The sequence below is a fragment of the Pseudomonas sp. AC193 genome (assembly GCF_979258075.1).
Genome location: NZ_OZ409832.1, coordinates 4,415,070 through 4,472,740, shown reverse-complemented (window position 1 = coordinate 4,472,740; position 57,671 = coordinate 4,415,070). Strand labels below are relative to the sequence as shown.

The window sequence follows — 57,671 nt, the reverse complement described above, 5'->3', positions numbered from 1 at the left end:
CTAGAGAGGGGTGAAGGGGTGTCAACCGTGCCATCACCGTGGTCGCGCGTCGCCATGCCTTTATAAGGCGAGTTTGTGTGTGTTTCGCCCTTCCGAAATCGAGGTCTTTCCTGTAAGCTACAGCTTTAGTGTGTCCACTAAAAGCGCGCAGAATAATTCAGTGAAGAAGCGGGGTGACGTGTCCATACGTCACTCCGCTTTTTTACAACCTGCGATTGCCCCTTCATGCTTTATTTACGGGAGGTCTTCTTGACTAAGCCAGCCATACTCGCCCTTGCTGATGGCAGCATTTTTCGCGGCGAAGCCATTGGAGCCGACGGTCAGACCGTTGGTGAGGTGGTGTTCAACACCGCAATGACCGGCTATCAGGAAATCCTTACCGATCCTTCCTACGCCCAACAAATCGTTACCCTGACTTACCCGCACATCGGCAACACCGGCACCACGCCGGAAGACGCCGAGTCCGACCGCGTCTGGTCCGCTGGCCTGGTCATTCGTGACCTGCCGCTGGTAGCGAGCAACTGGCGTAACACGATGTCCCTGTCCGATTACCTGAAAGCCAACAACGTTGTGGCAATCGCCGGTATCGACACCCGCCGCCTGACCCGCATCCTGCGTGAAAAAGGCGCACAGAACGGCTGCATCATGGCCGGCGACAACATCTCCGAAGAAGCTGCAATCGCTGCTGCGCAAGGCTTCCCGGGCCTGAAGGGCATGGATCTGGCGAAAGTCGTCAGCACCAAGAAGCAATACGAATGGCGCTCGACTGTCTGGGATCTGAAGACCGACAGCCACGCGACCATCGAAGCCTCCGAGCTGCCTTACCACGTGGTTGCCTACGACTACGGCGTCAAGGTCAACATCCTGCGCATGCTGGTCGAGCGCGGCTGCCGCGTCACCGTCGTACCTGCCCAGACCCCAGCGGCCGATGTGCTGGCGCTGAAGCCGGACGGCGTATTCCTGTCCAACGGCCCGGGTGACCCGGAGCCATGCGATTACGCGATCAAGGCGATCAAGGAAGTCCTGGAAACCGAAATTCCGGTATTCGGCATCTGCCTCGGTCACCAACTGCTGGCTCTGGCTTCCGGCGCCAAGACCCTGAAAATGGGCCACGGCCACCACGGTGCCAACCACCCGGTGCAGGATCTGGACACTGGCGTTGTGATGATCACCAGCCAGAACCACGGTTTCGCGGTAGACGAAGAAACCCTGCCAGCCAACGTGCGTGCGATCCACAAATCGCTGTTCGACGGCACCCTGCAAGGCATCGAGCGCACCGACAAGAGCGCGTTCAGCTTCCAGGGTCACCCTGAAGCGAGCCCGGGCCCGAACGACGTCGCGCCACTGTTCGACCGCTTCATCAACGAGATGGCCAAGCGACGCTAAGCGTTCGCCTTGAGACTGTAGAGAGAAGCCTCTCGAGGGCGGCCCCGGCACCGGCGGCCCCCTCGGGACTTCAGAAATCGATCAAGACGGCTTGCCGACTGACCTGCGGATTTGAGTGACAAACCCATGCCAAAACGTACAGACATTAAAAGCATCCTGATTCTCGGCGCTGGCCCGATCGTTATCGGCCAGGCCTGCGAATTCGACTACTCCGGCGCTCAGGCCTGTAAAGCCCTGCGCGAAGAGGGCTACCGCGTCATCCTGGTGAACTCCAACCCGGCCACCATCATGACCGACCCGGACATGGCCGACGCGACTTACATCGAGCCGATCAAGTGGCAGACCGTTGCCAAGATCATCGAGAAAGAGCGTCCGGACGCCGTGTTGCCAACCATGGGCGGCCAGACTGCTCTGAACTGCGCCCTGGACCTGGAACGCGAAGGCATTCTGGAGAAGTTCGGCGTAGAAATGATCGGCGCCAACGCCGACACCATCGACAAGGCTGAAGACCGTTCGCGTTTCGACAAGGCGATGAAATCCATCGGCCTGGCGTGCCCGCGCTCCGGTATCGCCCACAGCATGGAAGAAGCCAACGCGGTTCTCGAAACCCTCGGCTTCCCGTGCATCATCCGTCCGTCCTTCACCATGGGCGGCACCGGTGGTGGCATCGCCTACAACCGTGAAGAGTTCGAAGAAATCTGCGCCCGCGGTCTCGACCTGTCGCCGACCAAAGAGCTGCTGATCGACGAATCGCTGATCGGCTGGAAAGAATATGAAATGGAAGTTGTCCGCGACAAAAAGGACAACTGCATCATCGTCTGCTCGATCGAAAACTTCGACCCGATGGGCGTGCACACCGGTGACTCGATCACCGTGGCTCCAGCACAAACCCTGACCGACAAGGAATACCAGATCCTGCGTAACGCCTCCCTGGCGGTACTGCGCGAGATCGGCGTCGAGACCGGCGGTTCCAACGTGCAATTCGGTATCTGCCCGGACACTGGCCGGATGGTCGTGATCGAAATGAACCCGCGCGTATCGCGTTCCTCGGCGCTGGCTTCGAAAGCCACCGGTTTCCCGATTGCCAAAGTCGCGGCCAAACTGGCTGTGGGCTACACCCTCGACGAACTGTCGAACGACATCACCGGCGGCAAAACCCCGGCGTCCTTCGAGCCGTCGATCGACTACGTAGTGACCAAGCTGCCGCGCTTCGCCTTCGAAAAATTCGCCAAGGCTGACGCACGTCTGACCACTCAAATGAAGTCGGTTGGCGAAGTCATGGCCATCGGCCGTACCTTCCAGGAATCCCTGCAGAAAGCTCTGCGCGGCCTGGAAGTAGGCGTTTGCGGTCTGGACGAGAAGCTCGACCTGAGCAACCCGGAAAGCATGAGCGTGCTCAAGCGCGAACTGACCGTGCCGGGCGCCGAGCGTATCTGGTACGTGGCAGACGCTTTCCGCGCCGGCATGACCGTCGAAGAAATCTTCGCGATGAACATGATCGATCCTTGGTTCCTGGTACAGATCGAAGATCTGATCAAGGACGAAGAGAAGGTCAAGACCCTCGGCCTGTCCGCGATCGACCGCGACGTGATGTACAAGCTCAAGCGCAAAGGCTTCTCCGATCAGCGTCTGGCCAAGCTGCTGGGTGTGACCGAGAAGAACCTGCGGACTCACCGTCACAAGCTGGAAGTGTTCCCGGTCTACAAGCGCGTTGACACCTGCGCCGCCGAGTTCGCCACCGACACCGCTTATCTCTATTCGACTTACGAAGAAGAGTGTGAAGCCGCGCCGTCGGGTCGCGACAAGATCATGATTCTGGGCGGTGGCCCGAACCGTATCGGCCAAGGTATCGAGTTCGACTACTGCTGCGTTCACGCTGCCCTCGCACTGCGCGAAGACGGCTACGAAACCATCATGGTCAACTGCAACCCGGAAACTGTTTCCACTGACTACGACACCTCCGACCGTCTGTACTTCGAATCGGTAACCCTCGAAGACGTGCTGGAAATCTGCCGCGTCGAGAAGCCGAAAGGCGTGATCGTCCAGTACGGCGGCCAGACTCCGCTCAAACTGGCTCGCGCTCTGGAAGCCGCCGGCGTGCCAATCATCGGCACCAGCCCGGACGCGATCGACCGTGCCGAAGACCGTGAGCGTTTCCAGCAAATGGTTGAGCGCCTGAACCTGCGTCAGCCGCCAAACGCCACCGTGCGCAGCGAAGACGAAGCAATTCGTGCCGCCAGCAAGATCGGTTATCCGTTGGTCGTACGCCCATCCTATGTACTGGGTGGCCGCGCGATGGAAATCGTTTACGAAGAAGAGGAGCTCAAGCGCTACCTGCGTGATGCGGTGAAAGTGTCCAACGACAGCCCGGTGCTGCTCGACCACTTCCTCAACTGCGCCATCGAAATGGACGTGGACGCGGTCTGCGACGGCAAAGACGTTGTCATCGGCGCAATTATGCAGCACATCGAACAGGCTGGCGTTCACTCCGGTGACTCGGCGTGCTCGCTGCCGCCGTACTCGCTGCCTGCGCACATCCAGGACGAGATGCGCGAACAGGTCAAGAAGATGGCCTTGGAGCTGGGCGTTGTCGGTCTGATGAACGTACAGTTGGCGCTGCAAGGCGAAGACATTTACGTCATCGAAGTCAACCCGCGTGCCTCCCGTACCGTGCCGTTCGTATCGAAGTGCATCGGTGTTTCCCTGGCCATGATCGCTGCCCGCGTGATGGCTGGTAAAACCCTGAAAGAAATCGGCTTCACCAAAGAAATCATCCCGAACTTCTACAGCGTGAAAGAGGCGGTCTTCCCGTTCGCCAAATTCCCTGGCGTTGACCCGATCCTCGGCCCAGAGATGAAGTCGACCGGTGAAGTGATGGGCGTCGGCGACACCTTCGGTGAAGCATTCGCCAAAGCCCAGATGGGCGCGAGCGAAGTGCTGCCGACCGGCGGTACCGCGTTCATCAGCGTACGTGACGACGACAAGCCATTGGTTGCAGGCGTGGCCCGTGATCTGATCAACTTGGGCTTCGAAGTGGTTGCCACTGCCGGTACTGCCAAGCTGATCGAAGCCGCAGGTCTGAAAGTGCGCCGTGTGAACAAGGTGACCGAGGGTCGTCCGCACGTGGTCGACATGATCAAGAATGACGAAGTCACGCTGATCATCAACACCACCGAAGGTCGTCAGTCGATCGCTGATTCGTACTCCATTCGTCGTAATGCCTTGCAGCACAAGATCTACTGCACCACTACCATTGCTGCTGGCGAAGCTATCTGTGAAGCGCTGAAGTTCGGTTCCGGAAAAGACCGTGCGCCGCTTGCAAGATCTACACGCAGGATTGAAGGCATGAGCATAACCAAATACCCAATGACTGTTCAGGGCGCCAAAGCCCTGGAAGAGGAACACACTCACCTGACCAAGGTCGTCCGTCCGAAGCTCAGTCAGGACATCGGTACGGCTCGCGAGCTGGGTGACTTGAAGGAAAACGCTGAATACCATGCCGCGCGCGAACAGCAAGGCATGGTCGAGGCGCGGATTCGTGACATCGAAGGCCGGATTCAGAATCAGGTCATCATTGATGTCACGTCGATCCCGCACACTGGCAAAGTGATTTTCGGCACGACCGTGGAAATCGCCAACGTCGAGACGGATGAGCGCGTTACTTACCACATCGTGGGTGAGGACGAGGCTGACTTCAAACTCGGCAAGATTTCCGTCGGTTCGCCACTGGCCCGCGCCTTGATTGCCAAGGAAGAGGGTGATGTGGTGGCGGTTAAAACGCCTGGTGGCGTGATCGAGTACGAGATTGTCGAAGTCCGTCACATCTGAAAAAGGGCGCCCGCTGCACGCGGGCGCCATGCTTTGGCAATTGGCCCAGATGTTATGGGTCGGCGGTCTATGGCTTATTCATCTCGGTTTGCAGCCGGCACTGGGCAAAATTGGCCTGGCGCCGCTGCTGATCGATGAAGTAGCCGCTGCATTTGAAGTGCTGGTGGTGGGATTTGCCGCTGCTTGCGTGATATTTCAGGCTTTGGTGCTGGTACAGGCTGAAGGCCTTGCCAGTCTGTGGCGGGATTTTCGCGGCCAGGTGCTGCTGATGGCGTTGTACGCGTGCGCGATGTTTGTCGCGGTGCGTGTCGGCTGGCCGGAGGCGCAGCGCTGGCAGGAATTCAGTTTTCTGATTCTGGGCTTTTCCGGTTTGATACTGGTAATGCAACCGGTGCCGGGGTGGAGTGTCAGGGTGCGCGAAGCACACCCTTGACCCCTGTCATCACTTGAAGCGATGAACGTTCGACAGCTGCTTGTTGGCGCTGAAGTTCTTGCGATACACCAGTGCCATCTTGCCGATGACCTGTACCAGATCCGCTTTGCCGACCTTGCACAGCTCTGCGATTTGCGCCAGGCGCGCTTCGCGATCAAGGATGGTGAGCTTGATCTTGATTAGCTCGTGATCCGCCAATGCACGTTCAAATTCGGCTAACACACCTTCAGTCAAACCATTGTCGGCTACCGTCAAAACGGGTTTCAGATGGTGGCCAATGGATTTGTACTGTTTCTTCTGCTCTTGAGTGAGCGGCATAATCTGACCCTTTCGTCTGGATTCTGTAAAATGGCGGCCATTTTACCCGAGGGCTCGTGGATCCGCCCAATTAATCACGACCCTAATTATCGAGGTGCCCAATGGCGCGTTCCAAGACAAGCCTTGGTTGGCTGAAAAGACATGTTAATGACCCGTATGTGAAGCAGGCCCAGAAGGATGGCTACCGCTCGCGTGCGAGTTACAAGCTTCTGGAAGTCCAGGAGAAGTACAAGCTGATCCGTCCCGGCATGAGCGTTGTCGACCTGGGCGCAGCGCCTGGCGGCTGGTCGCAGGTCACCAGCCGGCTGATCGGCGGTCAGGGGCGTCTGATCGCCTCGGATATTTTGGAAATGGACAGCATTCCGGACGTGACTTTCATTCAAGGTGACTTCACCGAGGATGCAGTGCTCGCACAGATCCTTGAGGCGGTAGGTAATTCGCAGGTGAACCTTGTGATTTCCGATATGGCCCCCAATATGAGTGGTACGCCCGAAGTGGACATGCCCAAAGCCATGTTTCTTTGCGAACTGGCGCTAGACTTGGCGGAGCGAATCCTCAAGCCGGGCGGTAATTTTGTAATCAAGATTTTTCAGGGTGAAGGGTTCGATACCTACCTGAAGGATGCTCGCAAGAAGTTCGACAAGATCCAGATGATCAAGCCGGATTCTTCTCGAGGCACCTCCCGCGAGCAATACATGCTGGCTTGGGGCTACCGCGGGCGTAGTGAGTAAAACGGAGTTTTTTTGGCGGGATGATAGGTTTTTCGTATTTCGCCCCGAGCGCATTAGCGAATATTGTGTAGAAAGTGTTTCACAAAGGGTTACAGACGGCGCCTGCCAGAGCCGTAGGTAATGTAGTAAGTTAGGCCGGTGAATATCATGCGAAGCGCGCGCCAGTAGCGGAGCTTGCTTCAGAGGGTAGTTAATTGAACGATATGGCAAAGAATCTGATCCTGTGGTTGATCATCGCGGCTGTCCTGGTGACAGTGATGAACAACTTCTCCAGCCCTAACGAGCCGCAGACCCTCAACTATTCCGACTTCATCCAGCAGGTCAAGGATGGCAAGGTCGAACGCGTAGCGGTTGATGGCTATGTGATTACCGGCAAACGCAACGATGGCGACAGCTTCAAGACCATTCGTCCGGCGATTCAGGACAATGGCCTGATCGGCGATCTGGTCGACAATCACGTTGTGGTTGAAGGCAAGCAGCCTGAACAGCAAAGCATCTGGACCCAGCTTCTGGTGGCCAGCTTCCCGATCCTGGTGATCATCGCGGTGTTCATGTTCTTCATGCGCCAGATGCAGGGCGGTGCCGGCGGCAAGGGCGGGCCGATGAGCTTCGGCAAGAGCAAGGCGCGCCTGCTCTCCGAAGATCAGGTAAAAACCACGTTGGCTGACGTTGCTGGTTGCGACGAAGCCAAGGAAGAAGTGGGCGAGCTGGTTGAATTCCTCCGTGATCCGGGCAAGTTCCAGCGCCTGGGCGGTCGTATTCCTCGCGGTGTGCTGATGGTCGGTCTTCCGGGTACCGGTAAAACCTTGCTGGCCAAGGCGATTGCCGGCGAAGCCAAAGTGCCGTTCTTCACCATTTCCGGTTCTGACTTCGTCGAGATGTTCGTCGGTGTCGGTGCCAGCCGTGTGCGTGACATGTTCGAGCAGGCGAAGAAACACGCGCCTTGCATCATCTTTATCGACGAAATCGACGCCGTCGGCCGCCATCGTGGCGCCGGCATGGGTGGCGGTCACGATGAGCGTGAGCAGACTCTCAACCAGTTGCTGGTTGAGATGGACGGCTTCGAAATGAACGACGGCATTATTGTTATCGCTGCAACCAACCGTCCTGACGTACTCGACCCTGCGCTGCTGCGTCCGGGCCGTTTTGACCGTCAGGTTGTGGTCGGTCTGCCGGATATCCGTGGTCGCGAGCAAATCCTCAAGGTGCACATGCGCAAAGTGCCAATGGGCGACGACGTCGCTCCGGCCGTGATCGCACGTGGTACTCCGGGCTTCTCCGGTGCTGACCTGGCTAACCTGGTCAACGAAGCGTCGCTGTTCGCTGCACGTAGCGGTAAGCGCATCGTCGAGATGAAAGAATTCGAATTGGCCAAAGACAAGATCATGATGGGCGCCGAGCGCAAATCGATGGTCATGTCCGAGAAAGAAAAGCAGAATACTGCTTATCACGAAGCTGGCCACGCCATTGTGGGTCGCGTCGTGCCTGAGCATGATCCGGTCTACAAGGTGTCGATCATCCCGCGCGGTCGTGCGCTGGGTGTGACCATGTTCCTGCCGGAAGAAGATCGCTACAGCCTGTCCAAGCGCGCACTGATCAGTCAGATCTGCTCGCTGTACGGCGGCCGTATTGCTGAAGAAATGACCTTGGGCTTCGACGGTGTTACCACCGGTGCTTCCAACGACATCATGCGTGCCAGCCAGATTGCACGGAACATGGTGACGAAATGGGGCCTGTCGGAAAAACTCGGTCCGCTGATGTACGCCGAGGAAGAGGGCGAAGTGTTCCTCGGTCGCGGCGGTGGTGGTCAGGCTGCCAGCTTCTCTGGTGAGACAGCCAAGCTGATCGACTCCGAAGTACGCAGCATCATTGATCAGTGCTACGGCACGGCCAAGCAGATCCTCACGGACAACCGTGACAAGCTCGATGCCATGGCTGACGCTTTGATGAAGTACGAAACGATCGATGCTGAACAGATCGACGACATCATGGCCGGTCGCACACCTCGCGAACCTCGCGACTGGTCGGGTGGCACGGGTACACCGCCGCCGCCTCCGGTTGTTCAGGATGAGCGTCCGGAAACACCGATTGGCGGTCCGGCTGCTGACGTTTAAGGTTTGAAATGACTTTTGCACAGTCCCTGACCCGGTTGCCTTGCGGCAACCGGGTTCTTGATTTGGCCCATACGCATGTCATGGGCATTCTCAATGTCACTCCCGATTCCTTTTCCGATGGCGGCCGATACAGCCAGCTCGACGCGGCCCTGCGCCACGCCGAAGCCATGGTCGCCGCCGGTGCGACGCTGATTGATGTTGGAGGCGAGTCGACCCGACCCGGAGCGCGTGCAGTTTCGCCGCTGGAAGAGCTTGAGCGCGTCGCGCCGATCGTCGAGCTGATCAATCGCGAACTCGATGTGATTATCTCGGTTGATACCTCGACGCCTGCCGTGATGCGCGAAACGGCGCGTCTCGGTGCTGGCCTGATTAACGATGTCCGTTCATTGCAGCGTGACGGTGCACTGGATGCAGCAGCGGCGACCGGTTTGCCGGTGTGTCTGATGCATATGCTGGGCGAGCCTGGTGACATGCAGGACAATCCGCACTATCAGGATGTCACTCGGGAAGTCGGTGAGTTTCTCGCCGAGCGCATGACGCAATGTGCGGCTGCCGGTATTCCTGCCGAGCGAATCATTCTCGACCCGGGGTTTGGCTTCGCCAAAACCCTGCAGCACAATCTAAGCTTGTTCAAGCACATGGAAGCCCTGCATGCGTTGGGCCGGCCGCTGCTGGTGGGCGTTTCTCGTAAAAGCATGATTGGTCATGCCTTGAATCGTCCTGTGGGTGAACGACTTTTTGGTGGCCTGGCGCTGGCAGCGCTGGCTTCTGTCAAAGGTGCGCGTATATTGCGCGTCCATGATGTGGCGGAGACGGTAGACGTGGTTCGGATGATCGCGGCCGTGGAATCAGCTGAATAAGAATGATGGAGCGCATATGAGCAAAAAATACTTTGGTACCGACGGCATTCGTGGTCGTGTCGGTGTTTATCCGATCACTCCTGAGTTTATGCTCAAGCTCGGTTGGGCTGCCGGCATGGCGTTCCGCAAGATGGGTGCCTGCAAGGTGCTGGTTGGCAAGGACACGCGGATTTCCGGTTATATGTTCGAATCGGCGCTTGAGGCCGGCCTGACTTCGGCGGGTGCCGATGTGATGCTGCTGGGCCCGATGCCGACGCCCGCGATCGCTTACCTGTCGCGTACGTTCCAGGCTGAAGCCGGCATTGTGATCAGTGCCTCGCACAATCCGCACGACGATAACGGTATCAAGTTTTTCTCCGGCAAAGGCACCAAGCTGCCAGATGAGCTGGAGCTGATGATTGAAGAGTTGCTCGACACACCGATGACGGTGGTTGAGTCGAGCAAGATCGGCAAGGTGTCGCGTATCAACGACGCATCCGGTCGTTACATCGAATTCTGCAAAAGCAGTGTGCCGACCGGTACCAGCTTCTCCGGGCTGAAAATTGTTATCGACTGCGCCCACGGTGCGACCTACAAGGTAGCGCCTAGCGTGTTCCGTGAGCTGGGTGCGGAAGTGGTGGTGCTGTCGGCGCAACCTAATGGCCTGAACATCAACGACAACTGCGGCTCGACCCATATGGGCCAGTTGCAGGCGGCGGTGCTGGCTGAGCATGCTGATCTGGGTATTGCCTTCGATGGCGATGGTGATCGCGTGTTGATGGTCGATCATACCGGTGCCATCGTTGATGGTGACGAGTTGTTGTTCATCATCGCCCGTGACCTGCATGAGCGCGGCAAACTGCAAGGCGGCGTGGTTGGTACCCTGATGAGCAACTTGGGTCTTGAGTTGGCGCTGGCGGAGCTTTCAATCCCGTTTATTCGTGCCAATGTCGGCGACCGCTATGTGATTGCTGAATTGCTCGAGCGCAACTGGCTGGTTGGTGGTGAAAATTCGGGGCACATCGTTTGCTTCAATCACACCACGACCGGTGATGCGATCATCGCGGCGTTGCAGGTGCTGATGGCGCTAAAGACTCGTAACGAGGGTCTGGCGCAAAGCCGTCAGGCGCTGCGCAAGTGCCCTCAAGTGCTGATCAACGTGCGTTTTGGCGGCGGCGATAATCCGCTGGAGCATCCTGCTGTCAAGGAAGCCAGTGCGCGTGTAACCCAGGCAATGGCGGGTCGTGGTCGTGTGCTTTTGCGCAAGTCCGGGACAGAGCCTCTGGTGCGCGTCATGGTCGAAGGCGAGGACGAAACGCAGGTTCGCAGCTACGCCGAAGAACTGGCAAAACTGGTAACTGAAGTTTCTGCCTGATTCGGCTTGCAAGGCATGATTGTGTTGGGTAACATCTGCGCCCACTTTGACCGACGAGGTACAGCATGCGTCGCCCTATGGTAGCTGGTAACTGGAAGATGCACGGTACCCGCGCCAGCGTCGCTGAGCTGATCAACGGCCTTCGTCATCTGGCCTTGCCAAGCGGTGTTGATGTCGCGGTATTCCCGCCTTGCTTGTATATCAACCAAGTGGTTGATGGCTTGAAAGGTAAATCGATTTCGGTCGGTGCGCAGAATTCTGCGGTGGAATCCATGCAGGGTGCATTGACCGGTGAAATTGCACCGAGTCAGTTGGTGGATGCAGGTTGTTCCCTTGTGCTTGTCGGGCACTCCGAACGCCGCCAGATAATGGGTGAGCGAGACGGGATGCTGAATCGCAAGTTCGCAGCGGCACAGGCATGTGGTTTGATTCCGGTGTTGTGTGTAGGGGAAACCCTCGAGCAACGCGAAGCCGGGAAAACTCTTGAGGTTGTCGGGCGTCAGCTGGGCAGCATCATCGAGGAGCTGGGTGTTGGTGCTTTTGCTAAAGCAGTCATTGCTTACGAGCCTGTCTGGGCCATTGGCACCGGACTGACTGCAACGCCGCAACAGGCGCAGGATGTGCATAAAGCCATTCGCGAGCAGTTGGCGGCAGAGAATTCTGAAGTCGCACGAGGTGTGCGGCTTCTATACGGCGGCAGCGTGAAGGCGGCCAATGCGGTCGAACTGTTCGGCATGCCGGATATCGATGGGGGGCTCATTGGTGGAGCTTCCCTGAATGCAGATGAGTTCGGTGCGATCTGTCGCGCCGCGGGAAACTGAAAAAATGCTGGAAACAGTCGTAGTCGTTTTTCATCTGCTGGGTGCATTGGGCGTAGTTGCTCTGGTTTTGCTGCAGCAGGGTAAGGGTGCGGACGCTGGCGCGTCTTTCGGAGCAGGTGCTTCAAATACTGTGTTCGGAAGCCAAGGTTCCTCTACCTTTCTTAGTAAGTTTACTGCTATACTTGCCGCCGGTTTCTTCATAACCAGCTTAGGGTTAGGTTACTTTGCTAAAGAGAAAGCTCATCAGCTGACTCAAGCAGGTTTGCCAAACCCGGCAGTGTTGGAAGTACCTAAGCAACAACAACCGGCTTCTGATGATGTCCCGGTGCTTCAAGAGCAAAAGTCGGCTACTCCAGCGACTGACGTACCTCCAGCTCAAGAGCAGAAGTAAGAAGGGTTTCAAACGTAGTTTTGCCGAGGTGGTGGAATTGGTAGACACGCAACCTTGAGGTGGTTGTGCCCATAGGGTGTAGGGGTTCGAGTCCCCTTCTCGGTACCAATTAGTCAGGAGAGCCCGCTGTTGCGGGCTTTCTTGCAGGTGGAAGGTTACATTGACCCTATAAGGGATCGGTCGTATACTTCCGCCCCAGCTTTGTCGCGGGGTGGAGCAGTCTGGTAGCTCGTCGGGCTCATAACCCGAAGGTCGTCGGTTCAAATCCGGCCCCCGCAACCAGTTTAAGGAGCCCCTTTTCAGGGGCTTTTTGTTAGCTGGACACTTTCAACGCCGCTGTTCGACGGCGTTTCAAGGATGGGCGTTTCGCCCATTTTTTTATTTTGCAAAGCATGCACATATCATGCACTAGGGGGTTCAGGTGTCGAGCAAGCTAGAAGAGTTGCAGGCCTTGCTGGCCCCGGTGGTCGTGGCCCTGGGCTATGAATGCTGGGGTATCGAGTTTTCGGCTCAGGGTCGTCACTCGATGTTGCGCGTTTATATCGATAAAGAGGGTGGCGTGCTGGTGGACGATTGCGCCATTGTCAGCCGTCAGATCAGTGGTGTGCTGGATGTTGAAGATCCAATCACCGTTGAATACACCCTTGAAGTTTCCTCGCCTGGCATGGAGCGCCCACTGTTCACTATTGAGCAGTTCGCCCAGTTTGTCGGTGAACAAGTGAAGATCAAGCTGCGCTCGCCTTTTGAAGGTCGACGCAACTTTCAGGGCCTTCTGCGCGGTGTAGAAGAACAGGATGTCGTGGTGCAGGTAGACGACCATGAATTCCTGTTGCCGATCGATATGATCGACAAGGCCAACATTATTCCCAGTTTTGACTGAGACGCGGATCCCGCGGATCCAATGGCTTGCGAAAGGCGAGGCGTACGATGAGCAAAGAAGTACTGCTGGTTGTTGAGTCGGTATCCAATGAAAAGGGCGTACCGGCAAGCGTAATTTTTGAAGCGCTGGAGCTGGCTTTGGCCACTGCTACCAAAAAGCGTTTTGAAGACGAAGTTGACCTGCGTGTGGAAATTAACCGCCACACCGGGGCATACGAAACTTTCCGTCGCTGGACGGTCGTCGAAGAGAATGATCTCGACGATCCGGCCATCGAAACCTGGCCGAGCAAGGTTGCCGAAACGCATCCGGGTGCCAACGTTGGCGACGTCGTCGAAGAAAAGATCGAATCCATCGAGTTCGGCCGCATTGCTGCACAGACTGCCAAGCAAGTCATCGTGCAGAAAGTGCGTGAAGCCGAGCGCGCTCAAGTGGTCGACGCTTATCGCGAGCGCCTGGGAGAAATCATCTCCGGCACCGTGAAAAAAGTCACCCGCGACAACGTGATCGTCGATCTGGGTAACAACGCTGAAGCGTTGCTGGCCCGTGAAGACATCATTTCTCGCGAAACCTTCCGTGTCGGCGTGCGTCTGCGTGCGCTGCTCAAGGAAATCCGCACCGAGAACCGCGGCCCGCAGCTGATCCTGTCGCGTACCGCGCCGGAAATGCTGATCGAGTTGTTCCGCATCGAAGTGCCGGAAATTGCTGAAGGCCTGATCGAAGTGATGGCTGCGTCCCGTGATCCGGGTTCGCGCGCCAAGATCGCCGTCCGCTCCAAGGACAAACGCATTGACCCACAAGGTGCTTGCATCGGTATGCGCGGTTCGCGCGTCCAGGCAGTGTCGGGTGAGTTGGGCGGTGAGCGTGTTGATATCGTTCTTTGGGACGACAACCCGGCTCAGTTCGTGATCAACGCCATGTCCCCGGCTGAGGTTGCGGCAATTATCGTTGACGAAGATGCCCACGCAATGGACATCGCCGTTGGCGCAGACAATCTGGCTCAGGCCATCGGTCGCGGTGGTCAGAACGTGCGTCTGGCTAGCCAGTTGACTGGCTGGGCCCTGAACGTGATGACCGAATCGGACATCCAGGCTAAGCAGCAAGCAGAAACCGGCGACATCCTGCGCAACTTCATCGACGAGCTGGAAGTCGACGAAGACCTGGCACAGGTGCTGGTAGATGAAGGCTTCACCAGCCTGGAAGAGATTGCCTACGTACCGGTGGAAGAAATGCTCAACATCGACGGCTTTGACGAAGATACCGTCAACGAGCTTCGCGCTCGTGCCAAGGATCGTTTGTTGACCAAAGCCATCGCTACTGAGGAAAAGCTGGCAGACGCCCATCCGGCCGAAGACCTGCTCTCGCTTGAGGGTATGGACAAGGATTTGGCGATGGAACTGGCGGTGCGCGGCGTAATTACCCGCGAAGACCTGGCCGAGCAGTCTATTGACGACCTGCTCGACATCGACGGCATTGACGATGATCGTGCCGGCAAGTTGATCATGGCCGCCCGAGCCCACTGGTTCGAGTAATTAGGCGCGGCCTGAGGAGAGAAGTGCATGACGCAAGTCACGGTGAAACAACTGGCCGATGAGGTCAAAACACCGGTAGAGCGCCTGTTGCAGCAGATGCGTGAGGCAGGTCTGCCGCACACCGCCGCCGAAGAAAATGTGACTGACAGTGAGAAGCAGTCCCTGCTGACTCACTTGAAAAGCAGCCACAAGGCGAAAGTGGAAGAACCACGCAAGATCACGCTGCAGCGTAAAACCACCAGCACCCTGCGTGTTGCTGGCAGCAAAAGCATCAGCGTTGAAGTCCGCAAAAAGAAAGTTTTCGTACAGCGCAGCCCGGAAGAAATCGAAGCCGAGCGCAAGCGTGAACTGGATGAGCGTCGCGCAGTAGAAAATGCTGCCCGTCAGAAGGCTGAAGAAGAAGCCAAGCAACGCGCCGAAGTAGAAGCGCGTAACCAGCCTGCTGCTGCGCAGAACGCTAATAGCGCCCCTGCTGCTGCGCCGGTTGCCGCTGCCGAACCTGTACGCGAAAGCGCACCGGTCGCTGCCGCTGCTCCAGCGCCGTCTGCTGAAGTTCGCAACAAGCAGAACGAACAGCGCCGTCCGGACAAGCCACGTGCTGACGATAACAATCGTCGCAGCGGTGGCGGTGATGGCGAGCGCAAAAACGCTCCGCATCGCGCCTCGGTCAAAGAAAAAGCGCCGGCACCACGTGTGGCGCCACGCACTACCGACGAAGAAAGCGATGGCTTCCGTCGTGGTGGTCGCGGCAAGGCCAAGCTGAAGAAGCGCAACGCTCACGGTTTCCAGAGCCCAACCGGCCCTGTCGTGCGTGATGTGCAGATCGGCGAGACCATCACTGTTGGCGATCTCGCCAATCAGATGTCGGTCAAGGCTGCTGAAATCATCAAGTTCATGTTCAAACTGGGTACTCCAGCGACCATCAACCAGGTGCTTGATCAGGAAACTGCTCAACTGGTAGCCGAAGAACTGGGCCACAAAGTGACCCTGGTCAGCGACACCGCCCTGGAAGATTCCCTGGCCGAGTCCTTGAAGTTTGAAGGTGAGTCGTTCTCCCGTGCACCAGTCGTGACCGTAATGGGCCACGTTGACCACGGTAAAACGTCCCTGCTCGACTACATCCGTCGTGCCAAGGTAGCTGCTGGCGAAGCCGGTGGTATCACCCAGCACATCGGTGCATACCACGTTGAAACCGAACGCGGCATGGTCACCTTCCTCGACACCCCGGGTCACGCCGCGTTTACCGCAATGCGTGCTCGTGGTGCCAAGGCGACAGACATCGTGATCCTGGTAGTTGCAGCGGACGACGGCGTGATGCCGCAGACCATTGAAGCTGTTCAGCACGCGGTAGCGGCTGGCGTTCCACTGGTTGTAGCGGTGAACAAAATCGACAAGCCGGGCGCCGATCTGGATCGCATCCGTAGCGAACTGTCGGTTCACGGCGTGACGTCTGAAGAGTGGGGCGGTGATACGCCGTTCGTTCCGGTTTCGGCGAAAGTCGGTACTGGCGTGGACGAGCTGCTTGAAGCCGTTCTGCTGCAAGCTGAAGTTCTCGAACTGAAAGCAACTCCATCGGCTCCTGGCCGTGGCGTTGTGGTTGAATCGCGTCTCGACAAAGGTCGTGGCCCGGTTGCAACCGTTCTGGTTCAAGACGGTACCCTGCGTCAAGGCGACATGGTGCTGGTCGGTTCGAACTATGGCCGCGTGCGCGCCATGCTCGACGAGAACGGCAAGCCAATCAAAGAAGCCGGCTCTTCCATCCCTGTCGAGATCCTCGGCCTGGACGGTACCCCGGACGCTGGCGACGAGATGAGCGTGGTTGCTGACGAGAAGAAAGCCCGTGAAGTGGCTCTGTTCCGTCAAGGCAAGTTCCGCGAAGTCAAACTGGCTCGCGCTCACGCCGGCAAGCTGGAAAACATCTTCGAAAATATGGGTCAGGCAGAGAAGAAGACGCTCAACATCGTCCTCAAATCCGACGTCCGTGGTTCGCTGGAAGCGTTGAACGGTGCCTTGAATGGCCTGGGCAACGACGAAGTACAAGTGCGCGTAGTAGGCGGCGGCGTGGGTGGTATCACCGAGTCCGACGCTAACCTGGCACTGGCTTCCAACGCTGTACTGTTCGGCTTCAACGTGCGTGCCGATGCTGGCGCACGGAAGATCGTCGAGCAGGAAGGTCTGGATATGCGTTACTACAACGTGATCTACGACATCATCGAAGACGTCAAGAAAGCCCTGACCGGTATGCTCGGCAGCGATGTTCGCGAGAACATCCTGGGTATCGCCGAAGTGCGTGACGTGTTCCGTTCGCCGAAGTTTGGCGCGATCGCAGGTTGCATGGTGATCGAAGGTGTTGTGCACCGTAACCGTCCGATCCGTGTACTGCGTGAAGACATCGTTATCTTCGAAGGCGAGCTGGAATCCCTGCGCCGCTTCAAGGATGACGCTTCCGAAGTGCGTGCCGGCATGGAATGCGGTATCGGCGTGAAGAGCTACAACGACGTCAAAGTCGGCGACAAGATCGAAGTCTTCGAGAAGGTTCAGGTTGCTCGCAGCCTCTAACTCGCGCACTTCAGGAGCCGTGATGGTCGGCCGCACTCAAGGGTGTGGCGCATCACCCGGACTCTAAACGCAACGCCCGGTCTGGCTTTTGTCAGGCCGGGCGTTTGCCGCTTTCAGACCTGGCGGGTTTCACCGCCTGGCAGTAACAGGTAACAAAATCATGGCAAAAGAATACAGCCGTACCCAACGTATCGGCGATCAGATGCAGCGCGAGCTGGCCCAACTGATCCGTCGTGAAGTCAAAGATCCACGTGTGGGTCTGGTCACCATTACCGCTGTGGAAGTCAGCCGTGACGTCGGTCACGCAAAGATTTTCATCACCGTGATGGGGCAGGACAACGCTGAAGACATCGCGCAAAGCATCAAGGTGCTCAATTCCGCCGCAGGTTTCCTGCGTATGCAATTGGCCCGCGAAATGAAGCTGCGCAGCGTGCCGCAACTGCACTTCCATTACGACGAATCCGTCGTTCGTGGTGCGCATTTGTCGGCGCTGATCGAGCGTGCGGTGGCTGAAGACAATCAGCATCCGGTCGCTGCTGAACCTGAAGACACCAAGGAGTAATTCGGTGGCTCAGGTCAAACGTATCCGTCGTAACGTCAGCGGCATCATCCTGCTCGACAAGCCGCTGGGGTTCACCTCCAACGCCGCGTTGCAGAAGGTTCGCTGGTTGCTCAACGCCGAGAAGGCCGGTCACACCGGCAGCCTCGATCCGCTGGCCACTGGCGTCTTGCCGCTGTGCTTTGGCGAGGCGACCAAGTTCTCGCAATACCTGCTCGATTCCGACAAGGCTTATGAAACCCTCGCGCAACTGGGCAAGACCACCACCACGGCAGATGCCGAAGGTGAGGTTTTGCAGGAGCGCCCGGTGACCGTTGGTCGCGCCGATGTCGAAGCGGCATTGCCGAAATTTCGTGGGCAAATCAGTCAGATACCGCCGATGTACTCGGCACTCAAGCGTGATGGCCAGCCGCTGTACAAGCTGGCGCGTGCAGGCGAAGTAGTGGAGCGTGAACCGCGTTCTGTTACTATTGCGCGCTTGGAATTACTGGCCTTCGAAGGCGATACTGCGCGTCTTGCGGTGGATTGCAGCAAGGGCACCTATATCCGCACCCTGGTGGAGGATATCGGTGAGCAACTCGGTTGTGGTGCGTACGTCGCTGAATTGCGCCGTACCCAGGCCGGGCCTTTCACCCTGGCGCAGACCGTGACCCTTGAAGAGCTGGAAGCGGTACATGCCGAAGGCGGCAACGAAGCGGTTGATCGCTTCCTGATGCCATCGGACAGCGGCTTGCAGGATTGGCCGCTGCTGCACTTCTCGGAAGCGAGCGCGTTCTACTGGCTCAACGGCCAGCCGGTACGTGCCCCGGATGCTCCGAAGTTCGGCATGGTGCGGGTACAGGATCACAATGGTCGCTTCATCGGTATCGGTGAAGTGAGCGAAGACGGGCGCATTGCGCCACGTCGACTGATTCGGTCGGAATGACCGAAACCGGTCTGTGTCAAAGCAGGCTGGCGAGGGTGGCTGTTAACAGGCACGGTCACTACTCATTTATAGATACAGGGATTTGTCCCTGGCCTGTTGAAGCTGTTTCTTTGAAACAGTTTCCTGATAAAAGGATTGCCTCATGGCTCTCGACGTTCAAGAAAAAGCTCAAATCGTTGCTGACTACCAGCAAGCTGTTGGTGACACTGGTTCGCCAGAAGTGCAAGTTGCACTGCTGACCCACAACATCAACAAGCTGCAAGGTCACTTCAAGGCCAACGGTAAAGATCACCACTCCCGTCGTGGTCTGATCCGCATGGTAAACCAGCGTCGCAAGCTGCTGGACTACCTGAAAGGCAAGGATCTGGGTCGTTATCAGACTCTGATCGGTCGCCTGGGTCTGCGTCGCTAATCAGCGATTGCGCTATGAGGTTGGTTGTCTGTCGGACGTCTGCGGTTTACCGCCGGCGGCTTGCAGGCTCCCAGCCTCAAGTTTTATCTGGATACACGTTTTACCCTGGACAGGCGTTGGGCCGATTCCCGACATTGCCCAAGAATTCGCAAGAAACCAGTTCCCCCAAGAGCCACAAAGAAGGTAGGACACCGTGAACCCGGTAATCAAAAAATTCCAGTTCGGTCAATCGACCGTTACCCTCGAGACTGGCCGTATCGCCCGTCAGGCCTCCGGCGCAGTATTGGTCACCGTTGACGACGACGTCAGCGTATTGGTGACTGTAGTCGGTGCAAAACAAGCCGATCCAGGCAAGGGCTTCTTCCCTCTGTCGGTTCACTACCAGGAAAAGACTTACGCTGCCGGTAAGATCCCTGGCGGTTTCTTCAAGCGTGAAGGCCGTCCTTCCGAGAAAGAAACCCTGACTTCCCGACTGATCGACCGTCCGATCCGTCCGCTGTTCCCAGAAGGCTTCATGAACGAAGTGCAGGTTGTCTGCACCGTCGTTTCCACCAGCAAGAAGACCGATCCGGACATCGCTGCGATGATCGGTACCTCGGCTGCCCTGGCCATCTCGGGTATTCCGTTCGACGGCCCGATCGGCGCCGCTCGTGTAGCTTTCCACGAAAGCACCGGCTACCTGCTGAACCCGACTTACGAGCAGCAAGCTGCTTCGAGCCTGGACATGGTCGTTGCCGGTACTTCGGACGCCGTGCTGATGGTTGAATCGGAAGCCAAAGAGCTGACCGAAGACCAGATGCTGGGCGCGGTACTGTTTGCTCACGACGAATTCCAGGTGGTGATCAACGCTGTTAAAGAACTGGCCGCTGAAGCTGCCAAGCCAACCTGGAACTGGGCTCCTGCTCCAGAAGCCACCGAACTGCTGGGCGCTATCCGTGCCGAGTTCGGCGACGCGATCTCCCAGGCTTACACCATCACCATCAAGGCCGACCGTTACGCTCGCTTGGGTGAGTTGAAGGATCAGGTGGTTGCCAAGCTGTCCGGTGAAGAAGGCCAGCCTTCGTCCAGCGAAGTCAAAGCTGCTTTCGGCGAAATCGAATACCGCACCGTTCGCGAAAACATCGTCAACGGCAAGCCACGTATCGACGGTCGCGACACCAAAACCGTACGTCCGCTGAACATCGAAGTCGGCGTTCTGCCGAAGACTCACGGTTCGGCGCTGTTCACCCGTGGTGAAACTCAGGCTCTGGTAGTCGCGACTCTGGGTACTGCCCGTGACGCACAGCTGCTGGACACCCTGGAAGGCGAGAAAAAAGACCCGTTCATGCTGCACTACAACTTCCCTCCGTTCTCGGTAGGCGAGTGTGGTCGCATGGGTGGTGCTGGTCGTCGTGAAATCGGTCACGGCCGTCTGGCCCGTCGTTCGGTTTCGGCCATGCTGCCAGCCGCTGACGTGTTCCCGTACACCATCCGTGTGGTTTCGGAAATCACCGAATCCAACGGTTCGAGCTCGATGGCTTCCGTTTGCGGCGCTTCCCTGGCCCTGATGGACGCTGGTGTGCCGATGAAGGCGCCAGTTGCCGGTATCGCCATGGGTCTGGTTAAAGAAGGCGAGAAATTCGCCGTTCTGACCGACATCCTCGGTGACGAAGACCACCTGGGCGACATGGACTTCAAAGTAGCGGGTACCGCCAAAGGTGTTACCGCGCTGCAGATGGACATCAAGATCAAAGGCATCACCGAAGAAATCATGGAAATCGCTCTGGGCCAAGCCCTGGAAGCGCGCCTGAACATCCTCGGTCAGATGAACCAGATCATTGGCCAGTCGCGTACCGAACTGTCGGCCAACGCTCCGACCATGATCGCGATGAAAATCGACACCGACAAAATCCGTGACGTTATCGGTAAAGGTGGCGCGACCATTCGTGCGATCTGCGAAGAAACCAAGGCTTCGATCGACATCGAAGACGACGGTTCGATCAAGATCTTCGGCGAAACCAAGGAAGCTGCTGAAGCTGCACGTCAGCGCGTTCTGGGCATCACCGCTGAAGCCGAGATCGGCAAGATCTACGTGGGCAAGGTTGAGCGCATCGTCGACTTCGGCGCATTCGTCAACATCCTGCCGGGCAAGGACGGTCTGGTGCACATTTCGATGCTGAGCGACGCTCGCGTAGAGAAAGTGACCGACATCCTGAAAGAAGGCCAGGAAGTGGAAGTGCTGGTACTGGACGTGGACAACCGCGGCCGTATCAAGCTGTCCATCAAAGACGTGGCAGCTGCCAAGGCTTCGGGCGTTTAATCACCCCCAGGCTTTAGCGCAATAAAAATGCCCCGCCGTGAAAACGGCGGGGCATTTTTTTGTCTGGCATAAAGCAATTGTGGCGAGGGGATTTATCCCCGTTCGGCTGCGCAGCGGCCGTGAATCCAGCACCTCGGTGTTTCAGGCAGTCAGCAGTGTCTGGTTATACGACTGCTGCGCAGCCGAACGGGGATAAATCCCCTCGCCACAAATGGGAGTTTCAAGAGATAACCATCAGGCAACCCACAAATTTGCCGCAGCACACGACCGGTGCTAGGTTTAGCCCACCGCCCGTGTAGCTCAGCCGGTAGAGCAGCGCACTCGTAACGCGAAGGTCGCAGGTTCGATTCCTGTCTCGGGCACCATTTTCCTCATGCCCCCTCGATTTATGTCCCTCAGGTCAAAGTTTTTGTGAGAGAGATGTAAAGACCCGTGTAATTCGTCATGCAAACGTCCTATATTCGGTGCCTGCATGAGCATCGCTTAGCAGTTTTCAGATGATCCCGAATGGTTCCGAAGGCCGGAAAAAACCGCGTCAGAGAGATCCTTGATGATCCAGATCCATCCTCCATTCTTACGATCAGCGAGAACGCCATGACCGAATTAACTCAAGAGCAACGTCACGAACAAGCGCTGGAGAAATACAAACTCGACGCGCCCCAGCTGTTGGAAGAGATCAAGGACTTGAGTCCTGATGATCAGAAAGACCAGATTCAGTGGGCATTCGAAGACGAAGCCGAGGCCCAGGGCCTGCAGCCGTGGGAGCTGACGCTCAAGTACACGAGCACGCCGGAGGAGTTCGAGGCGCAGCGCCTCGTGCTGCACAAAGAGGCGGCTGAAGTGCTGGGTGTCGATTGGGAAGAGTACTGCGAGATGAATAATCTCGTCGTATAAGAGCTGCTGCGAGTTTCAAGCGGCAAGCTACAAGTCGGAGCAAAAGCGCTGTGGCTTGTAGCTTGTAGCTCGCAGCTTGCCGCTGCTGTCAAAGACTCAAGCGCATCGACAGGTCGACCGCTTTGACATCCTTGGTCATCGCGCCGATCGAGATGTAATCCACCCCGGTTTCGGCGATTGGCAGCAGCGTGCTTTCGTTGATGCCACCGCTGGCTTCCAGTTTCGCCTTGCCGCCGTTCAGGCGCACCGCTTCGCGCATGTCGTCCAGGCTCAGCTCATCGAGCATGATGATGTCGGCGCCGGCTTCCAGCGCTTCTTTCAGCTCCTCCAGACTTTCCACTTCGATTTCCACCGGTTTGCCCGGCGCGATCTTGTGCGCGGCCGCGATGGCCTGCGGGATTCCGCCGCTGGCAGCGATGTGGTTTTCCTTGATCAGGAACGCGTCGTAGAGGCCGATGCGATGGTTGTGGCAGCCGCCGCAGGTCACTGCGTATTTCTGCGCCAGACGCAGGCCCGGCAGGGTCTTGCGGGTGTCGAGCAGCTTGACCTGAGTCTCGCCGACAAAATCCGCCAGGTACTGCGCCCGCGTCGCCACGCCGGACAGCAGTTGCAGGAAGTTCAGCGCACTGCGCTCGCCGGTCAGCAGCGAACGGGCCGGGCCTTCCAGGTGAAACAGTGGCTGGTTGGGCTTTACCCGCTGGCCATCGACCACTTGCCAATGCACCGCGACGCGCGGGTCGAGCTGACGAAAAACCGTATCAACCCACGCTGTGCCGCAGATGACGGCTTCGTCACGGGTGATGATGGTGGCTTTGGCCAGACGTTCGGCCGGGATCAGTTGCGCGGTGATGTCGCCGCTGCCGACGTCTTCGAGCAACGCACGGCGCACGTTGGCTTCGATTTCGGCGGTCAAATCGGCGAGACGTAGATTCGGCATAACGGGCTCCACAAACAAAGTGATTCGATTATAGGGGCATGGCGCGAGCCAACCCAAGGCGTGAACGTGCGTGGTTGACTGCATCCGGTCGAATTTCTTTGAGCAAAGGCCGGCCGACGTGGTCAATGCAAGGGGCGAGGTATAGGGGAAACCCTGACGGCTATAGCGGCGGTGACACCTTTTGCAAGATAATCCGCCTTGCATTTGACGTCATGGCTTTGACGATTTTGAGCGCGCCGCATCAAAACTGTGGGAGCGGGCTTGCTCGCGAAGAGGGCGTGTCAGCGACATTTCTTTTTCTGACCCACCGCTTTCGCGAGCAGGCTCGCTCCCACAAAGGGCTTGCGCAGAAAGTGACCGACGAATCACCGTTTCAGGAGGCTTGGATGCACAACGACGGGAAAGTAGTGCCTTTGCACAAGGCCACTACGGATCAGGCGAATCACTCGCCGCTCGCCCGCCTGCCTGTGATTCTGCTTCAGGTTCGCGACAAGGCTGCGCAGCAACTGCGCCACGGCTTGCAGGAGTTGTTCGATAACGCCGACGACACCCTGTTCGAAATGGCGGATCGCGCACGCAATGACGTCGAACAGAACATCTTTTTCGAAGCCATGCGCGACCTGCGCCTGAAGCGCAAAAATATCGAGCGTGGTTTTCTCGAACTGTTTTTCGAGGCTTTCGTCGGCCTCACTCAATACGACGCCTCACCCAACGCCTTGCCGCCCGCACTGATGTTCGACGAGTCGGCGCCACGTACCGACGACATGGAGCGCAGCGTAGCGATTGAGACCATGGTTGGCCGGGTGCTCAAGCGCGATGGCTTTGCGCTGGATCAACTCAGTGCACGGCTCAGCGTTTTGCTCGGCAAACCTCTCGACGCGCAGCACAACCCGCTCGCCCCGGCGATGCTCTGTGAGTACTTCTTGCAGGCCGGGCGCAACCTCGGCGTGGAGATCAAGGTCAAGCTGATCCTGCTCAAACTGTTCGAGCGCTATGTCCTCGCCGACACCGAGCAGTTGTATGCCGAAGCCAACCAACTGCTCAGCGTCACCGGCGTATTGCCCGAGCTGAAACCGGCACCAGCGCGACGTGCGCTTGATCGCGCGATGGCCAACGTGCACAGCGAAGACAGTGACGAACCGCTGCCGGCCGACGAGGGTGTGCAAGAAGTCTTCGCCGCGTTGCAGGAACTGTTACTGCAAGTGCGCGGCAGCGTCGCGCCGACACTCGAGCCCAGCGCCGCTACGCAGCCGATCAGCACCCGCGACCTGCTGCGTCTGCTCTCGCACTTGCAACAATACGTGCCGGCACTCGCGGCGCAGGACGATTTCGATCTGCGCAATCAGCTTGAACAGTTGTTGACGCGGGTCAGCCTCAGAAGTGGCAAATCGCGGATTGTCGAGGGCGCGGACGAAGACGTGATCAACCTGATCGCCATGGTCTTCGAGTGCATTCTGGATGACCGTAATGTGCCGGATTCGCTCAAAGCGCTGATCGCGCGATTGCAGATTCCGATGCTCAAAGTGGCGGTGCTCGACAAGAGTTTCTTCAGCCGCAGCAGCCACCCGGCACGGCGCCTGCTCAATGAAATCGCCGCTGCCGCAATGGGCTGGGGCGATAGCGACAGCGAAACTCGCGACAACCTTTATGTGCGTATCGAACAAGTGGTGCAGCGCCTGCTCACGGATTTTGTCGATGATCCAGCGATCTTCTCCGAACTGCTGGCGGACTTCCTCGCTTTCACCAGCGACGAACGCCGCCGCAGCGAACTGCTTGAACAGCGTTTGCGCGATGCCGAAGAGGGTCGGGCGAAAACCGAGCTGGCCCGGCGCCGGGTCGAACGGGCGTTGAATCAAGCGCTGTTGGGCAAGGTGTTGCCGCCGGCAGTGGTGACGTTTGTTGAGGATGCCTGGAGCAAAGTGCTGCTGCTGACCTGTCTCAAGCATGGCGAGGCTTCCGCCCAGTGGCGTGACGACGTGCAGACCATGGAGCAACTGGTCTGGAGCGTGCAGCGTCACAACGACGCGGAATCCGGTTTGCGCCTGTTGGCTTTGGTGCCCGGCCTGCTCAAATCACTGCGAGATGGCCTGACTCGTGCGGCATTCGATCCATTTGCCACCAGCGAATTTTTCAGCGAGCTCGAAACCCTGCACGTGAGGGTGCTCGAACCTGCCAGCGAGGCCGATCCGATGATCGAAGTTTCGCAGCAGATTGTTTTGCCTTCGGCCGATGAGGGCGCAATGACGAAAAACTCTACGCATCTGCCTGACGATGCCGCTGGTTTGCGTCAGGTCGATCAATTGCGTCTGGGCAGTTGGGTGGCGTTTCAGGAAGACGAAGAACACAGCTTGCGCTGCAAACTCGCGGCGATCATCGACGCCACCGACAAATACGTTTTCGTCGACCGCACTGGCATGAAAGTCCTCGAGCGCAGTCGTGCCGCGCTGGCGGTGGAATTCCAGCGTGGCGCCGCGCGAACACTGGACGACACTTTGCTGTTCGACCGGGCGCTGGAATCGGTGCTGGGCAACCTGCGGCGACTCAATCGTTCCAAGTGATCGCGCGCCGGGTGCCGATCACGGCATACTGGACGCCAACACAGTCGGCGCTGAAGGAATCGTTATGCAGCTGGATCCCGCTAGCGGGTGGTGTCACGGGGTGCAGGTGTGCCCATCGCCCAATTTCAATGAACGCCCGGCGGGCGAAGTTTCCCTGTTGGTCATCCACAACATCAGCCTGCCACCGGCGCAATTCGCCACCGGCAAGGTGCAGGAATTTTTCCAGAACCGTCTGGATGTCACCGAACATCCCTACTTTGCAGGGATCGCCGACCTACGCGTCTCGGCGCATTTTCTGATTGAACGTGACGGCAAGGTCACCCAGTTTGTCTCCTGTCTGGAACGGGCGTGGCATGCGGGCGTGTCGATTTTTGACGGTCGCGAAACCTGTAACGATTTTTCCGTGGGCATCGAGCTCGAAGGCACCGATGATCTGCCCTTCACCGATGCGCAATATCAAGCGCTGACCGTGCTCACCCGTCAGTTGCAAAGAGCATTTCCGGCCATCACCGGCGCCCGTATTTGCGGGCACAGCGACATCGCACCCGGGCGTAAGACCGATCCTGGCCCGGCATTCGACTGGGTGCGTTACCGCGCAGCCCTGGCACAAGAGGAAGGACAATGAGTTTTCTGGTGTTACTGCTGGCCGTCTGGATCGAGAAGTTCTCGGCCCTGCGCCATCGGGTTCAACGCGATGGCGGATGGATCCGCGAACTGAACAAACTCGAAAGCAGCGAGCGACTGGCGGGTAAACCGTGGCTGGTGCTGACCATTCTGGTGCTGTTTCCGGTCGCGCTGCTGGCACTGTTGCTGGTGGTGCTGGAACCGGTGGCTTACGGTCTGCTGGCGTTGCCGGTGCATCTGCTGGTGGTGATTTACAGCCTGGGGCGCGGCGATTTGCTCGGCGGGCTCGGGCCGTTCCGCGATGCCTGGCGCCGTGAAGATCTGCAAGCGGCGGCGCATGTCGCCAAGCGCGATCTGAATATCTGCGCCGACAGTGGCGAAGAGCTGCTCGATCGGGTGCAGGGGCACTTGCTGTGGGAGGCCTATCAGAGCTTCTTCGCGGTGATCTTCTGGTACTTCGTGCTCGGCCCGGTGGCGGCGTTGGCGTATCGCTTGTTGGCGCTGGCTGAAGAACACGGCACGAACCCGGCGCTGGTCGAACGCGCCGCGCAATTGCGCCATGCTTTTGATTGGGTGCCGGTGCGACTGCTGGCGGCGAGTTTTGCCTTGGTCGGCAATTTCGTTGCGGTTGGCCGGGTGATGTTGCATGAGTTGCTGAACTGGAACATCAGCGCTGCGCAACTGATCAACAAGGTTGGCTTGGCAGCGGGGGAGATCCCGCCGCCTGCGGTCGGGCCGGAAGGCATTACTACCCTCGACAGCCTGTGGGAACTGCTGCTGCGTGCGGCGGTGTTGTGGTATGCCGGGTTTGCTTTGTGGACAGTCTTGATCCACTGATTTAAACAAAGATCAAAAGATCGCAGCCTGCGGCAGCTCCTACAGAGATTGGGTTTTCTGTAGGAGCTGCCGCAGGCTGCGATCTTTTTTTTCGTTAACCTTAAGTTACAAAACCTCCCGCCGATTTGAGCTATACAGTGATGGCGCCGGATAGTGGCTATCTGCTGTCGTCCCGCGCCTGCCAATAAAAACAAGAAAAACCAAGGGAGACTTCCAGTGAAGAGCTTGCTCTATCCCGCCGTCTCGCTGATGAACCGTCTGAGCTTTGGCATGAAGTTCAGCTTGATCAGCGTGCTTTTTCTGGTGCCGATGCTGGTGACCAATTTCTATCTGGTGCGCGATTCCTATCGCGAATTCCAAGGCACCCGCGTCGAATTGCAGAGCCTCGATCTGCTGGGCAGCAGCCTGACCCTGCGCCGGGATCTGGAAACCCTCAACAATCTGGTGCAGATCAACGTCACCCTTGGCCAGTCTGGCAAGGCGGGCAACATCGAATCGAAAATCACCAGCCTCGAACAAGCCGTGCTGACACGCCTGCAAGGGCTGACGGCGATGGCCGACGATCCCGAGCAGATCAAGGTGTTCGAGGGCAAACGCGATGAAATGATTGCCGCGTTCAAAGCCCAGCAAGTGGAAAGCTCACTGCAAAGCAAAAGTGCGCTGATCGGCAAATTACTCGCCAGTGCGCAGATTTTCAGTCAGATCATCACCAGCCAGGCCGGTTTGAGCCGCGACAATCAGGGCGATATTCGTCAGCTCAGCGAACTGGTCACCCTGATCACCCCCGGCGTCACCCAGACCCTCGGCGAAGGCCGGGCAATTGGCTCGTACTCGCTGGCGCAGGGCTTTCTCAACAGTGCCTCCAGCACGCGTTTCGACGAACTGTTGGTGAAGATCGAAAAACTTCAGGCCGAGTACGGCTTGAAACTGCAGGATGCCCTCGCTTCCAGCAAAGCCGCGCGGGACGACCTCAGTGCTCAGGCTGATGACAGCAAGGCAACGTTGAAGCAGGCCAGCGAACTGTTTGAAGAACAGGTGGTGATGGCTGACACCCTCGATGCGCCGTGGCAGGGGTTTTACGATCAGGTCACCGCGCTGATGGACAAAACCTACGCGCTCAACGAAGCCTCGTTGAAATTCCTCGACACTCAATTGCAGCAGCGCCTGGCACAGAACCGTACGCACATGATCTTGCAGGCCGTGGCGTTGTCGGTGGTGTTTGTGCTGATTTTCTATCTCTACGGCGGTTTCTACGCCTCGACCCGCACCACGCTCAAGCGCCTCGGCGCAATGATGGACAAGGTTGCGGCGGGTGACATGACGGTCAATTTTGTCGCCCACAGCCGCGATGAGTTGGGTGAGTTGGGCGAAGTGTTCAATGGCACGGTGAAGAAAATTCACGATTTGATCGAGCGTGTCGGTCACACCGTCGGCGAAGTCGAGCGTCAGGCCGGGCAAGTTGAAGACGTTTCCGCGCAGAGCAATCAGGCCGTGGCGGGGCAGCGCACGCAGATCGAGCAAGTGGCAACGGCGATGAACCAGATGTCAGCGACCTCGCTGGAAGTCGCACGCAGCGCGGCGGCGGCAGTGAGCAGCGCCCACAGCGTCAACAACGAGACTCTCAGTGGTCGCGGTCTGGTCGAGTCGCAGCAGGGCAGCATTGCTGCGCTGGCCAGCGAGATCGATCAGTCGGTGTTGGTGATCAATCAATTGGCGAGCGATAGCCAGTCGATCAGTCGCGTGCTGGAAGTGATCAAAAGCATTGCCGAACAGACCAATTTGCTGGCGCTCAATGCCGCGATCGAAGCCGCGCGTGCTGGCGAGCAGGGCCGTGGTTTTGCGGTAGTGGCGGACGAAGTACGCACGCTGGCCAAACGCACCCAGCAATCGACTGAAGAAATTGAACAGATGATCGCCAAGTTGCACGGCGGTGTCGGCGCGGCGGTGAAGGCCATGGGCATCAGCCATCAGATGGCCAATGGCACGGTCGGGCAGTCGGAAAAAGTACAGCAGGCCTTGGAAAACATCCTCGGCGCTGTGGGCATGATCGTTGATCAGAACCAGCAGATTGCGGCGGCGGTGGAACAGCAAACGGCGGTGGCCCATGACATCGACCAGAACATCGTCGAGATTAACCGCGCCGGTGAGCGCACGGCACAGGGTGCGCACCAGACCGAAGACGCCAGTCGCGCGCTGTCTGCCCAGGTCGTCGAGCTAAAACAACTGATCAGCGCCTTCCGCGTCTGAGCCATACACAAACCCCCTGTAGGAGCTGCGGCACGCTGCGATCTTTGATCTTTAAAAACAAGATCAAAAGATCGCAGCGTGCCGCAGCTCCTACAGTTACCAATTGCCAGTTTGCTGGGGCACGGTTCCGGTTTTGTCTGAATAGTTTGTAGTCTTTTGAGGCTGACCCCTGTAGGCGAAGTCCTGTTTTCCTCCACCCGCTGGATTTTCGCCTTCAATCAACCAAAATCCCTACCAGACCGTTTTGGAGGAGACTGCTCATGTCCGTCGCCACCCTGGGAATCCAGGGCCGTTGTGCCCATTGCCAGACCACGTTGCTGCTCAAACCGTGGCAACTCAACGCCATCGCGATCCACGAGGCGTTCACCTGCGAGCATTGCCAGAAAACCCTGGAGTTACGCTGCCCGAAACAGATCAAGCGCTTCAAGTCGCTCGATTCGCTGGCGCTCTTGCGCTTCAGCGCTTCGGTGACGGTGTGTGCCGCGCTGCTGGTGGCTCTGGTGATGGAATGGGTCGGCCTGCTCAGCGTCACGGAACAACTCAACGCTTCACTGATTACGATCTTTGTGTACTTTCTGGTCGTCCGTTACGCGCGCCATCGTCAACATCTGACGCTGGTTCTCGACGCCGCCAAGGCCCACGCCGACTGAATGCTGACCACTGCTCACTGACCACTGTCTGTAGGAGCTGCGGCACGCTGCGATCTTTTGATGTTGATTGTAAAAACAGATCAAAAGATCGCAGCGTGCCGCAGCTCCTACAGGAGGACGCATTCGGTTACCAGCCGAAGACCTCGCAGCTGTTGGCGGTGCTCGCAGCGGCGAGTTGTTGCGGGGTGATTTTCATCAATTCGGCCAGCGCTGCGCAGATCGCCGGCAAGTGTGCCGGGCTGTTGCGCTGACCGGGAAACATCGCGGGCGCCATGTCCGGTGAATCGGTTTCCAGCACGATCGATGCCAGCGGTAAGTCCGCCAATACCCTATGCATGCGCAGCGCCTGCGGCCACGTCGGCGCGCCGCCCAGACCCAGTTTGAAACCGAGTTTGATGTACTCCCGCGCCTCTTCCCGGCTGCCGGCAAAGGCGTGGATGATCCCCGCGCGTTTGAGCTTGAAGCGCTTGAGCGTGGCGATCACCGCCGCGTGGCTGCGGCGCACGTGGATCAGCGCAGGCAACTCAAAATCCGCCGCCAGTTGCAGTTGTGCTTCGAACAGCAACTGTTGGCGCTCGCGATCCAGTGTTTCGATGAAGTAATCCAGACCAATCTCGCCGACCGCGCACAACTGTCGATGACCCTTTAATCGGGTCAGCCAATCACCGAGTGCCGTCAAATCTTCAGGACGATGTTGATCGAGATACACCGGGTGCAAGCCGAGCGCCGCGTGCAAATCAGCATCGCTCTGCACCAGATCCCACACCCGTTGCCAGTTGCCCTCGTACACGCCCAACACCACCATCCGCCGCACCCCGAGGGCGCGGCTTTCGGCGAGCAAGGCCGGGCGATCGGCGTCGAAGTCGGGGAAGTCGAGGTGGGTGTGGCTGTCGATCAGCTCCACGGCTCAGTCCCGGTGAATTCGCTGCTTGAAGGTACGCGCAATGGCCTGCACGCCAGGCTTGTATTCCGACTGCTCGACGGCAGCGAGCGCCAGTTCCAGCGCCTTGTCGGCGATCAACTGGTGCTGCTGGGCCATGGCGTTGACCGGCAGCGGCAGGAAATCCAGCAACTGCGTGTCGCCAAAGGTGCCGAGGCGCAGCGGTCGCGATTTCAACGGGAAGTCATGCAGCGCATCGAACACGCCCTGCAACAGCACGTAGGAAGTTGTCACCAGCGCGTCGGGCAAATGCCCCAGACGTTGCAGGAGTTCTTCCATCAATTGCTTGCCACATTCGCGGCTGAAGGCTTCGGCGTGCTCGACCAGCACTTCGCCTTTGAAATCGGCCAAGGCTTGTTTGAAACCGGCGGCACGCTCTTGGCTGATACTCAGCTCAGGCCGCGCACCGAGCAGTACGATTTGCTTGAGCTGCGGTTCGAGCAGGCTTTGCGTCAGGTGCTGACTGGCCTCGCGGTCGTCACTGATCACCGAGCAGAAATGCTCCGGCTCCATGACCCGGTCGATGGCGATGATCGGCGTGCCCTTGGCCTGCAACTGCCGATAACTGTCATCACCGGCCGGCAGGCAACTGGCGACGATCAGTGCATCGCAACGACGCGCGCGGAACAGTTGCAGCAACTGGCGCTCGCTGTCCGGCGCATCGTCCGAGCTGGCGATCAGCAGTTGATAGCCGCGTGCCCGCGCGCCTTGCTCCAGCAGTTTGGCGATCCGCGCGTAACTGGGGTTTTCCAGATCCGGCAGGATAAAACCCAGCGTGCGCGTATGCCGACTGCGCAGCCCGGCCGCTTGAGGATTGGGTGTAAAGCCATGCAGATCGACCACCGCCCGCACACGTTCGACGGTGGCGGTACTGATGCGCTGCTGTTCGGCCTTGCCGTTGATGACGTAGCTGGCGGTGGTCACGGACACTCCGGCCAACCGCGCGATATCACTGAGTTTCAACCCGGGATTTCCTTGTTTTTTCGAGCTTGCCGCAACATTTTCGCCAATCCTACCCGATTAGGGCAGACGACTATTGTCGCAACGCATCCGACAAGTTGGACTTCAAGGATGGGACATTATCGAGTAACGTGCCGATCAATCTAGATTAAACGTTTCAGCAAGCGTATTTTCTACGTTTTAGACGCCTTTGGCCGGTTCTGCCGTGAAACCGCCAAAACTGCCGCTGAAAAGCGAAGCAATCCAGCGCCTAAGCTGTGACCATTCAAAACAATACCTGGCGCATCCAGCGTCAAAAAGGAGATTGCATGCTCGAGCTCACTATAGAGCAGATATCCATGGGCCAATCGGCTGTGGATAAACCCGCTGCCTTGCAACTGCTGGCCGATCATCTGGTGGCGGATGGTCTGGTCGCCGACGGTTACCTCGCCGGTTTGCAGGCCCGGGAAGCGCAGGGCTCGACCTTTCTCGGTCAAGGTATTGCCATCCCCCATGGCACCCCGGAAACCCGCGATCAGGTGTTCGCCACTGGCGTGCGCCTGATGCAATTCCCTGAGGGTGTGGATTGGGGCGATGGCCAGATCGTTTATCTGGCGATCGGCATCGCGGCCAAATCCGACGAACATTTGCGTCTGCTGCAATTGCTGACCCGCGCCCTCGGCGAGACCGATCTGGGCCAGGCCCTGCGTCGCGCCAGTTCGCCGGAAGCGCTGCTGAAACTGCTGCAAGGCGCGCCGCAGGAACTGGCGCTGGATGCACAGATGATCGGCCTCGGCGTGTCGGCTGACGATTTCGAAGAACTGGTCTGGCGCGGCGCGCGTTTGCTGCGTCAGGCCGATTGTGTGAGCAACGGTTTCTCGGCGGTGCTGCAACAAGTCGAAGCGTTGCCGCTGGGCGACGGCTTGTGGTGGTTGCACAGCGAGCAAACCGTGAAACGCCCGGGCCTGGCGTTCGTTACCCCGGACAAACCGATGCGCTACCTCGGCCAGCCGCTCAGTGGTCTGTTCTGCTTGGCCAGCCTTGGCGAAGCACACCAGGCGCTGCTCGAACGTTTGTGTGCGTTGCTGATCGAAGGTCGCGGCCATGAATTGGGCCGCGCCACCAGCAGCCGCAAAGTTCTCGAAGTGCTCGGTGGTGAACTGCCTGCCGACTGGCCGAGCGCGCGCATTGCGCTGGCCAACGCCCACGGCTTGCACGCGCGTCCGGCGAAGATCCTCGCGCAACTGGCGAAGCGTTTTGATGGTGAGATTCGTGTGCGCATCGTCGACGGTCAGGACAGTGCTGTATCGGTGAAGAGTTTGAGCAAACTGCTCAGCCTCGGCGCCCGCCGTGGTCAGGTGCTGGAGTTGATCGCCGAACCGAGCATCGCTGGCGACGCCTTGCCGGCCTTGCTTGCGGCTATCGAGGAAGGTCTCGGTGAAGAAGTCGAGCCGCTGCCCGCCATCAGTGAGCACCGTGAAGTTTTTGCCGACATCGCTGAATTGCTGGTCGCCCCGGCGTCCGGCACTCAGTTGCAAGCCATCCCCGCCGCGCCCGGCATCGCCATCGGCCCGGCGCACATTCAAGTTCAGCAAACCATCGATTACCCCATGCGTGGCGAGTCCGCCGCCATCGAACGCGAGCGCCTCAAGCAAGCGCTCAGCGACGTGCGCAACGACATTCAGGGCCTGATCGAACGCAGCAAAGCCAAAGCCATCCGCGAGATCTTCATCACCCATCAGGAGATGCTCGACGACCCGGAACTCACCGACGAAGTCGACACCCGCCTCAAGCAAGGCGAGAGCGCCGAAGCGGCGTGGATGGCGGTGATCGAAGCGGCGGCGAAACAACAGGAATCGCTGCAGGACGCGTTGCTCGCCGAGCGCGCGGCGGATTTGCGTGACATCGGCCGCCGCGTGCTGGCGCAACTGTGTGGCGTGCAAACCCCGAGCGAACCCGAGCAACCGTACATTCTGGTGATGGACGAGGTCGGCCCGTCCGACGTCGCGCGGCTGGATCCGGCGCGTGTGGCGGGGATTCTCACCGCACGCGGCGGCGCCACCGCGCACAGTGCCATCGTTGCGCGAGCGCTCGGGATTCCGGCGCTGGTCGGTGCCGGCGCCGCAGTGTTGTTGCTGGCGCCAGGCACACCGTTGCTGCTCGACGGTCAACGCGGTCGCCTGCACGTCGATGCCGATGCGGCGACTCTGCAACGCGCCACCGAAGAACGCGACACCCGCGAACAACGCTTGAAAATCGCTGCCGAACAACGCCATCAACCGGCGCACACCACTGACGGTCACGCCGTCGAAGTCTTCGCCAACATCGGTGAAAGCGCCGGCGTGATCAGCGCGGTGGAGCAGGGCGCCGAAGGCATCGGTCTGCTGCGCACCGAACTGATTTTCATGGCCCACCCGCAAGCGCCGGACGAGGCCACGCAAGAAGCTGAATATCGCCGTGTTCTCGACGGTCTAGCCGGTCGTCCGCTGGTCGTTCGCACGCTGGATGTCGGCGGCGACAAACCGCTGCCGTATTGGCCGATCGCCAAAGAAGAAAATCCGTTCCTCGGCGTGCGCGGCATTCGCCTGACCTTGCAGCGTCCGCAGATCATGGAAGCGCAACTGCGCGCCCTGCTGCGGTCGGCGGATAACCGTCCGCTGCGGATCATGTTCCCAATGGTCGGCAGCGTTGAAGAGTGGCGTCAGGCCCGCGACATGACTGAGCGTCTGCGTCAGGAAATCCCGGTCGCCGATCTGCAACTGGGGATCATGATCGAAGTGCCTTCCGCCGCGTTGCTCGCGCCGGTGCTGGCCAAGGAAGTCGACTTCTTCAGCGTCGGCACCAACGACCTCACGCAATACACCCTGGCCATCGACCGTGGTCACCCGACCCTGTCGGCGCAGGCGGACGGCTTGCACCCGGCGGTACTGCAACTGATCGACATCACCGTGCGCGCGGCCCATGCCCATGGCAAATGGGTCGGTGTTTGCGGTGAGTTGGCGGCGGATCCGCTGGCGGTGCCGGTGCTGGTTGGCCTCGGTGTCGATGAACTCAGCGTGTCCGGGCGCAGCATTGCTGAAGTGAAAGCGCGCATCCGCGAACTCAGCCTGACGCAGGCGCAAACCCTTGCTCAACACGCCCTGGCCGTGGGCAGCGCCAACGAAGTGCGCGCATTAGTGGAGGCCCTGTAATGGCCAAGATACTTACCCTGACCCTCAACCCGGCGCTCGACCTCACCGTCGAACTGCCACGGCTGGACGCCGGTCAGGTCAACCGCAGCGACGAGATGCACACCCACGCTGCGGGCAAAGGCGTGAACGTCGCGCAGGTACTCGCCGACCTCGGGCATCAACTGACGGTCAGTGGCTTTCTCGGCGAAGACAACCTGCAAGCGTTCGAAACCCTGTTCGCCAAGCGTGGTTTTGTCGACGCATTTATCCGCGTGCCGGGTGAGACGCGCAGCAACATCAAAGTCGCTGAACAGGATGGGCGCATCACCGACATCAACGGCCCGGGGCCGGTGGTCGATGCTGCCGCGCAGCAGGCGTTGCTTGATCGTTTGGTGCAGATTGCACCAGGTCATGACGCGGTGGTGGTCGCCGGCAGTTTGCCGCGTGGCGTGACGGCGCAGTGGTTGCGTGAGCTGATCGAACGGCTCAATCAGCTCGGCTTGAAAGTCGCCCTCGATTCCAGCGGCGAAGCGTTGCGCGAAGCATTGAAAGCCAGTCCATGGCTGATCAAACCGAACACTGAAGAACTCGCCGATGCGCTCGGTTGCGAGGTGGTTTCGCACACGGCGGAAGCGCAGGCAGCGGCGCGTTTGCATGCGCAAGGCATCGAGCACGTGGTGATCTCCCACGGTGCTGACGGCGTGAACTGGTTCAGCGTCGGTTCGGCACTGCACGCCACGCCGCCGAAAGTCAGCGTCGCCAGCACGGTCGGTGCCGGTGATTCATTGCTGGCCGGCATGCTCCACGGTTTGCTCAGCGCCGACATGCCTGAACAAACCCTGCGCACAGCCACTGCGATTGCGGCGATGGCGGTGACCCAGATCGGTTTCGGCATCAACGACCGTGCGCAATTGGCGCAGCTCGAACAGGGCGTGCGCGTGCGCCCCCTGACAGAACAATAAGAGGGTTTGTCATGAAATTAGCCATTGTTACGGCTTGCCCGAACGGCATGGTCACCAGTGTGCTGTGTGCGCGTTTGCTTGATGCGGCGGCGCAGCGTCAGGGCTGGAGCACCAGCGTTGAAGTGGTCGATGCGGCGCACCCGGAACGCGAATTGTCGGCGGCGACGATTGCTGCGGCGGAGTGGGTTTTGTTGGTCGCCACGGGTGCGGTCGACATGACGCGTTTTGTCGGCAAGCGGGTTTTCCAGATTGCTCCGGCACAGGCGCTACAGGATGTCGAAGCGGTGCTGCGGCGTGGTGCTGAAGAGGCATCAGTCTACGTTGCCAGCGCGGCTGAACCGGTTGCTGATGCGTCGCGTGTGCCGCGCATCGTCGCCATCACCGCGTGCCCGACCGGTGTTGCTCACACCTTCATGGCCGCCGAAGCCTTGCAGCAAACTGCCAAGCGTTTGGGCTATGAGCTGCAAGTCGAAACGCAAGGCTCGGTGGGCGCGAAAACCCCGTTGAGCGCGGCGGCGATTGCTGAAGCGGATGTGGTGTTGCTGGCGGCGGATATCGAAGTCGCCACCGAGCGTTTCGCCGGTAAGAAAATCTATCGTTGCGGCACCGGCATCGCGTTGAAGCAGTCCGAAGCCACGCTGAAAAAAGCCTTGGCCGAAGGGGCTGTGGAAAGCGCGGCGAGTGACGGCAAAGCACCGGCCAGGCAAGAGAAAACCGGCGTCTATAAACACCTGCTGACCGGCGTGTCGTTCATGCTGCCGATGGTCGTGGCCGGCGGTTTGATGATTGCGCTGTCGTTCGTGTTCGGCATCACCGCGTTCAAGGAAGAAGGCACGCTGGCGGCTGCGCTGATGCAGATCGGCGGCGAGACTGCGTTCAAACTGATGGTGCCGCTGCTGGCGGGTTACATCGCTTATTCGATTGCTGACCGTCCGGGCCTGGCGCCGGGGATGATCGGTGGGTTGCTGGCGAGTACGTTGGGCGCCGGGTTTATCGGTGGCATCGTCGCCGGTTTTATCGCCGGTTATGCGGCGAAGGCGATCAGCCGTTATGTCGCGTTGCCGCAAAGCCTTGAAGCGCTGAAACCGATTCTGATCATCCCGTTGTTTGCCAGTCTGTTTACCGGGCTGGTGATGATTTACGTGGTCGGCAAACCGGTCGCCGGGATGCTGTTGGCGCTGACGAGTTTTCTAGACAGCATGGGCACCACCAACGCGATCCTGCTCGGCGTGGTGCTTGGCGGCATGATGTGCGTCGACCTCGGCGGGCCGATCAACAAAGCCGCGTATGCGTTCTCGGTGGGGCTGCTGGCGTCGCAGAGTTATGCGCCGATGGCAGCGACGATGGCAGCGGGGATGGTGCCACCGATCGGGCTCGGAATCGCCACGTTTATTGCGCGGCGCAAGTTCGCCCAGACCGAGCGCGAGGCGGGTAAAGCCGCGCTGGTATTGGGGCTGTGCTTTATCTCCGAAGGGGCGATCCCGTTTGCCGCGAAAGACCCGTTGCGAGTGATTCCGGCGAGCATTGCCGGTGGTGCGTTGACCGGTGCGTTGTCGATGTATTTCGGCTGCAAACTGATGGCGCCGCACGGTGGCTTGTTTGTGTTGGCGATCCCGAATGCGATCAATCATGCGCTGTTGTATCTGCTGGCGATTGTCGCGGGGAGCCTCTTGACCGCCGTCGTCTACGCCACAGTCAAACGCCCCGAAGCCGTCGAACTGGCCCTCGAACCTGCCAAGGCTTAACTAACACCACGAAACCCCTGTGGGAGCGGTGTTGGCGGGATCAGAGGCCGGCGCTAACAGGGCTGGATTTGAGGTGATTTGGCGGCGGCGTACATCACCCGAGTGGGAGCGGGCTTGCTCGCGAAAGCGTCGTGTCAGTCGATACTTTTTTATCTGACCCACCGCTTTCGCGAGCAAGCCCGCTCCCACATTTTGGTTTGCGGTGTTGGCGGGATCAGAGGCCGGCGCTAACAGGGCTGGATTTGAGGTGATTTGGCGGCGGCGTACATCACCCCTGTGGGAGCGGGCTTGCTCGCGAAAGCGTCGTGTCAGTCGATACTTTTTTATCTGACCCACCGCTTTCGCGAGCAAGCCCGCTCCCACATTGGATTTGTGGTGTGGCAGGTGTCATTGCGGGGTCATGTGGGCGTGCTTAAGTGTCCCTTTTTCCAGGGAGAACCCCATGAGCGATTTCAATCTCGGTCGCCGGCGTGTCGTGCAAGGGATCGGCGCCGGGCTGTTGCTGCCGGGGCTGGCGCCGGCGGTGATTGCTTCGGTCAAGGATCGTCCGCAGTTGACCGATGGCGTGCAGTCCGGTGACCTGCTCGGCGATCGCGCGATGATCTGGAGTCGCAGCGATCGCCCCGCGCGCATGGTGGTCGAGTGGGACACCCGCAGCCTGTTCGGTAACCCGCGTAAATTCGTCTCGGCACTGGCCGACGCGCGCACTGATTTCACCGCCCGCGTCGAGCTCACCGGGCTGCCCGCGAATCAGGCGATTTTCTATCGCGTGTATTTCGAAGACGCCCAGACCGGCGTCGCCAGCGAGCCGTGGTTCGGCCATTTGCGCAGTGCGCCGACGGCCAGACGCGATATCCGTTTTGTCTGGAGCGGCGACACTGTCGGCCAAGGCTTCGGCATCAACCCGGACATCGGCGGCATGCGCATCTACGAAGCCATGCGCTTGCGCCTGCCGGACTTCTTTATCCACAGCGGCGACACCATCTACGCCGACGGCCCGGTGCCTGCGCAGCTCACCACCGAAGGCGGGCGTATCTGGCGCAACCTCACCACTGAAGCCAAGAGCAAAGTCGCGCAAACCCTCGACGATTATCGCGGCAACTATCGCTACAACCTGATGGACGAAAACATCCGCCGCTTCAATGCCGAAGTGCCGCAGATCTGGCAGTGGGACGACCATGAAGTGGTCAACAACTGGTCGCCGGGCAAGCAACTGGATGAGCGTTATCAGGAAAAAGATATCCACACCTTGGTGGGGCGCGCGCGGCAGGCGTGGCTGGAAAATGCGCCGATGCGTTTGCAGGCCGCCGACGGTGGCGGGCGGATCTATCGCAAGCTCAGTTACGGGCCGATGCTCGATGTGTTTGTGCTGGATATGCGCAGTTATCGCGGGGCGAATGACGACAATCTTGGCGTGGAAAAACCGTTTCTCGGGCGTGAGCAACTGGACTGGCTCAAGCGTGAATTGAAGGCGTCGAAGGCTCAGTGGAAAGTCATTGCTGCGGACATGCCGATCGGGCTTGGCGTGCCGGACGGTGAAGTCAGTCCGGGTGTTGGGCGCTGGGAAGCGGTGGCCAATGGCGACCCGGGCCCGGCGCAGGGGCGCGAGCTGGAAATCGCCGAATTGCTCGGCTTTTTGCGAGCGCAGCAGGTGCGCAACTTCGTCTTTTTGACGGCGGACGTGCATTACTGCGCGGCGCATCACTATCACCCGGATCGGGCGGCGTTTCAGGATTTCGAGCCGTTCTGGGAATTTGTCGCGGGGCCGTTGAATGCCGGGAGTTTCGGGCCGAATCCGCTGGATAAAACCTTTGGGCCACAGGTGGTGTTCGAGAAGGCCCCGGCGGTACAGAACACCTCGCCGTTTGCCGGGTTTCAGTTTTTTGGTGAGGTGAATATTGAAGGGCAGAGCGGGGAGATGAGTGTGGTGTTGCGGGATCTGGATGGGGTGGCGGTTTTCGAGCAAAAACTACAACCCGTTTGATCACTGGAAAAACTGTGGGAGCGGGCTTGCTCGCGAATGCGGTGTGTCAGCGAAGTCGATATTGACTGACACGGCGCCTTCGCGAGCAAGCCCGCTCCCACAGGGGGTATGAGTAAAGTCAGTAAACGTCGCGGCGATAGCGGCCCTGTTCGATCAGGCGCTCGACTTCAGCGCTGCCGAGAATGTCCTTGAGCACCTGATCCACGCCTGAAGCCATGCCCTGAAGGCTGCCGCAGATGTAGATGACGGCCCCATCCGCCAGCCACTTCTTCAATTTACCCGCCGATTCACGCAAGCGATCCTGCACATAAAACTTCTCCGCCTGATCCCGCGAAAACGCCAGATCCAGCCGTGCCAGATCACCGTTGATCAACCACTCTTCCAGCTCCGCGCGGCAGAGGAAATCGTGTTCACGGTTACGCTCGCCAAACAGCAACCACTGGCGCTGCTGACCATCGGCAATCCGCGCCTTGAGCAAGCTGCGCAGCCCGGCCAGACCGGTGCCGTTGCCCAGCAGAATCATCGGCACCGGCTCGTTCGGCAGGTGAAACCCGCTGTTGCGACGTACGCGCAGGCTGATGCTGCCACCGACCGGCGCATGCTCGGTCAACCAGCCGGAACCAATGCCCAGCGTGCCATCGGCATGCTGTTCCTGACGCACGATCAGCTCCAGCACACCGTCGGCGGCAATCGAGGCGATCGAGTATTCGCGCATGGCCAGCGGCACCATCGCATCGACCAGCGACTGCGCATGCAAACCGACCAGATGCGCGCGATGCTCCGGCAATTGACGCGAAGCCAGTGCGACTTCCAGCGGCTCGTCGAGGCCGTTGATTTTCACCATGGTCTCGCCACGAATACCGAGGCCGTCGAGAAAATGTTCGATGACCCACGGGCAGTTGCGCGGCAGCACTTCGACCAGATCACCAGCCAGCCAGCTGCTGGTGTTCGGTGCGCTCAGGCCCAACAGATAAACCGGCGAACCGCTGCTGTCCGGGTTCATCAATTCGCGGCGGGTCAGCGTCCAGTTGTCGTAGCTCGGTGCTTGCCAGGTGTCGACCGGCGCTTGTCCGGTGAGCAGACCGAGTTGCGTCTGCCAGTGACGCAGCGCATAGGGATCGCCACTGTCGACTTCCACCGGCGCAAAAAGTGTCTTGCCACCGTGCTCGCCGAGCCACTGATGCAGACGTTTGGCAAAGCCGCAGAAGTGTTGGTACTGACGATCGCCGAGCCCAAGCACCGCGTAGTTCAAGCTGTCCAGTGTCGAAGCTTTGCCCAGCACTTTGCGCTCGAAACCACGGGCGCTGTCCGGTGCTTCGCCGTCGCCGAAGGTGCTGACGACGAACAGCGCGTTGTTCGATTCACGCAGATCCTGCTCGCTGACATTCGCCAGCGGCTGCACCCTCACCGGCAATCCGGCGGCTTGCAATTGCCCGGCGGTTTGCCACGCCAGTTGCTCGGCGAAACCGCTCTGGCTGGCGAAACCGATCAGCCACGCCGGTGCATCGCCCGCCGGTTGTTCGAGGCCTTTACGTGCGTCCTTGATCTGCTTTTTCTTGCGTCGGCGATCGAGGTACAGCAGCCACCCAGTGATGAAAAACAGCGGCATGCACACCGCTGCGAGGGTGACGATGATCCGCCCGATCAGGCCGAAATAGCTGCCGACGTGCAGCGCATAGATGCTGGTCAGCAGTTGCGCCTTGACGCTCTTGTCAGCGTAGCGGTCGACGCGTTTGACGATGCCGGTGGCCGGGTCGAGAGTGATCTGGTTGAGCGCGCGCTCATGCGGCGAGTTTTCCAGCAGATAGAACACGGTCGCCGGTTGGCCAGCCACGGGCGGCATACGAATGTTGTAGGCAGACAGGCCAGGGCCGGCGGCGCTGTAGATGCTGCTCCACATCGCCGCGTAATCGGCAGTCGGCGCCGGGCCTTGCGGTGCCGGGCCACGACCACCGCGCACGCGTTCGTTTTGCGGCGCATCGGAAAGCAGTTTGGTCAGGCCTTTGTTGTACCACTCGTACGACCAAGACAACCCGGTCAGCGCCAGCAGCAGATAGACCAACAGGCACCATGTGCCCGCCACCGAGTGCAGATCCCAATTGAAGGCGCGGCCCTTTTTCTTCCAGTCGAGGGTCAGCCACACACGCCAGCTGTTCCACTGACGCGGCCAGCGCAGGTACAACCCGGAGAGGCAGAAAAACAGCAGGATCAGCGTGCAGGCGCCGGTGATGTTGCGGCCGGTATCGCCGATGGCGAGGAAGCGGTGCAGTTGCAGCATCAGGCCGAAGAAGTCCTGGCCGACGGCATCGCCCATGAATTCGCCCGTGTAGGGATCGAAGTAGCGCATCTCGCCGCGACGCTCACCCTTGGGCGGGGTGAAGAACACTTTCGCTGCGTTGCCGCTGTCGGTCTCGACCGAGAGCATCGAGACTTTTTTGCCGGACGCGGCTTCGATGCGCTCGACCAGTTCGACCGGTGGCAAGACGCCGGCGACTTGTTTTTCCACTTGCAGGACGGAGGGATTCAGCGCCCGCAGGATTTCGTCCTGAAACGAATAAGTCGCGCCGGTGATGCCCATCAACGCCAGCACCAGGCCTGCGGTGATGCCAAAAAACCAGTGCAACTGGAACAGGGTTTTCTTCAACACGTCACTCGCCGTCCGTTCGGAAATTGTCATCACGGCGCGCATTATGCCGTGGGTTATCGAGAAGCGTTCTTTATTACGCAGAAAAGCCCCGTTCAATTGAATGAACGGGGCCAAGCCTTGCGGCACATTCCTTGTGGGAGGGGGCTTGCTCCCGAATGCGTCGTGCCAGTCGATATCCATTTCTCTGACACGCCGCTTTCGCGAGCAAGCCCGCTCCCACATTTACAGCGTCAATCAGAAGTGGAAATTGGTACTCAACAATGCCGTACGGCCCGCCGCCTGGTTGGCGAAATGGGTCGAGAAGGCTTTGTCGTAGTAGGTTTCGTTTGTCAGGTTCTGCACGTTGAGTTGCAGGTCGACGTTCTTGGTCAGCTTGTACGCCGCCATCGCGTCGTAACGCACATACGAATCGACCATGGTGGTGTTGGCCACGCTGCCGTAAACGTCGTCGACATAGAACGCGCCGCCACCGAGGGTCAGCTTCGGTGTGACCTGATAAGTAGTCCACAGGCTGGCGCTGTTTTTCGGCGTGTTTGGCAGTTCGTTGCCGTCGGTGGCGCGGTTCAGCGGGCCGCCGTCAACTTGCTCGCTGTCCATGAACGCGTAACCGGCGAACACTTGCCATTTCTCGGTGATCTTGCCGCTGGCCGACAGTTCGAAACCTTGCACGCGGGTCTTGCCGGCGTTTTCGTACGAAGTGGTGTCGACTTGTACCCGAGCGTTTTCTTTCTCGGTGCGGAAGATGTCAGCGGTCAGCGACAGACGATCGTTGAGCAGATCCCACTTGGTACCGATTTCGTAGTTCTTGGTGGTTTCCGGCTCCATGTCGCTGCTCAGCAGGTTGCCGGCACGGTCAGTGCTGCCGCCCAACGGGTTGCCTTCCTGACCTTCGCCCAGGGTGTTGCCCGGTGGCGTGGCCGAGGTCGCGTAAGACGCATAGATGCTGCCGTTTTCCGCTGGCTTATAAACCACGCCGAACTGACCGGTGACGAACTCGCTGGTGTCAGCACCCTTCGAAGTGGTGGTGCCGGCGTTGGTGTAAGTCTTGTAGCCGGTTTCGAAGTGGTCGTAACGCAGGCCCATATTCACCAGCCACTGCTCGGACAACTCCAGCGTGTCGAACGCATACAGCGCGTACGTATCGGACTGGGTGTCGGTGCCGGCGTAGTTGCGCGAGATCGCGCCGTTCCACGGATCGTTCGGGTTCGGGTTGGACAGCGAGGTGCAGTTGTAGCCGCTGGCTGCGCCGATCAGCCCCGGGTTGCAGTTGGTGGTCGCGGCGGTGGTGCGCGGCGTGGTGTCAGTGTTGACGTTGTACGAGGACTTCTGGCTCTCCTCACGGGTGTATTCCACACCGGTGGAGAAGCTGTTCTTGAAGCCAGCAACGTAGAAGTTACCGAACAGGTCAGTCTGGTTGGTGGTGGTCTCGGTGTTGCTCACCCGAGTGTTCGCACGACGCCAGACCGTACCGTTGTTAACGTTGCCCTTGCTGTCGTCCGGCTGGGTCAGGATGTAATCCTGCATGCTGGTGCCATGACGCAGGGTGTTCTTGATCGTCAGCGAGTCGCTCAGGTCGTGCTCGATGGCGAAAGTCGCGGTGTCGGTGCGGCCCTTGCGGAAATCGCGATCCAGACCGTAGAAGTTGCTGTGGTCGCCACCCGAGTACGGCTTGTCCGGATTGGATTTGGTGCGTGCCGCCGAACCGCCGAGCGGAATGGTGTACGGCACGCCGGAGTCCGGGGTGTCGTTGCTTTCCAGATGGTAGTAATCGAGGTTAACGCGGGTGTCGGTGCCCAGACCAAACGCCAGAGACGGGGCGATGCCCCAACGATCGTAATCGACCTTGTCGCGACCGGCGACATTGCTCTCGTGGCTCATCAGATTCAGACGGCCAGCGGCGGTGTCGCTGAACTGGTAGTTGCCGTCGAGGGTGTAACGCTGGGTCTGGTCGGAACCCCAGGTGAAACCACCGTCGAACGAGTTGCCGAGGTGCGCTTTCTTGCTCACCAGGTTGATGCTGCCGCCTGCTGCGCCACGACCGCCGATGGCGGAGTTCGGGCCCTTGCTGACTTCAATGTTTTCCACGGCGAAGATTTCGCGGCTCTGCGAACCGGTGTCGCGCACGCCGTCGAGGTAGGTGTCGCCCTGGGCGTCAAAACCACGAATGAACGGACGGTCGCCCTGCGGGTTGCCGCCTTCACCGGCGCCGAAAGTGATGCCCGGCACGGTGCGCAGCGCGTCCTGCATGTTCAGGGCGCCGGTGTCTTTGAGTACTTGTTGCGGGATCACGGTGACCGAGCGCGGCGTGTCGACCAGCGGCGCGGTGTACTTGGGCGAGGAGGCTTTTTCGACCTGGTAGGACGTCGAGTCCTGCGCTTCGCCGGTGATGGCGGTGGCGTCCAGAGCGATGGCATTGCCGGACGCTTTGCTGTCGGTTTTCTCGGCAGCGAACACCATCTGGCCAGCGGAGCCGGCGGTAATTGCGACGCCGATTGCAGAGGCGAGCAGACGTGGTGAACTGACCGGTAATTGTGCGTGTTGACGTGCCATTTTTATTCCCCTCCCCAAGGATTTGAGGCGGCGGAATATAGGGTAAACAGGTATTCGTATCAATTGCGAAACATTGTTATTCGCACTGAATTTACATTCTTTACAATTTAACCTTACGGTTTCTGCCAGTTCATTCGTCTCCCGGGTTTTACACAGACAATAAGAATCAATACCATTGCCGCCTCTTTGCCATCAGGTGACATCGCCATGCTGCTGCACATCCCCGCACTGTTCGCGAAAGACGAGGTGCAGCGCATTCGCGAGGCTTTGCAGCAGGCTGACTGGGCCGATGGCAAGATCACCGCCGGCTTCCAGTCGGCCAAGGCCAAGCACAATCTGCAACTGCCTGAAGGTCATCCGCTGGCCAAGGAAATCGGCGCGGCGATGCTCGAGCGGCTGTGGAAAAATCCGCTGTTCATGTCCGCCGCGTTGCCACACAAAGTCTTCCCACCGTTGGTGAACTGTTACACGGCCGGTGGCAGCTTCGATTTCCACATCGACAACGCCGTGCGTCAACCGAAGGGCAGCATCGAGCGCGTGCGCACCGATCTGTCGGCCACGCTGTTCTTCAGCGAGCCTGAGGATTACGACGGCGGCGAACTGGAAATCCAGGACACCTACGGCACGCAACAGGTGAAACTGCCCGCGGGCGATATGGTGTTGTACCCCGGCACCAGCCTGCACAAGGTCAACGCGGTCACTCGCGGCGCGCGCTATGCGTCGTTCTTCTGGACGCAAAGCCTGGTGCGCGAAGACAGCCAGCGCGCGCTGCTGTTCGAGATGGACGGCGCGATCCAGCAGCTGACGCAGGACATGCCGGATCATCCTTCGCTGATCCGCCTTACCGGCACGTATCACAACCTGCTGCGTCGCTGGGTCGAGGTATGAGTTTCCAACTGCGCCGCGAGGAAATCCTCAGCGGCGAACAACTCCGCGCCATGCTCGAAGAAAGCCCGGCCCGTGCTGCGCAGGCGATTCTGCTGGCGGCGGGAGAGGGCGAAGTGGAGGCGCAGGCGTTGCTCGGGCAGATTCTTCTGGACGGCCAAGGCATCGCCAAGGATCAAGCGCTGGCGCTGCGTTGGTTTGGCATCGCCGCCGGACGCGGGCATCTGATGGCGCGCAACATGCTCGGGCGTTGTCATGAGCATGGCTGGGGGTGTGCCGCCGATGCCGGGGTTGCCGCGCAGCATTATCGAGTCGCGGCGCAGGCAGGCCTGGATTGGGCGATGTACAACCTGGCCAATCTCTTGGCGACCGGGCGCGGCGTGGCGGTCGATCAGCCGCAAGCATTGGCGCTTTATCGCCAGGCCGCCGAGTCCGGACACGCCAAGTCGATGAACCTGCTCGGGCGTTATCTTGAAGAGGGACGCCATTGTCGCGCGACCCTGCCGCAGCCTTCGACTGGTATCGCCGCTCGGCGCAGGCCGGCGACTTCCGTGGCCAGTTCAGTTATGCCAGCGTGCTGGCCGAGCGCTCACAGATTGAAGAGGCGTCAGGCTGGTACCGCAAGGCGATGTTCGGGGGGCATGCTGCGTTTCTCGGCGTGGCGGCCCAGACTTTGGAGAGCGCAGCACACCCGGCCATTCAGGCATTGGCTCAAGAGTATAAAGAGCGCGCAGGGCACATCAGCGTCTAGTTGAATTCAAGGCGCTGTCCGCAAGTATCGAGTCGTATGTCCAGTTGTTAGTATTCTTTATAAATATATTGAAGGCATGAAACGATTTTTTTAAGTGCGGCTTTTATGTTTAAGTCTGTCTGGCAAGTTTAAGTTCTTACGGGTTCTGACTTGTTTTTGATTTTACTTAACTTAAAACTGATTAAAGGAATGATCATGTCTTCTTCCAGCTTATGGGGCGATGCCCTGAATAATACCTCGCCTGAACAAGTTATGCAGATGGCGGCGGCGGCGCCAAAGTTACTAAGTGACGCATCGACGTCGGATGGCGATGATGTAGTGCGCGACAGAGGGTTGCTCCTCACTAAAAAGCAGATCATTGATTTGCGTAAATATGAAGCAGCCGGCCTGGCGCTGCCGCATACCCTGAAGGATGTCGAAGATTATCTGCGCTATGGCGCAGGGCAGAACGGCGGCCCAGGGTTGAATCCGACAGATTTCCTCTCGACCTTTGTAAACACCCGCAACCACGCAAGACGCTGGTCGCCGCTGCGTGAACGCATCATGATGACCGGGCAGGGGCTGAAGAGCTTTGCCAGCAGCATGCTTAATTATGGCAAGGCGATTCAGGAAGTCTTGAGCGACGATGATTCGGTCGCGTTCCTCAAGAAAAACAAGATTAAAACACTTGCCCAGCTTAAAGCACTCGAAATTGAATTGGGTGACAAGTTTCCGGGTATTGAAATTGATCCGGATACCGTCGCGACGTTGGGCTATTACCTGCAGCGGATATTCGAGCGGATCAATAAAAACCTCAGCGATGTGCAAGGCATCAAGAATGACCTGGACCTATTTGGTTATGATCTGCGCGAGCATGTCCTGCCCAGTATAAAACTCAGGGTCGGTTTGATCGACAGCAGTTCGTTGGCAGCAGATATCAAGGTATTGAAGAGCGACATCGATAATCGTGCCAAAGAAATCGATATTAAAAACACTGAATACAAGGCCGCTGTTCAGGAGGCATTGAAGTCTGCCGCCGGGATGAACATCGTGGGCCTGGCCATGGCTATCTACATGGGGGTGGAGGCGGAAAATATTCGTGCTGCACGCAAAGCGTTGTATGCCGAACAGGAACGGGATATCCAGGTGTTGGCGAGCAAGAACCAGACACTCGGTTCTCTTGCCCGCGTCAAACATGACCTGCAAAGTCTGATGATCGTGGCCATCGATGCCGACATCGCCACGCAGAACCTGATGCATGTCTGGAAAAGCCTCTACCTGCACATTTCCAACTCGGTCGCTGCGATGGGCCGCGTCAACGATGCCTTGAGCCTGCGGGTCTTCGGTACCGAGTTCGAGGAAGTCGTGCTGCCATGGAAAACCATCGAAACCGACTCGGACAAGCTTATTCAGGTCTTCAAAGAGGCTGATGAAGAATACGAGCGCAACTATTCGTTCAGCACGCGAACCTCGCGTGTGATCAGTCTCAGCGCGACAGTGAGCTATCCACCTGTGGACATGGCCACCCTGGCCTCCACTGTTGAACAGATGCGTGAAGCTCGCACTCAGGCAGAAGTCTTGAAGACTAAACTGGGTTACCTGCCTGATCTGTTCGACCGCTTCAAGCGCACTGTGAGTGGCATGGGGCAATGCCAAAACCAATTGCAGGATTCGGCCCAGACCGGAGTGAATGATCTGCAAAACAGCCTGCGACGTCTCGCCCGCAACGAGAAGGATCGATTGAAAGAAACCGATCCTGAGGTCATTGAAGAAATCGACGATGAGCGCAAGGACATTTTGCGTTCGATTTCCTCTGCCATGACCAAGCAGGCAACTCTGGTGCGTGACGCCTTGCGCAATATTGATGCACGGTTTGATATGCGCCTGACGCAGGCTTACATCACCGATTTCCAGCGCGACGCGCTCGTGGCCGATGCAGAAATTGCACAACTGGACAGCAAACTTGCAGAGCTTGCGGCTGATCGAAAGGTCATCATTAACGGGGTCAATCTGCTGGAAAAAAGCGGTATCGAGAATCTGGGCAAGGACGTTGAGCTAACCATCGCCAAGATCACCGAACTGGGCCTGGCTCCGCCGGAAATCAAACTGGTGATGGCGGCCATCGACCAACTGAAGCGAACCCTTATTGGCATTCGTGAGTCTGTGCGCTTCCTGGACATGGTGCGTGAGAGCGACAAGCTGAAGCTGAAAATCGATGGTGTGCAGGCCGAGATTGAACGCGAGCGCGCGGCTATCCGTGATTCGCAAGGCAAGGTCACTTACCTAAAGGCCATTCACGCCATGGAAGACTGTCGCGCCGAATATGCCGCCACCTATCGTCCTGCCGTGAATGCTTTTGAGCAGTTGCGCGATGCAATCGATGTCGAAGTGTCGGACGACTGTGATGCACTCAGTGCCGCGTTGAAACAGCATGCGCCACTGTTAATCGCTTTCCTTAATCCGCTGTCCGTTCCGCAGCGCTGAGTCTGCCGGTAGGCGTGCTCTGCATTTGTGTGTGATATCAGAGTCCGGCGCAGGATTGCCGATGGGCACGGTTCCATCGGCAATGAAAGTACGATCAGACTAAGGAGAGGCTGATGCTTGAATATTTACTGGCAGAAAAAAACTTCGCTGCATTGAAGCAGTACGTGAAGTTTCTGCAGGATCTACCCCCTGCCTTGCAGGAAATGACCGAGTTTACCGGGATCTTCGAACGGCAAAAGCACATCATGGTGCCGCCGCCGAATGTTCATAGCCTGAGGCAGGCTGCACAAACCAGTGAAATGTGTTGGCGGGCGATACAGGTGGCCACACCGGCGCTTGGCAGCCGTTCTGCGCAGGTGTTGCGTGAGATTTTTGCCTTTATCGAAGAGTTTCAGGCAGTCGTTTCAAAGGCCGACAATCGCCGAAAGACGATCGTCACGATCGATCCGCGGCAATTTTCGCTGGTGAGGTCGCCTGCCTGGGGCAATGCACCTGCCGAAAGCATCATCGATGTGCTGCGCGAAATGGATCGCCGGCTTGAGCAATACCGGGGCATGGTGCTCAATTTCAAAACCCGGGTGATCGGACTGACCGAGTCGATCCACGGCATCTTCGTGCGTTTCATCGAGTGCCTGACGATGCCGATATGCACGTGCGATAAACCGATCCCCAAGATCGAGGCCTATTACAATCTGGGTAAAATCTGTCTGCCCGGCACGACTTATGAGCCAGACCGGTTGTATTCGCAGGAGGAGCGAATCGCGCAGTCCAAAGAACATGTCGAGTTTCTGTTCAACCTGCGCCGACGCGCTGCCAGTGCGGCGAACAACCTCAGCGATTTCTGCCATCGGATGTCGTGCATGCTGGATGAAGCGCAACAGATGCTTCGAAACCATTATCCAGCGATGACGATGGCGCGGGCGAAATCTGCGCTGCCGATGCTCAAGGGGCCGTTGAACGATGTGCAAAGCATGTCGGACCAACTGGGCAAATTGACCCGGCTGTAACGCAAAAAGCCCATGACAGGTCATGGGCTTTTTGCGTTACAGGTAAGACGCTTACACGTAGTACGACTTCAACGGCGGAAAGCCATTGAACTCAACCGCGCTGTAACTGGTGGTGTAAGCACCGGTCGACAACCAGTACAACCGGTCACCAATCGCCAGGTTCAGCGGCAAACCGTACTTGTAGTTTTCATACATGATGTCGGCGCTGTCGCAGGTCGGGCCGGCGATGACCACTTCTTCCATCTCGCCTTTCTTCTCGGCTCAGATCGGGAACTTGATCGCTTCGTCCATGGTTTCGATCAGACCGGAGAACTTGCCCACATCGGTGTACACCCAGCGTTCAACAGCCGTGCGCGACTTGCGTGCAACCAGCACCACTTCGCTGACCAGAATACCGGCGTTGGCGATCAACGAGCGGCCTGGCTCCAGAATGATTTCCGGCAGGTCATCACCAAAATCTTCTTTGAGGAAGCGGATGATTTCTTCGGCGTAGGTTTCCAGGCTGTTGGTGCGGGTGATGTAGTTGGCCGGGAAGCCACCGCCCATGTTGATCAGCTTGAGATGGATGCCGTCTTCTTCTTTCAGACGCTCGAAGATCACTTTGACCTTGGCGATCGCCGCGTCCCAGACGCTGATGTCGCGCTGCTGTGAACCGACGTGGAAGGAGATGCCGTAAGGCACCAGGCCGAGGTCGCGAGCGAGGATCAGCAGATCCATGGCCATGTCGGTCTGGCAGCCGAATTTGCGCGACAGTGGCCAGTCAGCCGTGGTCGAGCCTTCGGTGAGGATGCGTACGTAGACTTTCGAGCCCGGTGCAGCCTTGGCGATGTTGCGCAGGTCAGCTTCGGAGTCGGTGGAGAACAGACGCACGCCCTTCTCGTAGAAGTAGCGGATGTCCTTGGATTTCTTGATGGTGTTGCCGTAGCTGATACGGTCGGCGCTGACGCCGCGATCCATCACTTTGTCCAGCTCGTAGATCGAGGCGATGTCGAAGCTCGAACCCTTCTCTTTGAGCAGGTCGATGATCTCGACGGCCGGGTTGGCCTTGACCGCGTAGTAGACCTTGGCGAATTCGAAACCGGCGCGCAGGTCATCGTAGGCCTGGCTGATCATCGCGGTGTCGATCACCACGAACGGGGTTTCCTGTTTGTCGGCAAACGCCTTCATTTTGTCAAAAGTGGCGCGCGCGAAATAGTCTTCGACATTGATCGACATGCTGGGAACTCCTACTGGCAAACTGAAATTAACAATGGGTGCAAATGAACGTCCTCCGTATCCCCACTTTGGTTCGCCTACTTCCCAAGGCATGTCGCCGAAAGCAAAAAGGCCACGGGCGGATTTGCCCTTGGCCTTGCTGTCTCGTCGTCAGTACTTGAGCCGGATGGATCGTTTCCAGCATGGACGTTCGGCGCGAACTTTAGGGCGTGAGGGGCCTGAGATCAACTAAAAATGTCGCGTTTTTGCACGCTTCTGACGTGCGTCGCTCTGATCACTCTTTGTAGCCGACCGAGATGACGGACAGATGTTCCCCGAGAATTTTGAAGTGTTAAAAATACCTGCACGTTCGCGGATTATGTCGGCGAAGTCGTGGGTAAGTGTGATGGCGGCAACATCGGCGACGTTGGCGGCGAGGGGAGGGTGTGAGGGAGAATTTGGCTGTTTCGAGCAGGAGGTTTGAGAACAATTCAGAGTGGCGGGTGTTGAGATTCTTTTCCGCCTGGTGAATGACTTGGTCACACCCCCGATCCTGTAGGAGTGAGCCTGCTCGCGATGACTTTTTTTCAGTCGACATCTTCATCGACTGAGATTGCCAATCGCGAGCAGGCTCACTCCTACATGGATTTGTGTTTCTTGCCCGAAAATCAGGCGACTACGGCCTCAGCCGGCGAGACGATACTGGTCTTCATCCCGCGCGAACGACCCGAGCTCAGATAAGCCGCAATCGATTCCTGCGTCACCTCACCGAGGAACACCCGCTCGGCGTCCATCACCGGCAGCCACGAACGGTTGAACTCGTACATGCGCGACAACAGAATGCGCAGATGCTCGTCGTACGCGGCGGTGGCGTTGAATTCACGCAGGAACTGCGCGCAAGTGCCGGTCTGACGGTGCAGATCACGACGACGCACATAGCCCAGTGCCTTGTTGTCGGCGCAGGTAACCACCACGTAGCGACGGTCATGTTCGTCCATCAATTCCAGCGCATCGGCCACTGGCGTTTCCGGGCTCACCGATGGCGCGTTGTCCGCCGCATCTTCCGCTTTGACCAACAGCAGACGCTTGAGTGTGCTGTCCTGGCCGACGAAGTTGCTGACAAAGTCGTCCGCCGGGTGCGCGAGCAGCGTGTCCGGGTGATCGATCTGCAGCAGTTTGCCGGCGCGGAAAATCGCGATCTTGTCGCCGAGTTTGATCGCTTCGTCGATGTCGTGGCTGACCATGATCACGGTCTTGTTCAGCGCGCGCTGCATCTCGAAGAATTCGTTCTGGATCATCTCGCGGTTGATCGGGTCAACCGCACCGAACGGCTCGTCCATCAGCAGCAGCGGCGCATCCGCTGCCAGTGCGCGGATCACGCCGATGCGCTGTTGCTGGCCACCGGACAATTCACGCGGATAACGATGCAGATACTGCTTGGGCTCCAGCTTGATCATGCTCATCAATTCGCGGGCGCGGTCGTGGCATTTCTGTTTGTCCCAGCCGAGCAGTTTCGGCACGACAACGATGTTCTCTTCGATGGTCATGTTCGGGAACAGACCGATCTGCTGGATCACGTAACCGATGTTGCGACGCAGGGTCACTTCGTCGAGATCGGTGGTGTCTTCACCATTAATGAGGATCTTGCCCGAGGTCGGTTTGATCAGGCGGTTGATCATTTTCAGCGTGGTGCTTTTGCCGCAACCCGATGGCCCGAGGAACACGCAGATCTCGCCTTCATTGACGGTCAGGCTCACCGAGTCCACGGCTTTGACGTCTTTGCCGTTGCTTTGGAAAGTTTTGCTGAGGTTTTGAAGTTCGATCATTTGAGGAGTCCTTTTGGAGTCAACGAGCGTTGCAGCCATTGGAGAAACAGGTCAGCGAAAATGGCCAGAAGACTGACCAGCAGCGCGCCGACGATCAGCATCGACATGTCACTGCGGCTGATGGAAGCGAGGATCAACACACCGAGGCCGCCGGCGCCGATGGTCGCGGCGATGGTCATCACGCCGATGTTCATCACCACGGCGGTGCGCACGCCGGCGAGGATGACGGGCACCGCGATTGGCAGTTCGACCATGCGCAGGCGCTGGCCGAAGGTCATGCCGATGCCGCGTGCGGCTTCACGAATACCGGGCTCTACGCCGGTGAGGGCGAGGTAGGTGTTGCGCATGATTGGCAGCAGTGAATAGAGGAACACGGCGGTGATCGCCGGCATCGGGCCGAGGCCCTGACCGAACTTCGAGTAGAACGGCAGCAGCAAACCGAACAGCGCAATCGACGGCACGGTCAGCAGCACGGTGGCGCTGGCCTGTAGCGGGCCGGCGAGGCTCGGGAAGCGCGTCATCAGAATGCCCAGCGGCACGCCGACGACAATCGCCAACGTTACAGCGATGCCGACGAGGGTGATGTGCTGCCAGGTCAGGTGCATCACCTGTTGCCAGTCGAGATGGGAAAAGGCGTTGAAGAATTCCATGACTTTTCCTCCTTTAATTCAGCGGATGTTGGCGCAGGAAATCGGCGGCAACGGACGATGGGCTTTCATGATCGACATCGACCCGCGCGTTGAGCTGGCGCATGGTTTCGTCGTCGAACAGTTCGGCCAGCGGCTTGAGTTGCTCGGCCAGTTTCGGGTTGGCGTCCAGTGTTGCCTGACGCACTACCGGGGCTGCGGTGTAATCGGGGAAGTAGTGTTTGTCGTCTTCCAACAGCTTCAGGCCAAAGGCGCTGAGACGACCGTCGGTGGTGTAGACCAGACCGGCGAACACCTGACCGTTGCGCAACGCCGTGTAAACCAGCCCGGCATCCATCTGGCGGATGTTCTTGCGGGTCAGATTCATGCCGTAGAGGTCGACCATGCCGATCAGGCCGTCGGAGCGGTTGGCGAACTCGGTGTCCAGCGCCACCAGGTGATTGGTCTTGGCTTCAGCGCGCAGCACCTCGTTCAACTGGCTGATGTTGGTGATCTGCGGATATTCCTCAGCCACTTTTTTCGGCAGCGCGAGGGCGTAGGTGTTGCTGAATTTCGACGGCGTCAGCCAGATCAGGCCTTTTTTGGCGTCGAGTTCTTTCACCCGGGCGTAGGACTGAGCGCTGTCGAGTTTCTCGGTGACATGGTTGTAAGCCACCAGCGACACGCCGGTGTACTCCCAGAGCAAGTCCAGTTGCCCGCTTTCGTGAGCGCTGCGGGCGAGATTGCTGCCCAGACCGCCAGTGATCTGCGCGTCGTAGCCTTTGCTGCGCAGATATTGCGCGGTGATTTCCGCGAGCAGGGTTTGCTCGGTGAAGACCCGGGCGCCGAGGCGAATCACCGGTTTGTCAGCGGCTTGCGCGATGCCGGCGAACAGCAGGGCGCTGCTCAGCATCAGGCTTAGAATCAAGCTAAATCGTTTCATAGGTATTCCTTCGCAAAAGCCTTAAGACGTGCGCAAACCGCGTTCCAGCCAGAGACGGCTGGCAAGCGTGACGACGCCATCGAGCAGCAACGCGAGCAGTGCGGTGCACGCAGCGCCGAGTACCAGTTGCGGCTGATTGTTCAGGGCGATGCCGGGGAAGATCAGACTGCCGAGGCTGTTGGCGCCGATCAGGAATGCCAGCGGCGCGGTGCCGACGTTGATCGCCAGGGCCACACGCACACCGCCGACAATGATCGGCACGGCGTTGGGCAATTCGACTTTCCACAGCACCTGGCGCGGCGTCATGCCGATGCCGACGGCCGCTTCTTTAAGCGATCCCTGAACGTTTTTAAGGCCTTCGTAGGTGTTGCGCACAATCGGCAACAAGGAGGCGAGGAATAAAGCGAAGATCGCCGGGCCACTGCCGATGCCGAGGACGCCCAGGGCAATCGCGAGCACGGCCAGCGGAGGCACGGTGTTACCGATATTGAAGATTTGCATGAAGCGCTCGGCGCGTCCGACCATGGTCGGGCGACTGAGGAAGATGCCGGCGGGGATGCCCACGACAAGGGCGGCCAGCATTGAAGCGAGGACGAGAATCAGATGAGCTTGCAGGTAAAACAACAAATCGTCGCGGTAGTGTTCGATCGTGTTGATGCCGATCCAATGGATCAGCAGGGCCAGGAGCGCGATCACCACCGCACCTCCAATCAGCCCTTTGCCATAGCGGATAGCCACAGGCGGACTCCTTTTTTTGTAGTCGGCAAACGCTCTCCCGTGTGGCATGCCATACATGGCTGCCGGGAATAAACGTTCGCGAGAAGCAGCTCCTTCAGCACCGGAAAAGCGGTCTGAAAGCGAGCCATGAGCGCAGCCTCGTCAGGCTAACTTGCTGATTTTTCAGCCCCTGACGACATGTCGTAACAGGGGATGGACGTCTCCGAGCGCTGAAAGGTTCCCACATAAGATGCCATCTGGCCACCTGTAGGAGCTGCCGAAGGCTGCGATCTTTTGACTTTGTTCTAGCGCAACAGAGCAAAAGATCGCAGCCTGCGGCAGCTCCTACAGGGTTTTGCGGGCCCGAGGGACGGTGGTTCGACGGTTACTTTTTAAGCTATACTCGCCGCCCTTTTTTGAATCACCGCCAGGCGATTTCCCATGACCAACCAGGCCGCCGAAGTCGCGAAACGCCGCACTTTCGCCATTATTTCCCACCCCGATGCCGGTAAAACCACGATCACCGAAAAGCTCCTGTTGATGGGCAAGGCGATTGCAGTGGCCGGTACGGTGAAATCCCGTAAATCCGATCGCCATGCGACATCCGACTGGATGGAGATGGAAAAGCAGCGGGGTATTTCCATTACCACGTCGGTCATGCAGTTCCCGTATCGCGAACACATGATCAACCTGCTCGACACCCCGGGCCACGAAGACTTCTCCGAAGATACCTACCGCACCCTGACCGCGGTCGACTCGGCGCTGATGGTGCTCGACGGCGGTAAAGGTGTCGAGCCGCGTACCATTGCGCTGATGGACGTCTGCCGTCTGCGAGACACGCCGATCGTCAGCTTCATCAACAAACTCGACCGTGACATCCGCGACCCGATCGAACTGCTCGACGAAATCGAAGCCGTTCTGAAGATCAAAGCCGCGCCGATCACCTGGCCGATCGGTTGCTACCGCGACTTCAAAGGCGTGTACCACCTGGCCGACGACTACATCATCGTTTACACCGCCGGTCATGGTCACGAACGCACCGAAACCAAGATCATCGAGAAACTCGACTCCGACGAAGCCCGCGCACACCTGGGCGACGAGTACGACCGTTTCATCGATCAGCTTGAGCTGGTTCAGGGCGCCTGCCACGAATTCAACCAGCAGGAATTCCTCGACGGTCAACTGACCCCGGTGTTCTTCGGTACGGCTTTGGGCAACTTCGGTGTTGACCACGTCCTCGACGCCGTTGTCGATTGGGCCCCGCGTCCATTGGCCCGTGTCGCCAACGAACGTACCGTTGAGCCGGTCGAAGAGAAGTTCTCGGGCTTCATCTTCAAGATCCAGGCGAACATCGGACCCGAAGCACCGCGACCGTATCGCGTTCATGCGTATCTGCTCCGGCAAGTACGAGAAAGGCATGAAGATGCGCCACGTGCGCACCGGCAAGGACGTGCGCATCGGCGATGCCCTGACGTTCTTCTCCTCCGAGCGTGAGCAACTGGAAGAGGCTTTTGCGGGCGACATCATCGGCCTGCACAACCACGGCACCATCCAGATCGGCGACACCTTCAGCGAAGGTGAAGTTCTCGGGTTCACCGGCATTCCGCACTTTGCGCCGGAGCTTTTCCGTCGTGTACGTCTGCGTGATCCGCTGAAGTCCAAGCAGTTGCGTCAGGGTCTGCAGCAGTTGGCCGAAGAGGGTGCAACGCAGGTGTTCTTCCCGGAGCGCAGCAACGACATCATTCTTGGCGCCGTGGGTGTGCTGCAGTTTGATGTGGTCGCCAGCCGTTTGAAGGAGGAATACAAGGTTGAGTGCTCCTACGAGCCGATCACCGTGTACTCCGCGCGCTGGATTGAATGCAGCGACAAGAAAAAGCTTGAGGAGTTTTCCAACAAGGCTGTGGAGAACCTGGCGGTTGATGGCGGTGGGCACCTGACTTACCTCGCGCCGACACGGGTTAACCTGGCGTTGATGGAAGAGCGCTGGCCGGACGTGAAATTCCGGGCGACGCGTGAGCATCACTAAGTTCTGAACTGTTTTGTCCGAAGCCCCCAAGGTGTATGCCTTGGGGTTTTTTATTGCCTTGGGTTTGGGGGTATATCCGTTTCTGCGGGAGTTTCTGATTGCGGTTTCGCCCTTACGGCGACTCACTTTTTTTACAAACGCCTAAAAAAA

The 57,671-nt window shown here is 58.7% G+C and carries 39 protein-coding genes, 3 tRNA genes and 5 pseudogenes; 36 read left to right on the top strand and 11 right to left on the bottom strand.

Going from position 1 to position 57,671, the window contains the following annotated elements; all coding sequences use genetic code 11:
* Window positions 1-249: 249 nt before the first annotated feature.
* The 4 genes and pseudogenes from carA (at window position 250) to ACZZ0D_RS20230 (ending at window position 5,647) form a co-directional block, all read left to right on the top strand.
* The gene (carA, locus tag ACZZ0D_RS20245) at window positions 250-1,386 is read left to right on the top strand and encodes a glutamine-hydrolyzing carbamoyl-phosphate synthase small subunit (RefSeq protein ID WP_053117024.1); all 1,137 of its coding nucleotides are present in this window, start codon (window positions 250-252) and stop codon (window positions 1,384-1,386) included.
* 126 nt (window positions 1,387-1,512) lie between these two features.
* Window positions 1,513-4,735 (top strand): annotated as a pseudogene (carB, locus tag ACZZ0D_RS20240) (carbamoyl-phosphate synthase large subunit).
* A gap of 2 nt (window positions 4,736-4,737) precedes the next feature.
* A complete protein-coding gene (gene greA / locus ACZZ0D_RS20235) occupies window positions 4,738-5,214 on the top strand; it encodes a transcription elongation factor GreA (protein WP_053117947.1) in 477 nt (158 codons plus the stop codon).
* 28 nt (window positions 5,215-5,242) lie between these two features.
* Window positions 5,243-5,647 carry an MFS transporter gene (locus ACZZ0D_RS20230; RefSeq protein WP_463554103.1) on the top strand — a complete coding sequence of 135 codons (405 nt, stop codon included), beginning with the start codon at window positions 5,243-5,245 and terminating at the stop codon, window positions 5,645-5,647.
* 9 nt (window positions 5,648-5,656) lie between these two features.
* On the opposite strand, the gene ACZZ0D_RS20225 is transcribed toward ACZZ0D_RS20230, so the two are convergent.
* The gene (locus tag ACZZ0D_RS20225) at window positions 5,657-5,965 is read right to left on the bottom strand and encodes a YhbY family RNA-binding protein (protein ID WP_053117027.1); all 309 of its coding nucleotides are present in this window, start codon (window positions 5,963-5,965) and stop codon (window positions 5,657-5,659) included.
* A 101-nt stretch (window positions 5,966-6,066) separates the two neighbouring features.
* Here ACZZ0D_RS20225 and rlmE point away from each other — a divergent pair, with 101 nt between their 5' ends.
* The 17 genes from rlmE to ACZZ0D_RS20140 all read left to right on the top strand — a co-directional run bounded on the left by rlmE (window position 6,067) and on the right by ACZZ0D_RS20140 (window position 22,293).
* Window positions 6,067-6,696 carry a 23S rRNA (uridine(2552)-2'-O)-methyltransferase RlmE gene (rlmE, locus tag ACZZ0D_RS20220; RefSeq protein WP_463554102.1) on the top strand — a complete coding sequence of 210 codons (630 nt, stop codon included), beginning with the start codon at window positions 6,067-6,069 and terminating at the stop codon, window positions 6,694-6,696.
* Between the two features lie 203 nt (window positions 6,697-6,899).
* The gene (ftsH, locus tag ACZZ0D_RS20215; RefSeq protein WP_463554824.1) at window positions 6,900-8,810 is read left to right on the top strand and encodes an ATP-dependent zinc metalloprotease FtsH; all 1,911 of its coding nucleotides are present in this window, start codon (window positions 6,900-6,902) and stop codon (window positions 8,808-8,810) included.
* An 8-nt stretch (window positions 8,811-8,818) separates the two neighbouring features.
* The gene (gene folP, locus ACZZ0D_RS20210; protein ID WP_400755863.1) at window positions 8,819-9,670 is read left to right on the top strand and encodes a dihydropteroate synthase; all 852 of its coding nucleotides are present in this window, start codon (window positions 8,819-8,821) and stop codon (window positions 9,668-9,670) included.
* 16 nt (window positions 9,671-9,686) lie between these two features.
* The gene (gene glmM / locus ACZZ0D_RS20205; RefSeq protein WP_463554101.1) at window positions 9,687-11,024 is read left to right on the top strand and encodes a phosphoglucosamine mutase; all 1,338 of its coding nucleotides are present in this window, start codon (window positions 9,687-9,689) and stop codon (window positions 11,022-11,024) included.
* Between the two features lie 65 nt (window positions 11,025-11,089).
* Window positions 11,090-11,845, top strand: coding sequence for a triose-phosphate isomerase (gene tpiA, locus ACZZ0D_RS20200; protein WP_053117032.1), 756 nt, complete (start codon window positions 11,090-11,092; stop codon window positions 11,843-11,845).
* A gap of 4 nt (window positions 11,846-11,849) precedes the next feature.
* The gene (gene secG, locus ACZZ0D_RS20195) at window positions 11,850-12,236 is read left to right on the top strand and encodes a preprotein translocase subunit SecG (protein WP_016986497.1); all 387 of its coding nucleotides are present in this window, start codon (window positions 11,850-11,852) and stop codon (window positions 12,234-12,236) included.
* Between the two features lie 22 nt (window positions 12,237-12,258).
* A tRNA-Leu gene (locus ACZZ0D_RS20190) sits at window positions 12,259-12,344 on the top strand.
* 97 nt (window positions 12,345-12,441) lie between these two features.
* Window positions 12,442-12,518: transfer RNA gene (locus ACZZ0D_RS20185), tRNA-Met, on the top strand.
* Between the two features lie 139 nt (window positions 12,519-12,657).
* Window positions 12,658-13,116, top strand: coding sequence for a ribosome maturation factor RimP (gene rimP, locus ACZZ0D_RS20180; RefSeq protein WP_008088338.1), 459 nt, complete (start codon window positions 12,658-12,660; stop codon window positions 13,114-13,116).
* A 47-nt stretch (window positions 13,117-13,163) separates the two neighbouring features.
* Entirely contained in the window at window positions 13,164-14,645 is a 1,482-nt protein-coding gene (gene nusA, locus ACZZ0D_RS20175) for a transcription termination factor NusA (RefSeq protein ID WP_463554100.1), read from the top strand.
* Between the two features lie 27 nt (window positions 14,646-14,672).
* Window positions 14,673-17,204: a translation initiation factor IF-2 gene (gene infB / locus ACZZ0D_RS20170; protein WP_463554099.1), complete on the top strand. Its 2,532-nt coding sequence runs from the start codon at window positions 14,673-14,675 to the stop codon at window positions 17,202-17,204.
* Window positions 17,205-17,364: 160 nt separating this feature from the next.
* Window positions 17,365-17,766: a 30S ribosome-binding factor RbfA gene (rbfA, locus tag ACZZ0D_RS20165; protein WP_008088344.1), complete on the top strand. Its 402-nt coding sequence runs from the start codon at window positions 17,365-17,367 to the stop codon at window positions 17,764-17,766.
* A 4-nt stretch (window positions 17,767-17,770) separates the two neighbouring features.
* Window positions 17,771-18,688, top strand: coding sequence for a tRNA pseudouridine(55) synthase TruB (gene truB / locus ACZZ0D_RS20160; RefSeq protein WP_008088346.1), 918 nt, complete (start codon window positions 17,771-17,773; stop codon window positions 18,686-18,688).
* Between the two features lie 142 nt (window positions 18,689-18,830).
* Window positions 18,831-19,100: a 30S ribosomal protein S15 gene (rpsO, locus tag ACZZ0D_RS20155; protein WP_003177875.1), complete on the top strand. Its 270-nt coding sequence runs from the start codon at window positions 18,831-18,833 to the stop codon at window positions 19,098-19,100.
* Window positions 19,101-19,293: 193 nt separating this feature from the next.
* Window positions 19,294-21,399 carry a polyribonucleotide nucleotidyltransferase gene (gene pnp / locus ACZZ0D_RS20150; protein WP_008088348.1) on the top strand — a complete coding sequence of 702 codons (2,106 nt, stop codon included), beginning with the start codon at window positions 19,294-19,296 and terminating at the stop codon, window positions 21,397-21,399.
* 289 nt (window positions 21,400-21,688) lie between these two features.
* Window positions 21,689-21,764, top strand: a tRNA-Thr gene (locus ACZZ0D_RS20145).
* Window positions 21,765-21,993: 229 nt separating this feature from the next.
* Window positions 21,994-22,293, top strand: a complete 300-nt coding sequence (locus tag ACZZ0D_RS20140; RefSeq protein WP_159812909.1) for a DUF6388 family protein — start codon at window positions 21,994-21,996, stop codon at window positions 22,291-22,293.
* A gap of 88 nt (window positions 22,294-22,381) precedes the next feature.
* Here ACZZ0D_RS20140 and nadC read toward each other — a convergent pair whose 3' ends face one another.
* On the bottom strand, window positions 22,382-23,230 hold the full coding sequence (gene nadC / locus ACZZ0D_RS20135) for a carboxylating nicotinate-nucleotide diphosphorylase (RefSeq protein WP_053117039.1): 849 nt from the start codon (window positions 23,228-23,230) through the stop codon (window positions 22,382-22,384).
* A gap of 386 nt (window positions 23,231-23,616) precedes the next feature.
* Here nadC and ACZZ0D_RS20130 point away from each other — a divergent pair, with 386 nt between their 5' ends.
* The 6 genes and pseudogenes from ACZZ0D_RS20130 to ACZZ0D_RS20105 all read left to right on the top strand — a co-directional run bounded on the left by ACZZ0D_RS20130 (window position 23,617) and on the right by ACZZ0D_RS20105 (window position 30,146).
* On the top strand, window positions 23,617-25,788 hold the full coding sequence (locus ACZZ0D_RS20130; RefSeq protein ID WP_463554098.1) for a DUF1631 domain-containing protein: 2,172 nt from the start codon (window positions 23,617-23,619) through the stop codon (window positions 25,786-25,788).
* Window positions 25,789-25,852: 64 nt separating this feature from the next.
* A complete protein-coding gene (gene ampD / locus ACZZ0D_RS20125) occupies window positions 25,853-26,413 on the top strand; it encodes a 1,6-anhydro-N-acetylmuramyl-L-alanine amidase AmpD (RefSeq protein WP_463554097.1) in 561 nt (186 codons plus the stop codon).
* Window positions 26,410-27,249: a regulatory signaling modulator protein AmpE gene (gene ampE, locus ACZZ0D_RS20120; protein ID WP_463554096.1), complete on the top strand. Its 840-nt coding sequence runs from the start codon at window positions 26,410-26,412 to the stop codon at window positions 27,247-27,249. The genes ampD and ampE overlap by 4 nt, the downstream gene beginning before the upstream one ends.
* 249 nt (window positions 27,250-27,498) lie before the next feature.
* Window positions 27,499-28,590 (top strand): annotated as a pseudogene (locus ACZZ0D_RS20115) (methyl-accepting chemotaxis protein); the annotation flags it as partial.
* Entirely contained in the window at window positions 28,567-29,496 is a 930-nt protein-coding gene (locus ACZZ0D_RS20110; protein ID WP_463554823.1) for a methyl-accepting chemotaxis protein, read from the top strand. The pseudogene ACZZ0D_RS20115 and the gene ACZZ0D_RS20110, both read left to right, overlap by 24 nt.
* A 260-nt stretch (window positions 29,497-29,756) precedes the next feature.
* Window positions 29,757-30,146: a hypothetical protein gene (locus ACZZ0D_RS20105; protein ID WP_463554095.1), complete on the top strand. Its 390-nt coding sequence runs from the start codon at window positions 29,757-29,759 to the stop codon at window positions 30,144-30,146.
* 127 nt (window positions 30,147-30,273) lie between these two features.
* Here the strand turns inward: ACZZ0D_RS20105 and ACZZ0D_RS20100 are convergent, their stop codons facing one another.
* Both ACZZ0D_RS20100 and cra read right to left on the bottom strand, forming a co-directional pair.
* A complete protein-coding gene (locus tag ACZZ0D_RS20100; RefSeq protein WP_463554094.1) occupies window positions 30,274-31,050 on the bottom strand; it encodes a TatD family hydrolase in 777 nt (258 codons plus the stop codon).
* A gap of 3 nt (window positions 31,051-31,053) precedes the next feature.
* Entirely contained in the window at window positions 31,054-32,049 is a 996-nt protein-coding gene (cra, locus tag ACZZ0D_RS20095; RefSeq protein WP_212544096.1) for a catabolite repressor/activator, read from the bottom strand.
* 305 nt (window positions 32,050-32,354) lie between these two features.
* Here cra and ptsP point away from each other — a divergent pair, with 305 nt between their 5' ends.
* From ptsP to ACZZ0D_RS20075, 4 genes are all read left to right on the top strand, one after another.
* Window positions 32,355-35,216: a phosphoenolpyruvate--protein phosphotransferase gene (gene ptsP, locus ACZZ0D_RS20090; protein WP_463554093.1), complete on the top strand. Its 2,862-nt coding sequence runs from the start codon at window positions 32,355-32,357 to the stop codon at window positions 35,214-35,216.
* On the top strand, window positions 35,216-36,157 hold the full coding sequence (gene pfkB / locus ACZZ0D_RS20085) for a 1-phosphofructokinase (RefSeq protein WP_463554092.1): 942 nt from the start codon (window positions 35,216-35,218) through the stop codon (window positions 36,155-36,157). Before ptsP ends, pfkB begins: the two co-directional genes overlap by 1 nt.
* Before the next feature lie 11 nt (window positions 36,158-36,168).
* Window positions 36,169-37,902, top strand: coding sequence for a PTS fructose-like transporter subunit IIB (locus ACZZ0D_RS20080; RefSeq protein ID WP_212544093.1), 1,734 nt, complete (start codon window positions 36,169-36,171; stop codon window positions 37,900-37,902).
* A gap of 442 nt (window positions 37,903-38,344) precedes the next feature.
* Window positions 38,345-39,886 carry an alkaline phosphatase D family protein gene (locus ACZZ0D_RS20075; protein ID WP_463554091.1) on the top strand — a complete coding sequence of 514 codons (1,542 nt, stop codon included), beginning with the start codon at window positions 38,345-38,347 and terminating at the stop codon, window positions 39,884-39,886.
* A 118-nt stretch (window positions 39,887-40,004) separates the two neighbouring features.
* Here the strand turns inward: ACZZ0D_RS20075 and ACZZ0D_RS20070 are convergent, their stop codons facing one another.
* Window positions 40,005-42,533 carry a PepSY domain-containing protein gene (locus ACZZ0D_RS20070; protein ID WP_463554822.1) on the bottom strand — a complete coding sequence of 843 codons (2,529 nt, stop codon included), beginning with the start codon at window positions 42,531-42,533 and terminating at the stop codon, window positions 40,005-40,007.
* 234 nt (window positions 42,534-42,767) lie between these two features.
* Window positions 42,768-45,083 carry a TonB-dependent receptor gene (locus ACZZ0D_RS20065; protein ID WP_463554090.1) on the bottom strand — a complete coding sequence of 772 codons (2,316 nt, stop codon included), beginning with the start codon at window positions 45,081-45,083 and terminating at the stop codon, window positions 42,768-42,770.
* Between the two features lie 207 nt (window positions 45,084-45,290).
* Here ACZZ0D_RS20065 and ACZZ0D_RS20060 point away from each other — a divergent pair, with 207 nt between their 5' ends.
* The 4 genes and pseudogenes from ACZZ0D_RS20060 (at window position 45,291) to ACZZ0D_RS20045 (ending at window position 50,189) form a co-directional block, all read left to right on the top strand.
* Window positions 45,291-45,971, top strand: a complete 681-nt coding sequence (locus tag ACZZ0D_RS20060; RefSeq protein ID WP_053117051.1) for a Fe2+-dependent dioxygenase — start codon at window positions 45,291-45,293, stop codon at window positions 45,969-45,971.
* Window positions 45,968-46,719: pseudogene (locus tag ACZZ0D_RS20055) on the top strand (tetratricopeptide repeat protein). The gene ACZZ0D_RS20060 and the pseudogene ACZZ0D_RS20055 overlap by 4 nt, the downstream one beginning before the upstream one ends.
* A gap of 195 nt (window positions 46,720-46,914) precedes the next feature.
* Window positions 46,915-49,182 carry an alpha-xenorhabdolysin family binary toxin subunit A gene (locus tag ACZZ0D_RS20050; RefSeq protein WP_463554089.1) on the top strand — a complete coding sequence of 756 codons (2,268 nt, stop codon included), beginning with the start codon at window positions 46,915-46,917 and terminating at the stop codon, window positions 49,180-49,182.
* Window positions 49,183-49,295: 113 nt separating this feature from the next.
* Complete coding sequence (locus tag ACZZ0D_RS20045) at window positions 49,296-50,189, top strand: hypothetical protein (RefSeq protein ID WP_463554088.1); 894 nt, start codon at window positions 49,296-49,298, stop codon at window positions 50,187-50,189.
* A 51-nt stretch (window positions 50,190-50,240) separates the two neighbouring features.
* On the opposite strand, the pseudogene ACZZ0D_RS20040 reads toward ACZZ0D_RS20045, so the two are convergent.
* From ACZZ0D_RS20040 to ACZZ0D_RS20020, 5 genes and pseudogenes are all read right to left on the bottom strand, one after another.
* Window positions 50,241-51,404: pseudogene (locus ACZZ0D_RS20040) on the bottom strand (type III PLP-dependent enzyme).
* A gap of 647 nt (window positions 51,405-52,051) precedes the next feature.
* Window positions 52,052-53,209 (bottom strand): osmoprotectant ABC transporter ATP-binding protein OsmV, encoded by a 1,158-nt coding sequence (locus ACZZ0D_RS20035; RefSeq protein ID WP_129389040.1) that lies wholly within the window; start codon window positions 53,207-53,209, stop codon window positions 52,052-52,054.
* Window positions 53,206-53,859 carry an ABC transporter permease gene (locus tag ACZZ0D_RS20030; RefSeq protein WP_053117058.1) on the bottom strand — a complete coding sequence of 218 codons (654 nt, stop codon included), beginning with the start codon at window positions 53,857-53,859 and terminating at the stop codon, window positions 53,206-53,208. Before ACZZ0D_RS20030 ends, ACZZ0D_RS20035 begins: the two co-directional genes overlap by 4 nt.
* 13 nt (window positions 53,860-53,872) lie before the next feature.
* Window positions 53,873-54,778 (bottom strand): glycine betaine ABC transporter substrate-binding protein, encoded by a 906-nt coding sequence (locus ACZZ0D_RS20025; protein WP_053117059.1) that lies wholly within the window; start codon window positions 54,776-54,778, stop codon window positions 53,873-53,875.
* Window positions 54,779-54,799: 21 nt separating this feature from the next.
* The gene (locus ACZZ0D_RS20020) at window positions 54,800-55,516 is read right to left on the bottom strand and encodes an ABC transporter permease (RefSeq protein ID WP_463554087.1); all 717 of its coding nucleotides are present in this window, start codon (window positions 55,514-55,516) and stop codon (window positions 54,800-54,802) included.
* A gap of 420 nt (window positions 55,517-55,936) precedes the next feature.
* Between ACZZ0D_RS20020 and ACZZ0D_RS20015 the strand changes: the two are divergent.
* Window positions 55,937-57,521: pseudogene (locus ACZZ0D_RS20015) on the top strand (peptide chain release factor 3).
* Window positions 57,522-57,671 lie beyond the last annotated feature (150 nt).

Coding starts and splice junctions, on each gene's coding strand:
- ampE (WP_463554096.1), top strand. CDS start 26,410: ATGAGTTTTCTGGTGTTACTGCTGGCCGTCTGGATCGAGAAGTTCTCG.
- ptsP (WP_463554093.1), top strand. CDS start 32,355: ATGCTCGAGCTCACTATAGAGCAGATATCCATGGGCCAATCGGCTGTG.
- ACZZ0D_RS20035 (WP_129389040.1), bottom strand. CDS start 53,209: ATGATCGAACTTCAAAACCTCAGCAAAACTTTCCAAAGCAACGGCAAA.
- ACZZ0D_RS20050 (WP_463554089.1), top strand. CDS start 46,915: ATGTCTTCTTCCAGCTTATGGGGCGATGCCCTGAATAATACCTCGCCT.
- ACZZ0D_RS20225 (WP_053117027.1), bottom strand. CDS start 5,965: ATGCCGCTCACTCAAGAGCAGAAGAAACAGTACAAATCCATTGGCCAC.
- ACZZ0D_RS20230 (WP_463554103.1), top strand. CDS start 5,243: ATGCTTTGGCAATTGGCCCAGATGTTATGGGTCGGCGGTCTATGGCTT.
- rbfA (WP_008088344.1), top strand. CDS start 17,365: ATGGCAAAAGAATACAGCCGTACCCAACGTATCGGCGATCAGATGCAG.
- ACZZ0D_RS20045 (WP_463554088.1), top strand. CDS start 49,296: ATGCTTGAATATTTACTGGCAGAAAAAAACTTCGCTGCATTGAAGCAG.
- glmM (WP_463554101.1), top strand. CDS start 9,687: ATGAGCAAAAAATACTTTGGTACCGACGGCATTCGTGGTCGTGTCGGT.
- ACZZ0D_RS20075 (WP_463554091.1), top strand. CDS start 38,345: ATGAGCGATTTCAATCTCGGTCGCCGGCGTGTCGTGCAAGGGATCGGC.
- ACZZ0D_RS20025 (WP_053117059.1), bottom strand. CDS start 54,778: ATGAAACGATTTAGCTTGATTCTAAGCCTGATGCTGAGCAGCGCCCTG.
- rpsO (WP_003177875.1), top strand. CDS start 18,831: ATGGCTCTCGACGTTCAAGAAAAAGCTCAAATCGTTGCTGACTACCAG.
- ACZZ0D_RS20130 (WP_463554098.1), top strand. CDS start 23,617: ATGCACAACGACGGGAAAGTAGTGCCTTTGCACAAGGCCACTACGGAT.
- ampD (WP_463554097.1), top strand. CDS start 25,853: ATGCAGCTGGATCCCGCTAGCGGGTGGTGTCACGGGGTGCAGGTGTGC.
- ACZZ0D_RS20030 (WP_053117058.1), bottom strand. CDS start 53,859: ATGGAATTCTTCAACGCCTTTTCCCATCTCGACTGGCAACAGGTGATG.
- folP (WP_400755863.1), top strand. CDS start 8,819: ATGACTTTTGCACAGTCCCTGACCCGGTTGCCTTGCGGCAACCGGGTT.
- ACZZ0D_RS20110 (WP_463554823.1), top strand. CDS start 28,567: ATGACGGTCAATTTTGTCGCCCACAGCCGCGATGAGTTGGGTGAGTTG.
- nadC (WP_053117039.1), bottom strand. CDS start 23,230: ATGCCGAATCTACGTCTCGCCGATTTGACCGCCGAAATCGAAGCCAAC.
- pfkB (WP_463554092.1), top strand. CDS start 35,216: ATGGCCAAGATACTTACCCTGACCCTCAACCCGGCGCTCGACCTCACC.
- ACZZ0D_RS20060 (WP_053117051.1), top strand. CDS start 45,291: ATGCTGCTGCACATCCCCGCACTGTTCGCGAAAGACGAGGTGCAGCGC.
- tpiA (WP_053117032.1), top strand. CDS start 11,090: ATGCGTCGCCCTATGGTAGCTGGTAACTGGAAGATGCACGGTACCCGC.
- ACZZ0D_RS20065 (WP_463554090.1), bottom strand. CDS start 45,083: ATGGCACGTCAACACGCACAATTACCGGTCAGTTCACCACGTCTGCTC.
- ACZZ0D_RS20140 (WP_159812909.1), top strand. CDS start 21,994: ATGACCGAATTAACTCAAGAGCAACGTCACGAACAAGCGCTGGAGAAA.
- secG (WP_016986497.1), top strand. CDS start 11,850: ATGCTGGAAACAGTCGTAGTCGTTTTTCATCTGCTGGGTGCATTGGGC.
- ftsH (WP_463554824.1), top strand. CDS start 6,900: ATGGCAAAGAATCTGATCCTGTGGTTGATCATCGCGGCTGTCCTGGTG.
- ACZZ0D_RS20105 (WP_463554095.1), top strand. CDS start 29,757: ATGTCCGTCGCCACCCTGGGAATCCAGGGCCGTTGTGCCCATTGCCAG.
- infB (WP_463554099.1), top strand. CDS start 14,673: ATGACGCAAGTCACGGTGAAACAACTGGCCGATGAGGTCAAAACACCG.
- ACZZ0D_RS20080 (WP_212544093.1), top strand. CDS start 36,169: ATGAAATTAGCCATTGTTACGGCTTGCCCGAACGGCATGGTCACCAGT.
- rlmE (WP_463554102.1), top strand. CDS start 6,067: ATGGCGCGTTCCAAGACAAGCCTTGGTTGGCTGAAAAGACATGTTAAT.
- nusA (WP_463554100.1), top strand. CDS start 13,164: ATGAGCAAAGAAGTACTGCTGGTTGTTGAGTCGGTATCCAATGAAAAG.